59 protein-coding genes, 1 tRNA gene and 1 other RNA gene (1 of these 61 cut by a window edge) are annotated in these 56083 nt (G+C 51.3%); 43 read left to right on the top strand and 18 right to left on the bottom strand.

The window, feature by feature from the left end; all coding sequences use genetic code 11:
• The 21 genes from purQ to cysE form a co-directional block, all read left to right on the top strand.
• A protein-coding gene (gene purQ, locus G9C99_RS05010; RefSeq protein WP_166416371.1) for a phosphoribosylformylglycinamidine synthase subunit PurQ crosses the window boundary here: on the top strand, positions 1-229 show its end. The gene continues 440 nt to the left of window position 1, outside the view; only the last 229 of its 669 coding nucleotides appear in the window; the start codon falls outside the window, past its left edge; it ends in the stop codon at positions 227-229.
• A 44-nt stretch (positions 230-273) separates the two neighbouring features.
• The gene (locus G9C99_RS05005) at positions 274-2034 is read left to right on the top strand and encodes a sensor histidine kinase (RefSeq protein WP_166416370.1); all 1761 of its coding nucleotides are present in this window, start codon (positions 274-276) and stop codon (positions 2032-2034) included.
• Between the two features lie 7 nt (positions 2035-2041).
• Positions 2042-3376 carry a sigma-54-dependent transcriptional regulator gene (locus G9C99_RS05000; protein WP_166416369.1) on the top strand — a complete coding sequence of 445 codons (1335 nt, stop codon included), beginning with the start codon at positions 2042-2044 and terminating at the stop codon, positions 3374-3376.
• 201 nt (positions 3377-3577) lie between these two features.
• Positions 3578-3919, top strand: a complete 342-nt coding sequence (locus G9C99_RS04995; protein WP_166416368.1) for a hypothetical protein — start codon at positions 3578-3580, stop codon at positions 3917-3919.
• Positions 3855-5198, top strand: coding sequence for a DNA-packaging protein (locus G9C99_RS04990; protein WP_166416367.1), 1344 nt, complete (start codon positions 3855-3857; stop codon positions 5196-5198). Before G9C99_RS04995 ends, G9C99_RS04990 begins: the two co-directional genes overlap by 65 nt.
• Positions 5199-5292: 94 nt before the next feature.
• Positions 5293-6468 carry a phage portal protein gene (locus G9C99_RS04985; protein WP_166416366.1) on the top strand — a complete coding sequence of 392 codons (1176 nt, stop codon included), beginning with the start codon at positions 5293-5295 and terminating at the stop codon, positions 6466-6468.
• Complete coding sequence (locus tag G9C99_RS04980) at positions 6465-6713, top strand: GTA head formation protein, RCAP_rcc01685 family (RefSeq protein WP_166416365.1); 249 nt, start codon at positions 6465-6467, stop codon at positions 6711-6713. The genes G9C99_RS04985 and G9C99_RS04980 overlap by 4 nt, the downstream gene beginning before the upstream one ends.
• A 9-nt stretch (positions 6714-6722) precedes the next feature.
• Positions 6723-7301, top strand: coding sequence for an HK97 family phage prohead protease (locus G9C99_RS04975; protein WP_166416364.1), 579 nt, complete (start codon positions 6723-6725; stop codon positions 7299-7301).
• Between the two features lie 24 nt (positions 7302-7325).
• Positions 7326-8525, top strand: a complete 1200-nt coding sequence (locus tag G9C99_RS04970) for a phage major capsid protein (RefSeq protein WP_166416363.1) — start codon at positions 7326-7328, stop codon at positions 8523-8525.
• A 168-nt stretch (positions 8526-8693) separates the two neighbouring features.
• Complete coding sequence (locus G9C99_RS04965) at positions 8694-9293, top strand: head-tail connector protein (protein WP_166416362.1); 600 nt, start codon at positions 8694-8696, stop codon at positions 9291-9293.
• Positions 9290-9628 carry a head-tail adaptor protein gene (locus tag G9C99_RS04960; protein ID WP_166416361.1) on the top strand — a complete coding sequence of 113 codons (339 nt, stop codon included), beginning with the start codon at positions 9290-9292 and terminating at the stop codon, positions 9626-9628. Before G9C99_RS04965 ends, G9C99_RS04960 begins: the two co-directional genes overlap by 4 nt.
• Complete coding sequence (locus G9C99_RS04955) at positions 9625-10035, top strand: DUF3168 domain-containing protein (RefSeq protein WP_166416360.1); 411 nt, start codon at positions 9625-9627, stop codon at positions 10033-10035. The genes G9C99_RS04960 and G9C99_RS04955 overlap by 4 nt, the downstream gene beginning before the upstream one ends.
• Before the next feature lie 20 nt (positions 10036-10055).
• On the top strand, positions 10056-10469 hold the full coding sequence (locus G9C99_RS04950) for a phage major tail protein, TP901-1 family (protein ID WP_166416359.1): 414 nt from the start codon (positions 10056-10058) through the stop codon (positions 10467-10469).
• Entirely contained in the window at positions 10469-10795 is a 327-nt protein-coding gene (locus G9C99_RS04945) for a gene transfer agent family protein (RefSeq protein ID WP_166416358.1), read from the top strand. The genes G9C99_RS04950 and G9C99_RS04945 overlap by 1 nt, the downstream gene beginning before the upstream one ends.
• Positions 10792-11001: a rcc01693 family protein gene (locus tag G9C99_RS04940; protein ID WP_166416357.1), complete on the top strand. Its 210-nt coding sequence runs from the start codon at positions 10792-10794 to the stop codon at positions 10999-11001. Before G9C99_RS04945 ends, G9C99_RS04940 begins: the two co-directional genes overlap by 4 nt.
• Complete coding sequence (locus G9C99_RS04935) at positions 10988-11650, top strand: phage tail tape measure protein (protein WP_166416356.1); 663 nt, start codon at positions 10988-10990, stop codon at positions 11648-11650. The genes G9C99_RS04940 and G9C99_RS04935 overlap by 14 nt, the downstream gene beginning before the upstream one ends.
• 47 nt (positions 11651-11697) lie before the next feature.
• Positions 11698-12330, top strand: coding sequence for a DUF2460 domain-containing protein (locus tag G9C99_RS04930; protein ID WP_166416355.1), 633 nt, complete (start codon positions 11698-11700; stop codon positions 12328-12330).
• Positions 12330-13232, top strand: coding sequence for a DUF2163 domain-containing protein (locus tag G9C99_RS04925; RefSeq protein WP_166416354.1), 903 nt, complete (start codon positions 12330-12332; stop codon positions 13230-13232). The genes G9C99_RS04930 and G9C99_RS04925 overlap by 1 nt, the downstream gene beginning before the upstream one ends.
• A gap of 2 nt (positions 13233-13234) precedes the next feature.
• A complete protein-coding gene (locus G9C99_RS04920) occupies positions 13235-13684 on the top strand; it encodes an NlpC/P60 family protein (protein ID WP_166416353.1) in 450 nt (149 codons plus the stop codon).
• Entirely contained in the window at positions 13684-17613 is a 3930-nt protein-coding gene (locus G9C99_RS04915) for a baseplate multidomain protein megatron (protein ID WP_166416352.1), read from the top strand. Before G9C99_RS04920 ends, G9C99_RS04915 begins: the two co-directional genes overlap by 1 nt.
• Before the next feature lie 113 nt (positions 17614-17726).
• Complete coding sequence (gene cysE, locus G9C99_RS04910) at positions 17727-18539, top strand: serine O-acetyltransferase (RefSeq protein ID WP_166416351.1); 813 nt, start codon at positions 17727-17729, stop codon at positions 18537-18539.
• Between the two features lie 72 nt (positions 18540-18611).
• On the opposite strand, the gene G9C99_RS04905 is transcribed toward cysE, so the two are convergent.
• From G9C99_RS04905 to G9C99_RS04880, 6 genes are all read right to left on the bottom strand, one after another.
• Complete coding sequence (locus G9C99_RS04905; protein WP_166416350.1) at positions 18612-19904, bottom strand: pyruvate dehydrogenase complex dihydrolipoamide acetyltransferase; 1293 nt, start codon at positions 19902-19904, stop codon at positions 18612-18614.
• 12 nt (positions 19905-19916) lie between these two features.
• Positions 19917-21278 (bottom strand): pyruvate dehydrogenase complex E1 component subunit beta, encoded by a 1362-nt coding sequence (locus G9C99_RS04900; protein ID WP_166416349.1) that lies wholly within the window; start codon positions 21276-21278, stop codon positions 19917-19919.
• Between the two features lie 20 nt (positions 21279-21298).
• Entirely contained in the window at positions 21299-22294 is a 996-nt protein-coding gene (pdhA, locus tag G9C99_RS04895; RefSeq protein WP_166416348.1) for a pyruvate dehydrogenase (acetyl-transferring) E1 component subunit alpha, read from the bottom strand.
• 133 nt (positions 22295-22427) lie between these two features.
• Positions 22428-22730, bottom strand: coding sequence for an FtsB family cell division protein (locus G9C99_RS04890; protein WP_166416347.1), 303 nt, complete (start codon positions 22728-22730; stop codon positions 22428-22430).
• Between the two features lie 149 nt (positions 22731-22879).
• Positions 22880-23773, bottom strand: a complete 894-nt coding sequence (locus tag G9C99_RS04885; RefSeq protein WP_166416346.1) for a fructose bisphosphate aldolase — start codon at positions 23771-23773, stop codon at positions 22880-22882.
• A 105-nt stretch (positions 23774-23878) separates the two neighbouring features.
• Positions 23879-25057: a phosphoglycerate kinase gene (locus G9C99_RS04880; RefSeq protein WP_166416345.1), complete on the bottom strand. Its 1179-nt coding sequence runs from the start codon at positions 25055-25057 to the stop codon at positions 23879-23881.
• A 131-nt stretch (positions 25058-25188) separates the two neighbouring features.
• Between G9C99_RS04880 and G9C99_RS04875 the strand changes: the two genes are divergently transcribed.
• The 4 genes from G9C99_RS04875 to G9C99_RS04860 all read left to right on the top strand — a co-directional run bounded on the left by G9C99_RS04875 (position 25189) and on the right by G9C99_RS04860 (position 28303).
• A complete protein-coding gene (locus G9C99_RS04875; protein WP_166416344.1) occupies positions 25189-25695 on the top strand; it encodes a peptidylprolyl isomerase in 507 nt (168 codons plus the stop codon).
• Positions 25688-26326, top strand: a complete 639-nt coding sequence (locus G9C99_RS04870; RefSeq protein ID WP_166416343.1) for a peptidylprolyl isomerase — start codon at positions 25688-25690, stop codon at positions 26324-26326. Before G9C99_RS04875 ends, G9C99_RS04870 begins: the two co-directional genes overlap by 8 nt.
• An 87-nt stretch (positions 26327-26413) precedes the next feature.
• Positions 26414-27382 (top strand): DUF3179 domain-containing protein, encoded by a 969-nt coding sequence (locus G9C99_RS04865; RefSeq protein WP_166416342.1) that lies wholly within the window; start codon positions 26414-26416, stop codon positions 27380-27382.
• 432 nt (positions 27383-27814) lie between these two features.
• Positions 27815-28303 (top strand): hypothetical protein, encoded by a 489-nt coding sequence (locus G9C99_RS04860; RefSeq protein WP_231703987.1) that lies wholly within the window; start codon positions 27815-27817, stop codon positions 28301-28303.
• A 52-nt stretch (positions 28304-28355) separates the two neighbouring features.
• Here G9C99_RS04860 and tyrS read toward each other — a convergent pair whose 3' ends face one another.
• Positions 28356-29606 carry a tyrosine--tRNA ligase gene (tyrS, locus tag G9C99_RS04855; protein ID WP_166416341.1) on the bottom strand — a complete coding sequence of 417 codons (1251 nt, stop codon included), beginning with the start codon at positions 29604-29606 and terminating at the stop codon, positions 28356-28358.
• A 68-nt stretch (positions 29607-29674) separates the two neighbouring features.
• Between tyrS and G9C99_RS04850 the strand changes: the two genes are divergently transcribed.
• Together G9C99_RS04850 and G9C99_RS04845 are read left to right on the top strand one after the other, a co-directional pair.
• A complete protein-coding gene (locus tag G9C99_RS04850; protein WP_166416340.1) occupies positions 29675-30793 on the top strand; it encodes an anhydro-N-acetylmuramic acid kinase in 1119 nt (372 codons plus the stop codon).
• 434 nt (positions 30794-31227) lie between these two features.
• A complete protein-coding gene (locus tag G9C99_RS04845) occupies positions 31228-34098 on the top strand; it encodes an Rne/Rng family ribonuclease (RefSeq protein WP_166416339.1) in 2871 nt (956 codons plus the stop codon).
• Between the two features lie 71 nt (positions 34099-34169).
• On the opposite strand, the gene G9C99_RS04840 is transcribed toward G9C99_RS04845, so the two are convergent.
• Complete coding sequence (locus G9C99_RS04840; RefSeq protein WP_166416338.1) at positions 34170-34400, bottom strand: sulfurtransferase TusA family protein; 231 nt, start codon at positions 34398-34400, stop codon at positions 34170-34172.
• A 121-nt stretch (positions 34401-34521) separates the two neighbouring features.
• Between G9C99_RS04840 and G9C99_RS04835 the strand changes: the two genes are divergently transcribed.
• The 3 genes from G9C99_RS04835 (at position 34522) to G9C99_RS04825 (ending at position 37922) form a co-directional block, all read left to right on the top strand.
• Entirely contained in the window at positions 34522-35292 is a 771-nt protein-coding gene (locus G9C99_RS04835) for a cytochrome c biogenesis CcdA family protein (protein WP_166416337.1), read from the top strand.
• Positions 35293-35355: 63 nt separating this feature from the next.
• The gene (locus tag G9C99_RS04830; protein WP_166416336.1) at positions 35356-36564 is read left to right on the top strand and encodes a hypothetical protein; all 1209 of its coding nucleotides are present in this window, start codon (positions 35356-35358) and stop codon (positions 36562-36564) included.
• Positions 36561-37922, top strand: a complete 1362-nt coding sequence (locus tag G9C99_RS04825) for a cytochrome P450 (protein ID WP_166416335.1) — start codon at positions 36561-36563, stop codon at positions 37920-37922. The genes G9C99_RS04830 and G9C99_RS04825 overlap by 4 nt, the downstream gene beginning before the upstream one ends.
• Here the strand turns inward: G9C99_RS04825 and G9C99_RS04820 are convergent.
• The 6 genes from G9C99_RS04820 to ssrA form a co-directional block, all read right to left on the bottom strand.
• Positions 37909-38163, bottom strand: a complete 255-nt coding sequence (locus tag G9C99_RS04820; RefSeq protein WP_231703986.1) for a ribbon-helix-helix domain-containing protein — start codon at positions 38161-38163, stop codon at positions 37909-37911. The two genes, G9C99_RS04825 and G9C99_RS04820, sit on opposite strands and share 14 nt — an antisense overlap.
• A gap of 9 nt (positions 38164-38172) precedes the next feature.
• Positions 38173-38367, bottom strand: coding sequence for a DUF4169 family protein (locus G9C99_RS04815; RefSeq protein WP_166416334.1), 195 nt, complete (start codon positions 38365-38367; stop codon positions 38173-38175).
• Complete coding sequence (gene fumC, locus G9C99_RS04810; RefSeq protein WP_166416333.1) at positions 38367-39761, bottom strand: class II fumarate hydratase; 1395 nt, start codon at positions 39759-39761, stop codon at positions 38367-38369. Before fumC ends, G9C99_RS04815 begins: the two co-directional genes overlap by 1 nt.
• Positions 39762-39855: 94 nt before the next feature.
• Positions 39856-40698 carry a hypothetical protein gene (locus G9C99_RS04805; RefSeq protein WP_166416332.1) on the bottom strand — a complete coding sequence of 281 codons (843 nt, stop codon included), beginning with the start codon at positions 40696-40698 and terminating at the stop codon, positions 39856-39858.
• A 116-nt stretch (positions 40699-40814) separates the two neighbouring features.
• Positions 40815-41291: an SspB family protein gene (locus G9C99_RS04800; protein WP_166416331.1), complete on the bottom strand. Its 477-nt coding sequence runs from the start codon at positions 41289-41291 to the stop codon at positions 40815-40817.
• Between the two features lie 244 nt (positions 41292-41535).
• Positions 41536-41889, bottom strand: a transfer-messenger RNA (tmRNA) gene (ssrA, locus tag G9C99_RS04795).
• Positions 41890-41988: 99 nt separating this feature from the next.
• On the opposite strand from ssrA, the gene G9C99_RS04790 reads away from it, so the two are divergent.
• Positions 41989-42645 (top strand): LCCL domain-containing protein, encoded by a 657-nt coding sequence (locus G9C99_RS04790; protein ID WP_166416330.1) that lies wholly within the window; start codon positions 41989-41991, stop codon positions 42643-42645.
• 2 nt (positions 42646-42647) lie between these two features.
• Here the strand turns inward: G9C99_RS04790 and G9C99_RS04785 are convergent, their stop codons facing one another.
• On the bottom strand, positions 42648-43391 hold the full coding sequence (locus G9C99_RS04785) for a FadR/GntR family transcriptional regulator (RefSeq protein ID WP_407926002.1): 744 nt from the start codon (positions 43389-43391) through the stop codon (positions 42648-42650).
• A gap of 83 nt (positions 43392-43474) precedes the next feature.
• On the opposite strand from G9C99_RS04785, the gene G9C99_RS04780 reads away from it, so the two are divergent.
• The 12 genes from G9C99_RS04780 (at position 43475) to G9C99_RS04725 (ending at position 54640) form a co-directional block, all read left to right on the top strand.
• Positions 43475-44236, top strand: a complete 762-nt coding sequence (locus G9C99_RS04780; protein WP_166416329.1) for a DUF2182 domain-containing protein — start codon at positions 43475-43477, stop codon at positions 44234-44236.
• A 13-nt stretch (positions 44237-44249) separates the two neighbouring features.
• Positions 44250-44873, top strand: a complete 624-nt coding sequence (locus G9C99_RS04775) for a DUF1326 domain-containing protein (RefSeq protein ID WP_166416328.1) — start codon at positions 44250-44252, stop codon at positions 44871-44873.
• Between the two features lie 24 nt (positions 44874-44897).
• Positions 44898-45995, top strand: a complete 1098-nt coding sequence (locus G9C99_RS04770) for a dimethylsulfoniopropionate demethylase (RefSeq protein WP_166416327.1) — start codon at positions 44898-44900, stop codon at positions 45993-45995.
• Between the two features lie 10 nt (positions 45996-46005).
• On the top strand, positions 46006-46998 hold the full coding sequence (acuI, locus tag G9C99_RS04765; RefSeq protein WP_166416326.1) for an acryloyl-CoA reductase: 993 nt from the start codon (positions 46006-46008) through the stop codon (positions 46996-46998).
• A gap of 88 nt (positions 46999-47086) precedes the next feature.
• Complete coding sequence (locus tag G9C99_RS04760; protein ID WP_166416325.1) at positions 47087-48313, top strand: aminotransferase class V-fold PLP-dependent enzyme; 1227 nt, start codon at positions 47087-47089, stop codon at positions 48311-48313.
• A gap of 17 nt (positions 48314-48330) precedes the next feature.
• The gene (locus tag G9C99_RS04755) at positions 48331-48771 is read left to right on the top strand and encodes a TrgA family protein (protein ID WP_166416324.1); all 441 of its coding nucleotides are present in this window, start codon (positions 48331-48333) and stop codon (positions 48769-48771) included.
• A 4-nt stretch (positions 48772-48775) separates the two neighbouring features.
• Positions 48776-49894 carry an NUDIX domain-containing protein gene (locus tag G9C99_RS04750; RefSeq protein WP_166416323.1) on the top strand — a complete coding sequence of 373 codons (1119 nt, stop codon included), beginning with the start codon at positions 48776-48778 and terminating at the stop codon, positions 49892-49894.
• A 53-nt stretch (positions 49895-49947) separates the two neighbouring features.
• A complete protein-coding gene (locus G9C99_RS04745; RefSeq protein WP_166416322.1) occupies positions 49948-50985 on the top strand; it encodes a cysteine synthase A in 1038 nt (345 codons plus the stop codon).
• The gene (locus G9C99_RS04740; protein ID WP_166416321.1) at positions 50985-53405 is read left to right on the top strand and encodes a DUF3772 domain-containing protein; all 2421 of its coding nucleotides are present in this window, start codon (positions 50985-50987) and stop codon (positions 53403-53405) included. The genes G9C99_RS04745 and G9C99_RS04740 overlap by 1 nt, the downstream gene beginning before the upstream one ends.
• Complete coding sequence (locus G9C99_RS04735; RefSeq protein ID WP_166416320.1) at positions 53402-54121, top strand: alanyl-tRNA editing protein; 720 nt, start codon at positions 53402-53404, stop codon at positions 54119-54121. Before G9C99_RS04740 ends, G9C99_RS04735 begins: the two co-directional genes overlap by 4 nt.
• Positions 54122-54124: 3 nt before the next feature.
• The gene (locus G9C99_RS04730; protein ID WP_166416319.1) at positions 54125-54493 is read left to right on the top strand and encodes a hypothetical protein; all 369 of its coding nucleotides are present in this window, start codon (positions 54125-54127) and stop codon (positions 54491-54493) included.
• A gap of 57 nt (positions 54494-54550) precedes the next feature.
• Positions 54551-54640: transfer RNA gene (locus G9C99_RS04725), tRNA-Ser, on the top strand.
• A gap of 216 nt (positions 54641-54856) precedes the next feature.
• Here the strand turns inward: G9C99_RS04725 and G9C99_RS04720 are convergent.
• From G9C99_RS04720 to G9C99_RS04710, 3 genes are all read right to left on the bottom strand, one after another.
• Positions 54857-55108 (bottom strand): hypothetical protein, encoded by a 252-nt coding sequence (locus tag G9C99_RS04720; RefSeq protein WP_166416318.1) that lies wholly within the window; start codon positions 55106-55108, stop codon positions 54857-54859.
• 213 nt (positions 55109-55321) lie between these two features.
• On the bottom strand, positions 55322-55546 hold the full coding sequence (locus tag G9C99_RS04715) for a transglutaminase-like cysteine peptidase (protein ID WP_166416317.1): 225 nt from the start codon (positions 55544-55546) through the stop codon (positions 55322-55324).
• Between the two features lie 8 nt (positions 55547-55554).
• The coding region (locus tag G9C99_RS04710; protein WP_407926001.1) for a hypothetical protein at positions 55555-56083 on the bottom strand (529 nt) is incomplete at its 5' end.

Genomic DNA, 56083 nt, shown 5'->3' with positions numbered 1-56083 from the left:
TAACGCTGATGCAGACACGGTTGCACGCCTTCAGGGCGAAGATCGCGTGGCCTTTACTTATGGTGATAACCCGAATGGTTCCGTTGCGGACATCGCGGGGATCCTCAGCGAAAACCGTCGTGTTCTAGGTATGATGCCGCACCCTGAGCGTGCAGCTGACGAAAACCACGGTGGCACCGACGGAACGGCGCTTTTCCGCGCGCTGGTTGATACAGTTGTATCTGCGTAATCAATACGCTTGAGCGTCAGAGGCAGGCAGCCTAAAATCGGCTTATGTCTGTCTCTGACCCTTTTAACCCAACAACCCCTTCTACGCCTCGGTTATCGTGGCGATTGCGCGCTGTTGTTGGTGTTTTGATTCTGGCCGCTATCACGGTGGTCTGGTTCACGAATTTGCTTTTGACCGAGCGTTTTACCGAAACCACCCGGAATCGGGCAGAGCTGCGGCTTGCGCTATATTCTGGTAACCTGATGAGCGAGTTGCGCCGCAGTGCGATTGTGCCGCAATTACTGGCCCGCGATCCCGCACTGATTGGTGCGCTGAATTCAGGTGATTATTCACAAACAACGCAGCGGTTGATTTCTTTTATCGAAGAAATCGATGCGGCTTCTCTTATGCTCTTGGATGAAGGGGGGCGGGTGGTTGCCGCAACGGATCGCAATGTTATCGGCGCAAACATGCGTAACGAACATTCTTTCATCGAGGCTATTCGGTCAAACGACACAGTTTTCACCACAGGGCAAAATGACGCCGGCGGCAACGTTTTTAATTATTCACGCAAATTAGAAGGCAATGGTCGCGGTATTGGTGTGATCGTTGTCGGTGTGGATTTACGCAAGTTCGAACAATCATGGTCTGGTATTGCGGATGCTGTTTTGGTGACCAGCAGTGAAGGACAGATCATATTAGCCACCGAACCAAGTTGGGTCGGGCTGATGGAAGAGCAAGCGCTTGAGGAAACGTCGCCTCCGTCTGCAATTGGGCGCGCCTTTCAGGCCACCGCTGATTGGACTGTTTTGCCGCCTGACGCATATTTCCAAGGCGAGGCCGTGATGCGGTTGGAAACGCGTATCCCGTTTCAGGGGTGGCGAATGACGTCTTTCACGACTTTTGCATCGGTACGCGAACGTGTGAACGGTGTGCTTGCGCTTGAAATTATGGGGTTTGCCATGCTCTTGGCGCTGACCTTTTATCTTTTGTCGCGGCGGGTTTTACTGAGATCTTTGATTTTTCAGCGAGAGTCTGCCGATCTGCGCGCCTTGAATGCGCGATTGCAGCGGGAAATTGCCGAACGTGAAAAGGTGGAAAAGAACCTCGAAGTTGCCGAACAAACCCTTGCGCAAAGCTCGAAATTAGCCGCCTTGGGGGAGATGTCCGCAGCGGTCAGTCATGAGCTTAATCAACCGCTTGCTGCGATGAAAACCTACCTCGCTGGGGCAAAGTTATTATTGCAACGCAAACGACCAGAGGAGGCCATGGCGTCCTTCCATCGGATCGATGATTTGCTGGGGCGTATGGGGGCCATTACCAAGCAGTTGAAAAGCTATGCACGCAAAGGCGGAGATGCGTTTGAGCCCATAGACGCAAGGCTTGCGGTTAATTCTTCGATTGCAATGATGGAACCCCAGCTTAAGCAGCGACAGGTGTCAGTCGTGACGACATTGCCCCGTGAACCGGTGATTGTGATGGCGGATCGGTTGCGGTTTGAACAGGTGATTATCAACCTGTTTCGCAATGCTTTGGACGCAACCAAAACTGTGGCAGAGCCTGAGATCGAAATTCTACTGTCAGCGGGTGAAACGGCCACATTGATGGTGCGTGACAACGGTAGTGGGATCGAAGACCTCGATAATCTGTTTGAGCCCTTTTATACGACAAAATTGCCCGGTGATGGGGTTGGGCTAGGGCTTGCTATTTCTTCGGGGATCGTGAACGACCTAGGGGGGCGACTGACCGCAAGGAACGCCGCGCAGGGGGCTGTATTTGAAGTTCAGCTTCCCATATTGAATGATGAGACCGAAGCAGCCGAGTGAGGCCCAAATGGCTAAGGCCATGAAAATAGCGATTGTAGACGATGAGCAAGATATGCGCCAATCCATTAGTCAATGGTTGGCCCTGTCTGGATTTGACACTGAAACCTTTGCCAGCGCCGAAGACGCGCTGAAAGGCATTGGCCCGGATTACCCCGGCATTGTGGTATCTGATATTCGGATGCCCGGTATGGATGGTATGCAGTTTTTGAAAAAGCTGATGGGGACCGATAGCACTTTGCCGGTGATTATGATCACGGGGCACGGGGATGTTCCTATGGCTGTTGAGGCCATGCGGGTTGGTGCGTTTGATTTTTTGGAAAAACCATTCAATCCAGACCGTATGACTGAGCTTGCAAAAAAAGCCACGCAATCGCGTCGATTGATGCTGGATGCCCGTGCTTTGCGCAAGGATTTGGGCGGTGGCTCTACGATCATGAAAAAACTGATCGGAACATCCCCAGTGATGGAACGGCTGCGCGAAGATATTTTGGATCTGGGGCAAGCCGATGGTCACGTGTTGATCGAAGGTGAAACTGGAACCGGTAAATCGCTAGCCGCACATGCGTTGCATGCGGTTGGGCCTCGCGCCGGAAAACGCTTTTGTTTGCTGTCCTGTGTTGCCTATGAGGAAGAAACGCTGTTGCGCCGTTTGTTCGGGCCTTCGGATGACGGAAATGAATTACCGTTGGTGGAAGAGGCCCGCGGCGGGACTTTGGTTCTGGAAGATGTTGAAACGTTAAGTGCGACAGCACAGGCGCGAATTCTAAGCTTTATCAATGATCAGGGAAGCCCTGCTGAAACGCGGATCATTGCGATTTCGAATTTGCAAGAGCAGGGCAAAACACTTGAGGATGTGTTGCGGCCAGATTTGTATTACCGATTGGCGGCGATGCGCATTACGCTGCCACCTTTGCGTCAGCGCGGCGAAGATGTGTTGATGTTGTTCAACCGTCTTAGTGATGAATTTGCGGATGAATACGGCTGTGCTGCGCCAGAGGTGAGCGCGCAAGAAGCGGCGCAGCTGTTGCAGGCGCCATGGCCGGGTAACATTCGTCAGCTGATCAATGTCGCGGAACGCGCCGTTTTGCAAAGCCGTCGTGGTACAGGCACTATTGCCAGTTTGTTGATGTCAGAAAATGATCAGGTGCAACCTGTGATGACGACAGAAGGCAAACCGTTGAAGGAATACGTCGAAGCGTTTGAGCGGATGTTGATTGATAACACTATGCGTCGGCACAAAGGGTCCATCGTTAATGTGATGGACGAGTTATGCCTGCCACGTCGGACCTTAAATGAAAAGATGGCCAAATACGGTTTGCAACGCGCAGATTACTTGCATTGAGGACCAAATTGTTAACAGTATCTTACCCCATCGTTTCGGTAAGCTACTGTTAACAAACAGAAAGTGCTTGACGAACCGCACGGTCTGATGTACAACTTGTGTCAAGCTAGAAGAAGTGGGTAAGCGGCCTCGGGATAATCCCGGTGGTCGTTTTTCTGTTTCTGCTCGTGCGGATAGCATGAGAGGCAGGTTGAAAACCAAATGACATTGATCAAGCCCAGTGGGGACTATGAACCGGCGATCGACATGATCTCGGTGACCGCAGAGTTGTACGAATTTTATGTCAACGAATTGCGGGACCTGATCGCCAGATTAAATGCCGGGGAATTTGAGGCCCTAGCAGAGACCAAAAAAATCGAAGTGCAATTGCGGGCAGCGATGAATTCCGCAGTTGCAGAAAGGAAGCGGCTCGATGAAGAAGCGAGAAAAACTGCAGGAGTCGTTCACGACTATGCCATCGACTTCGGCAGTGCCCGAGATGAAATCGGGCGCCGCTTGGCTAAGCTTAGAGCCGCTAGAGGTGCAAACCCAATTTCTGGATGATCTAACTGAGGGAGCGCTACTTGCGCTCCCTTATTTGTTTGAGTTCTGGGCGCATGATCACCAACTGCCACCCGAGGGGGAGTGGCGGACTTGGGTGATTATGGGCGGCCGTGGGGCCGGGAAAACCCGTGCCGGGGCAGAATGGGTGCGCAGCGAAGTGGAAGGTGATTTGCCGCTTGATGCGGGGCGTTCGGCCCGGGTGGCGCTGGTTGGGGAAACCATTGATCAAGTGCGGGACGTGATGATCTTTGGCGACAGCGGGATTTTAGCCTGTTCGCCGCCAGATCGAAAACCAAAATGGGAAGCGACCAAGCGTCGCCTGATTTGGCCAAACGGGGCAATTGCGCAAGTATTTTCGGCCCATGAGCCAGAGAGTTTACGCGGGCCGCAGTTTGATGCGGCTTGGGTTGATGAGCTTGCGAAATGGAAAAAGGGGCAGGATGCCTGGGATATGCTGCAGTTTGGTCTGCGTTTGGGGGATTGCCCACGGCAATGTGTGACCACAACACCAAAGAATGTTCCTGTTTTAAAACAGATATTGGACAATCCATCGACGGTTGTAACCCGTGCACCGACGGAGGCAAATCGCGCGAACCTTGCGCCGTCGTTCTTGGAGGAGGTTCGAAACCGATATGCGGGAACGCGGCTCGGGCGGCAGGAGCTGGATGGCGATTTACTAGAAGACGCCGAAGGTGCGCTGTGGTCGCTTGCGATGCTAGAGCAATGCCGCGTTGAGACCGTGCCTGAATTGGACCGTGTTATCGTAGCTGTAGATCCACCGGTGACGGGGCATGTTGGATCAGACGCCTGTGGTATCATTGTTGCAGGGGTTGTCATGCAGGGTGCGCCCCAAAATTGGACGGCTTATGTTTTACATGACGGAACCGTTTCTGCCGTGTCGCCCACGGAATGGGCAAAACGAGCGCTGGATTTATCAAAGCAACATAATGCGGATAAATTGGTAGCAGAGGTCAATCAAGGTGGGGATCTGGTTGAGACAGTGTTGCGTCAGATTGATCCGCTTGTGCCTTATAAATCTGTGCGGGCGTCGCGTGGTAAGATCGCTAGGGCGGAACCGATTGCAGCGTTGTACGAACAGGGCAGAGTGAAACATGCACGTGGTCTTGGTTCGCTCGAAGATCAAATGGGACAGATCACTTTGCAGGGGTTTACAGGCCAAGGCAGCCCGGACCGCGTTGACGCATTGGTGTGGGCTTTGCATGAGCTGATGGTCGATCCTGCCCAGCATTATCAGCGCCCTCGGATGCGCGAATTGTAATCCAAGTTTGAAATTTTGGCTCGGAGCCTGAGCGGATCGCCTGAGGGGGATGCGCCCATCGGCCCGCCTGTCTGAAACATAAGGAGCGACCTTTATGGTATTTGATTTCTTAAGAAAAAACACCCCAGCCGCACCTGAGCAAAAAGCGTCGGCAGCCGGGCCAGTCATTGCCTATCAGGGGGCGGGACGTGTGGCGTGGAGCCCACGTGATACGGCGTCATTGACCCGTACGGGGTTTTCAGGAAATCCGGTCGGATTTCGCTGCGTCAAACTGATTGCTGAGGCTGCTGCGGCATTGCCTTTGGTCTTGCAGGATCATGAACGTCGATATGATGTGCATCCATTATTGCAACTGGTGCGACGCCCAAACCAAGCGCAGGGGCGTGCTGAGCTGTTCGAAGCGCTGTTTGGGCAGCTGCTGTTGTCTGGGAATGGGTATCTCGAGGCTGTTGCTAATGAGGCAGGCGAAGCGATTGAGTTACATGTTTTAAGATCAGATCGCATGAGTTTGGTTCCGGGAAGTGATGGCTGGCCCGTTGCGTATGATTATACGGTGGCTGGGCGTAAACATCGTTTTGATATGACCGGTGAGTTGCATCCGATTTGCCATATCAAAAGCTTCCACCCACAAGATGACCATTATGGGTTATCGCCAATTCAAGCCGCGGCCAGCGCCATTGATGTTCACAATGCGGCATCACGCTGGTCGAAATCTTTGCTCGATAATGCGGCACGCCCATCTGGTGCGATTGTTTACAAAGGGGCGGATGGTCAGGCGAGCTTAACAGCGGATCAATATGACCGTTTGCAAAACGAAATGGCAAGTCATCACCAAGGTGCTGCAAATGCGGGTCGCCCCATGTTATTGGAGGGCGGATTAGACTGGAAACCCATGGGGTTCTCGCCGTCGGACATGGAATTCCAGAAGACCAAAGAGGCCGCGGCACGCGAAATCGCTGTGGCCTTTGGGGTGCCTCCGATGTTGTTGGGCATTCCGGGTGACGGAACCTACTCCAATTACCAAGAGGCCAATAGGGCTTTTTATCGTTTGACTGTGGTGCCTTTGGTGACGCGTGTGGCGGCAGCGGTTTCTGATTGGTTGTCTCATTATCAAGGCGAGCTATTGGAGTTGAAACCCGATTTGGATCAGGTTCCCGCATTATCAGCGGAGCGTGACAATCAATGGCGCCGGGTGAGCGAAGCAAGCTTTTTAACGGAGTCTGAAAAGCGCGCCATTCTAGGGCTTCCTAAGCTTTCGGAGGACGAATGAGCAGCGCTAAATCTGAGCGCGATGGATCGCGGTTTTTATACGACAGTTTCGATGCAGCACAGGCGCGTATCGAAGCGAATGAAAGGGTGGCAAAGCTTCAGTTTGAGGCATTGGATCATCGTTTAGGGCGCATCGAAAGTATGATTGAGAGATTGGAAAAACGGCTTTGGCTGATGGTTTACGGCGTGGTCGCTGTGATCCTTGTTCAAGGTATTCAATCGCTGCTTGAGATGGGGCCAAGATAGGACATTAACATGAATTTACATCAAGGTATGACCGGGCTTGAAACCAAGTTTTGCCGGCTGGGCGAGGCTGTTCAAGTTACGGATGGCACCGTGATTGAAGGCTATGGATCCCTGTTTGGAAAATGCGATCAGGGGGGCGATATTGTTGCGCCGGGTGCTTATGCCACATCGCTAAAAACCCTTATGAACAAAGGCCACGCCGTAAAAATGCTGTGGCAGCACGATCCAACCCAACCTATCGGGGTTTGGGATGAAGTCCGCGAAGACGATAAAGGCCTATATGTCAAAGGGCGTTTATTGACGGATGTGGTGAAGGGGCGAGAAGCCGCCGCATTGATTGAAGCGGGTGCAATCGATGGTCTGTCGATCGGCTATCGCACAAAAAAAGCCCAAAAGAATGCAAAGGGCCAACGGCTCTTGACGGAATTGGAGCTTTGGGAGGTGTCATTGGTGACGTTCCCGATGCTTCCGGACGCGCGTGTCGATGCCAAAGGGGACACCCATGAGGTCGATGCACTGCGCGAGTTGGCTGATGTGATTAACGATGCACGTCTGTCTCTGGCCCGTGATTCACGTGCGCCTTTTTAACTTCTCTCATTTCAGGAGTTTTTAATGAAACAGTCCAAGGCACATGCCCAGATTGAGATTAAATCGGAGGGAGAACATGCTGTTTCTGCCTCTCATGCCGGGATTGCGGAAGTTAAATCCGCGCTCGCCGGTTTCATGACTGAGATTAACGCAAAGCTTCAAAAACAGGATGGCAAGCTTACTATGTTTGAACGTAAAACAGTATCTAACGGACGCCCGGCGCTTTCAACTGCTGCCGAAATTGAAGTGCCGCACCAGAAGGCTTTTGGATCCTATCTACGCTGTGGCGATGATGATGCGCTTCGTGGTTTGGAATTGGAAGGCAAAGCGATGTCTTCTGCAGTTTCAGCGGACGGTGGATACTTGGTCGATCCACAAACCGCAAACACTGTGAAAAGTGTTTTGAATTCAACCGCGTCTTTGCGTTCAATTGCATCAGTGGTGAATGTTGAGGCCACGTCTTATGATGTGTTGATTGACCGTACTGATGTTGGCGCAGGGTGGGCAAACGAAACGGCGGCATCCGCTGAAACGGATACGCCACAGATTGATCGTATCACCATTCCATTGAATGAACTTTCGGCACTTCCAAAGGCGTCGCAGCGTTTGCTTGATGACGCTGCTTTTGACATTGAAGGCTGGCTCGCGGGTCGTATTGCTGACAAGTTTTCCCGCGCTGAGGCCGCTGCCTTTGTGAATGGGGATGGTATTGATAAGCCGACCGGTTTTCTAACACATACATCTGTTGCTGAAGCCAGCTGGAGCTGGGGTAACCTTGGTTATATTGCGACGGGTGTTGACGGTGATTTTGACGGTGCAAGCCCTGCTGATGCGATTGTTGATCTGGTTTACGCATTGGGTGCGCAATACCGGGCAAATGCAAGCTTTGTGATGAATTCTAAAACCGCCGGCGCCGTGCGTAAAATGAAAGACGCTGATGGTCGTTTTCTATGGTCAGATGGTCTGGCTGCAGGTGAACCTGCACGCCTTATGGGCTACCCGGTTCTTATTGCTGAAGACATGCCTGATATTGCGTCGGATGCGAATGCGGTTGCCTTTGGTGATTTTAACGCAGGCTACACCATTGCCGAGCGCCCTGATTTGCGCGTGCTGCGTGATCCATTCTCAGCGAAACCGCATGTTTTGTTCTATGCGACCAAACGCGTTGGCGGTGATGTCAGTGATTTTGCGGCCATTAAGGTTCTTAAGTTTGCAGTGAGCTAAGGCTCTTTGCAGAGCGGTCGCCAAGATTTGGTGGCCGATTGGACGCGCACAGTTATCCCTGTTGTCTAGCTGCTCCCCCTCCGCCCGAGCGATGGGGTTGTGCGCGTCCTGTTCATGGGCTTGTGGAAAGCCCTACGGGCGGAGACCCGGAGTTTTCGGAGATATACCATGATGTTAATCGAGCAAGCTACAGTGCCCAGCGTGGCGCTTCCTATTGCTGTGTTCAAAGATCATTTACGCCTGTCGCATGGATTTGCGGATGATGGGTTTCAAGACGCATTGCTGGAACAAGTGTTGCGCGCTGCAATGGCGGCGGTTGAAGCCCGTACAGGTAAAGTTTTGATCCAGCGCGGTTTCACGTGGTCTCTTACCGGATGGCGAACATCTGGAGTACAGGCGCTGCCGGTTGCACCTGTTCAGTCTATTACGGCGATGCGCCTGTTCGATCGAATGGATGCTGAAACGATCGTTGATGACGGAACCTATTCTTTGGAAAAGGACAATCAACGACCCAAGGTCAGAGCAACGGGGACAATGTTGCCACGCATCCCTGTGGGCGGCCAGGCCGAGGTCGAGTTCGAAGCTGGATTTGGTCCAAATTGGACAGATGTGCCCGCAGATTTAGGCATGGCCGTTCTATTGCTTGCCACACATTATTATGAAAATCGATCTGCGACCTCGGACACCGATAATGCAATGCCATTTGGAGTGACAGAGTTGATTGCGCGGTATCGTACGGTTCGAATTTTGGGGGGCAGTGCGCTGTGACATCCTTGAAATTAAGCCGAAAACTGGCATTGGAGGAGGCGATCTATACGCCTGACGGTGCCGGAGGATTTAGTGAAAGTTGGTCCGAGTTGGGCGTGCTTTGGGCGGATGTTCGTGCTGGAACCGGGCGTGAGAAGGCAGGTGCAAATCTGACACTTGCGACTGTTCCTTACCGGATCACGGTACGCGGTGCTCCAGAAGGGGCGCCATCACGCCCCAAGCCTGATCAGCGGTTTCGAGAGGGCGACAGGATCTATCGCATTATTGCGGTATCTGATCGCTATCCTGACCAACGCTATTTGATTTGTTTCGCAAAAGAAGAGGTAGCGGCATGAGTTACGGAGTCGGAGCATCGCTCCAGACAGCTATTTACACACATTTGGTTGCGGATACAGCGCTTAGCGCGCTGGTTGGTTCCGCAATCTACGAAACGGTTCCGCCGGGCACGTTGCCCAGCCTTTATGTCAGTTTGGGCGCCGAAGATGTTCGGGACCGTTCTGATGTGACGGCGTCAGGGGCGTTACACAGCATCGTTGTTTCCGTCGTTGCGGAAACCGCAAGTTTTCAAGCCGCAAAAACCGCCGCCGCCGCCGTGAGCGATGCGTTGGTGGATGCGGACCTGAGTTTGGCGCGTGGGCAGCTGGTTTACAGCCGGTTTTATAAGGCGCGCGCGCGCCGCATCGATCCAGGCGATTCACGTCGGATCGATTTGATATTCCACATGCGTGTGGATGACGTTTAACTTAAGCAGGAGTGCAAACCATGGCAGCACAAAATGGCAAAGACTTATTGATCAAAGTGGACCAAACAGGGGATGGTTCATTTCAAACCATCGCAGGTCTACGTGCAACGCGTATCAGCTTTAACGCTGAATCTGTTGACGTCACATCACTTGAGAGCGCAGGCGGTTGGCGCGAACTCTTGGCTGGTGCAGGTGTAAAAACTGCATCTGTTTCTGGTTCAGGCGTTTTCCGTGACGAAGGCACGGACGAACGTGCGCGTCAGGTCTTTTTTGACGGTGAAACCCCAGATTTCCAAATTGTCGTTCCTGACTTTGGCGTGATCGAAGGTCCGTTTCAGATCACCGCAATCGAATACTCCGGTAGCCATAACGGCGAAGCAACCTATGAGTTGTCGTTGGCATCTGCGGGTATTTTGACCTTTACGGCGCTGTAATGACCAACCCTTGGAGGGGCGAGGTGGCCCTGACACTTGATGGGGTGAAGCATGATTGCCGCCTGACATTGGGTGCATTGGCTGAGCTTGAGGCGTCCCTAAAAACGGGGACGCTGATTGAGTTGGTTGAACGCTTTGAAGGGCAGCAGTTCAGCACACGTGATGTTTTAGCGGTTATCGTTGCGGGTTTGCGTGGCGGTGGTTGGTCTGGCGGAGGGCAAGATTTGCTTAGTGCTGAGATCAACGGTGGTCCGCTTGAAGCAGCGCGTGTTGCAGCAGAGCTACTGGTGCGCGCCTTTGCCTTACCAGAAGAGGCGCAAACGTGACCCAGTTTAACTGGTCAGCATTGATGAAAGCAGGGATGCGAGGGGCGGGGTTAAAGCCGGATGAGTTTTGGCAACTGACCCCCGCAGAACTGATGATCATCTTGGGGCAGGACAAAGGTTCTGCCCCCTTAAGTCGCGCGCGGTTGGAAGAGCTTGCGCGCGCTTTCCCTGATAGTACGGAGGAGCCAGAGCATGGCGGACTTTGAAGATATTACCGGTTTGGATACAAGTGTGGATGCGCTTGAAACGTCGATGGGCGCGGCGTCTTCCATGACGGTTGCTTTTGAACATGAGCTGAGCCGCATGTCCGAAACAATGGGACGTACAGGGCGCGAGGTAGGTCAACTGTCCAACGGTGTAAGCCGTGGTTTGAAGCGCGCAATTGATGGATTGGTGTTTGATGGCGGAACGCTGTCGGATGCTTTGGAAACCGTTGCCAAATCGATGGTAAACACAGCCTATTCAATCGCAACGCGCCCTGTGACACAAAATGTTGGTGGCATGATTGCACAAGGGGCCAACAGCTTGCTTGGTGGTTTGTTTCAATTTGAAAACGGCGCGAGCTTTGCCCAAGGGCGTGTGACGCCTTTTGCCAGTGGCGGCGTTGTTGGTTCGCCAACATATTTTCCTATGCGCGGTGGTACAGGATTGATGGGTGAAGCCGGCCCTGAGGCGATTATGCCATTATCACGTGGGCCCGATGGACGTTTGGGCGTTCAATCGCAAGGCGGTGGTCGCCCTGTAAATGTGGTTATGAATATCACCGCCCCAGATGCACAGAGCTTTCAGCGTTCTCAAAGCCAAATCGCCGCCCAGATGGGGCGCGCACTTGGCCGTGGTCAGCGTAACCGCTGATCGCATCAATTTTTCGACAATTAGACGGGCTTTTAGGAGGGAAAACAATGGGTTTTCACGAAGTGAGATTTCCTGCGTCATTGAGTTTTGGGTCTATTGGTGGCCCTGAGCGCCGGACAGATGTGGTGACGTTGGCAAATGGATTTGAGGAGCGCAACACGCCCTGGGCGCATTCGATGCGGCGTTATGATGCCGGATTGGGAATGCGTTCGCTTGATGATGTGGAATTGCTAATTTCCTTCTTTGAAGCCCGTCGCGGTCAATTGTATGGTTTTCGTTGGAAAGATTGGTCTGATTATAAATCGAGTAAAGCTTCTGCGGATGTTCTGTATGATGATCAAATCATTGCTGTTGGTGATGGGGTTACGTCAAATTTCCAAATTGTGAAAACTTATTCACCCACCGAAAACGCATATACGCGTCCAATTACGAAGCCGGTATCAGGAACTGTCGTGGTTGGCGTGTCCGGGGATCAACTTCAGGAAACGCTTGACTACACCATTGATTTTGCGACCGGGCAAATTCAGTTCAATCACCCGCCTGACGAGAACGCCGAAATTACTGCGGGTTTTGAATTTGATGTACCCGTGCGTTTTGATGCGGACCGTATTCATACATCCGTTGCCAGTTTCCAAGCCGGTGATGTGCCAAATGTACCAGTTGTGGAGGTGCGTGTGTAATGGCTCTTTCTCCTGAATTCGAAGAACATCTGTTATCGGGGATCACAACCACATGTCTTTGCTGGGCGCTGGAACGTACCGATGGGATACTGTTGGGGTTTACCGATCATGACGTTGATCTCGCATTTGACGATGTTGTCTTTAAAGCTAATACGGGACTGACGGCCAAGGCGCTTGAGCAAATGTCGGGCCTCGCCGTTGACAACACAGAGGCTGTGGGTGGATTAAGCAGTGCTGCGGTGAGCGAAGCAGATATCCAAGCTGGTCGATATGACAATGCGGCCGTGCGGGCGTGGATTGTGAACTGGGCTGATACGTCTCAACGTCAATTGCAATTTAACGGGACATTAGGCGAGGTCCGTCGTGGTGGCGGTGCGTTTACTGCTGAACTCAGAGGATTGAGTGAAGCCCTAAACCACGCACAAGGCTTTGTATATCAAGCCCCGTGTTCCGCTGTGTTGGGGGATGGTCGGTGTAAATTTGCGTTTGATGTGCCGGGATATGCTGCGGATCTGGATGTTGAAACTGTCGAAAACGCTCGTATTTTTCGATTTGAAAACCTAGCCGGGTTTGACGAACGCTGGTTCGAAGGTGGCAAGTTTATTGTGAAGTCCGGCGAAGCCAATGGGCTGGTTGGATTGATCAAAAATGATCGCACGGTCGATGGCACACGCGTGATTGAGCTTTGGCAGTCAATCGCGGCACCTATTGCGTCTGGCGATCAAATTCGAATGGAAGCGGGGTGCGATAAGTCCGTGACCACCTGTCGCTTGAAATTCAATAACTTTCTGAATTTCAGAGGGTTTCCGCATATTCCAGGTGAAGATTGGTTGATGAGCTACCCTTCAAGGGCAGGAAACTCCAGTAACTCCAGTAACTCAAGTTCGGGGGCGGAGGGGTAATAATGGCTGAATTTATTGGTCAACGCGTAGTCAAAGAGGCACGTGATTGGATCGGGACGCCTTATTTGCATCAAGCTTCGCGTAAACAGGCTGGGACAGATTGTCTTGGGTTGATCCGTGGGATTTGGCGGGCTCTCTACCAATCAGAACCAGAGGTGGTCCCGGCCTATACACCGGATTGGTCTGAAGCCTTTGGTGAAGAAGAATTGTGGCGCGGTGCGCGTCGTCATTTGGTCGAAAAACCAAAGAACGATGCTGCTATCGGTGATGTTCTTTTGTTTCGCATGAGCAATGGAGCGGTGGCAAAACATTTGGGCATTCGCAGTGAACTTGGCTCTGCGCCAAGTTTTATCCACGCTTATTCGAACCATCATGTCGTTGAAAGTCCGCTTTCGAAGCCTTGGGCACGGCGCATTGTGGCGTGCTTTCAATTTCCTGAGGAGATTAAATAATGGCTACTATTTTATTAGGCGCTGTGGGTGCCTCTGTTGGTGGTGCGTTTGGGGGAACTGCCCTTGGGCTGTCCAGTGTTGTTGTTGGCCGTGCAATTGGTGCCACTGTTGGCCGCGCTTTGGACGCGCAAATTATGGGTTCAGGATCTAGCACTGTAGAGGCGGGGCAGGTTGATCGTTTTCGCCTGACAGGCGCGAGCGAAGGGTCTCCTATATCTAATCACTTCGGTCGTATGCGTGTTTCGGGGCAGGTTGTCTGGGCATCAGAATTTGTGGAGACCTCCGAAACATCTGAAACTTCAGGTGGAGGTAAGGGGAGTGGCCCTTCGTCCAAAACGACTGAATATTCATATACGGTAAGTCTCGCCATTGCGCTGTGTGATGGCCCCATTACAAGAGTTGGCCGCATATGGGCGGATGGCGTTGAAATTTCGCGCGATATGTTAAACATGCGGGTCTATTCTGGTGATGAAGAGCAGTTGCCAGATGCAAAAATAGAGGCCGTTCTAGGTGTTGGTGCTGCCCCGGCGTACCGAGGGATTGCATATGTGGTTCTCGAAGATCTTGACCTTGGATTGTTTGGAAACCGCGTTCCACAGTTGAGTTTCGAAATTTTGAAACCCGTTTCTTCCGAGGTGGATGGGTACGAACACCAAATGCCCAACAATGTGCATGGTGTTGCGCTTATTCCGGGTACCGGTGAATACTCATTGGCTACTACCGCGGTGAATTATTCGTCAGGGTTTGGTGTGTCACGTACCGCAAACGTAAATTCACCTTCTGGCAAGACAGATTTTGTTACCGCAACCGAAGCTTTGGACGAGGAACTGCATAACTGTGATGCTGCGTCGCTAGTGGTTTCCTGGTTTGGTGATGATCTGAGATGTGGTGAATGTAACCTTAAGCCGAAGGTGGAACAGGCGGGCGAAGACGGGGAGCAAATGCCGTGGACTGTAACAGGTTTAACACGTGCAACAGCCGATGTTTTGCCGGTGTTGGATAACCGTACTGTGTATGGCGGGACACCCACAGATCAATCTGTAGTGGAAGGTATCGAGCATCTTAATGCGCTGGGTAAACAAGTCATGTTTTACCCGTTCATCTTGATGGAGCAAATTGCTGGTAACGCGCGGCCTAACCCTTGGGCTCCAGATCAGGAGCAGCCACAGCTTCCGTGGAGGGGGCGTATAACCACGTCTTTGGCGCCAGGTGTTGACGGTAGCATTGATGGAACTGCAGCAGCACAAGGTGAAGTCGATGTGTTCTTTGGAGCTGCTTCAGTAAGTGATTTTACTGTGGTTGGAAAAACGGTTTTGTACTCAGGGCCGAATGAATGGTCGTTCCGCCGGTTTATTCTGCACTATGCGTATCTGTGTGTTGCAGCCGGGGGCGTGGATTCATTCTGCATCGGGTCTGAGTTGCGTAGCTTGACGCAAATCCGGGCAGCGGGGAATACCTTTCCAACCGTTGTTGCGCTTAAACAGTTGGCAACTGATGTTCGTACCATTCTGGGAACGAAAACAAAGATCAGCTATGCCTCTGACTGGACCGAGTATTTTGGTTACCATCCCCAGGATGGATCAGGCGATGTATTCTTTCATCTCGATCCATTGTGGTCCGACGACAATATCGACTTTATCGGCATCGATAACTATATGCCGATGTCCGATTGGCGTGATAACTCAGGGCATCTTGATGCAGAGTGGGGTGATATCCACAATTTGGACTATCTCACGTCAAACATTGAGGGTGGTGAAGGCTATGATTGGTATTATCACTCACCCGAGGCAAGAGAAGCGCAAATCCGAACAGACATTAGTGATGGCGCTCACAATGAACCATGGGTGTTTCGGTATAAAGATATCCGAAACTGGTGGGAAAATGCGCACCACAATCGCGTTTCTGGTGTACGTGAAACGGCAAGTACCGATTGGATACCAGGAACGAAACCTATTTGGTTTACTGAAATCGGTTGTGCGGCCATTGATAAAGCGACAAACCAGCCCAATAAGTTCTTGGATAAGAAATCTGTTGAATCCAGTCTGCCACGTTATTCAGATGGGCGACGTGATGAATTGATTCAGCTGCAGTATTTAACTGCACTTTCGACTTATTGGTCCGATCCTGAGAACAACCCAACTTCGGAAGAATTTGGCGTACAGATGATCGACATGAAAAAAGCCCATGTTTGGGCGTGGGATTGTCGACCATATCCGTTCTATCCAAATAATACGGAACTTTGGAGTGATGGCGTCAACTATGCACGGGGACATTGGATTAGCGGTCGTACCTCCGGGCGTACGTTGGCGTCCGTTGTTGCTGAAATCTGCATCGCGGCTGGAGTGACTGATTATGATGTGTCTGAGTTGTTTGGGTACGTGCGTGGCTATTCTGTCGGGTCAGAGCAAACCGCGCGCTCAGCGTTACAACCTCTGATGCTTGCGTTTGGGTTTGATGCATTGGAACGAGACGGCGTTCTCATCTTCAAAAATAGAGACGGGGTAACAGATACATCTGTTGAGCTAGATCACCTTGTTGTCGCGAAAAATGGTGAATCTCTGTTGGAAGCCGAGCGCACACCTGAAGCGGAAGTAGTGGGCCGTTTACGGCTTAATTTCATTGAGGCAGATGGCGATTATCAGACACGTAGCGCAGAAGCTATTTTCCCAGATGAAGAAAGCCGTAGTGTCGCTCAGAGTGAAATTTCTCTCGCAATGACGAATGCAGAGGGGACAGCCACAGTTGAACGCTGGTTGTCAGAAGCCAGGGTTGCTCGAGACAGTGTACGTTTATCGTTACCACCATCTTCTTTGGCATATGGTGTCGGTGACGTTATTTCCATTCCGGAAAATGGTGAGCAAACAACGTTTCGAATTGATCGCGTCGAAAGTGGAGAATATCGAACCCTAGATGCTACTCGGGTTGAAACGGGCGTGTACGAGGCACGTGACATTCTGGACTCGACACCAAACATCCGTGCGTTCGTACCCGCAACGCCGCCATTTCCAGTGTTCTTGGACATTCCGCTTGCGAGCGAAACTGAAAACCCGCATGCACCGTATCTGGCTGTTACGGCTGACCCGTGGCCTGGTTCGGTTGCTGTGTTTAGTTCGCCTACAACAAACGGGTATGGCCTTAACTTGATTGTGCCGAGAGCCAATGCGTTAGGACAAACGTTGTCACCCATGTTTGCAGCGCCAAGTGGGCGTCGTGACAATGGTGCGGCGCTGAGAGTGAAGTTGACAAGTGGATCCATGGTGTCAGCTAATTGGTTTGATGTGTTGAACGGCGCGAACTTTGCCGCGATTGGTGATGGTTCATCGGATAATTGGGAAATCTTTCAGTTCCAGCATGCAACGTTGGTCTCCGAAGATACCTACGATTTGACGGTCCGTCTTCGTGGCCAACTGGGTACTGATGCAATTATGCCTGACACTTGGCCGCCCGGATCTACTATCGTACTGCTTGATGCGTCGCTTCAGCAAATTTCACTGCAACAGAATGCACGTGATTTGGTGCGCCATTATAAGGTTGGTCCAGCGAGTAGAAGCCTTGACGACCCTTCATATGTTTCGAAATCGGAAGCGTTTAAAGGCATTGGGCTGCGGCCATATAGTCCTGTTCACTTGGTCGGAGATATTAATCCTTCCGGCGACAGTGACTTTTCATGGGTTAGGCGTACACGTATTGACGGCGATAGTTGGTCTTCGTTCGAAGTTCCGTTGGGGGAAAGCAATGAAGCATACCTGTTACGCGTGATTGCAGATGGTCAAATAAAACGAGAAGTTATCGTCAATCAGCCTAATTGGGCTTATACCCAAGCCGAGAAAGGTGCTGACGGCGTGACAGGAGGCTATGAGCTGCAAGTTGCTCAGCTTTCGGACCGATTTGGGCCTGGGCCAGCTGCCACACTTGCATTGCAGACGTAACTAATTTCGCGCGCGCTTGGTGGTGCGCGCGATTTTTCCATACTTCTTACTCTTGGCATTTGTCTTTCTCCCGCCTATTTATTGACTAACGGCATGGACGCGGGAGAAAGCACATGGCTGAGGTCAAAGAAAAGATTGTATCAGTTGATCCTGTGTGGGAGCGCATTCGCAATGAAGCAGGCGCAATGATCGCGGAAGAGCCTCTTCTAGGTGGCTTGGTTCATTCTAGCATTCTTCATCATCGTGATATTGAGCATGCGCTTGCTTATCGCGTTTCTTTGAAACTTGCTTCAGGCGAGATGTCTGAACAGATTTTGCGGGAAATCGCGGATGATGCCTATGGGGCAGAGCCTGATTTAGCTCATTCTGCACGTGCGGATTTGGTTGCTGTTCTTGATCGCGATCCCGCGTGCCACCGTCTTATTCAACCTTTGTTATTTTTCAAAGGATACCAAGCCGTTCAAGCCTACCGGATAGGAAATTGGCTATGGAAAACAAATCGCAGAGATTTGGCTTACTTCATTCAGATGCGCGTTTCCGAAGAGTTTGGCATTGATATTCATCCCGGCGCGACGATTGGGAAAGGGATCATGATTGATCACGCTCATTCTATTGTGATTGGGGAAACCGCAATTGTTGGTGACAATGTGTCGATGCTTCATTCTGTTACTTTGGGTGGCACTGGGAAAGAAGACGAAGATCGTCACCCTAAGATTGATGACGGCGTTCTCATCGGCGCGGGCGCTAAAGTGCTTGGAAATATTCGCGTTGGGCATTGTAGCCGGATCGCGGCCGGCTCTGTCGTTTTACAAGAAGTTCCGCCGTGCAAAACAGTCGCGGGTGTACCGGCGAAGATTGTTGGCGAAGCTGGATGTGACCAGCCTGCGCTTACGATGGATCAATTGATCAACAGTACTGGCGGATAAATTTCTCAAATTAAAAAAAAAGGGACCGTGAGTTATCTCACGGTCCCTTTTTTTTTGTGAAAAATTTGAATATCAAGCGAGCATCAACATCGGGTTTTCTAGATTACTTACAATTTCATTGAGAAGTTCTGCGGCCAATGCACCGTCAATCACACGGTGATCGACTGACAGCGTTACAGACATTACCGTTGCAACACTTAAATCCCCATCTGAATTCACGACTGGCTTCTTTTTGCCCGCACCCACCGCTAAGATCGCACCATGTGGAGGATTGATTACCGCGTCGAAATTATCAATTCCAAACATACCTAGATTTGAAATCGCAAAACTGCCGCCCAGATATTCATGAGGCGCAAGCTTGCGGTCGCGGGCGCGAGTGGCCAAATCTTTCATTTCTGCAGAGAGAGCGGAAAGGGATTTCGTATCGGAGTCGCGTAAGACTGGGGTAAATAGCCCGCCTTCGATTGCCACAGCGACTGCAACATCCGAGGCTTCCATCTGCAATACCCGATCTCCAGCCCAAACAGCGTTGGCCGCGGGTACAGATTGTAACGCAAGGGCGCAAGCTTTGATGATGAAATCATTCACGGACAATTTGATTTCACGCGCGGCAAGCTGTTTGTTCAGCTGACTACGGAATGACATTAGATCATCCAAGTGAATATCGCGACGCAGGTAGAAATGCGGCACAGTTTGCTTGGCTTCGGTTAGGCGCGCTGCAATGGTTTTACGCATGCCATCGAGTTGAATTTCTTCGTATTTTCGATCCGCATAAATTTTTGCGATTGCGTCAGAAGAAGGCGTCGCAGTCGGGGTAGGTGCGGTAGAGGTAATTGCACTTTGTTGCACCGCTGCCTCAGCTTTAGGTACAGCAGTCGCGGATTCTACATCGGCTTTGACAATGCGCCCTTTGGGACCTGAACCTGAAATCTGCGTGAGATCCAGACCTTTATCTGCAGCGATACGGCGGGCCAAAGGTGTGGCAAATACCCGTGTGCCGGTTACTGCTGATGGCGCGGGGGTGGTGCCGACCATTGGCGCTGGGGCTGGGGCTTCAGCGGGGAGTTCTGATGCAGTCGGTGTTGGAGCTGCTGTCGAAAGTTTTATATTCGCAGCACTTTCACCATCGTCGAGTAAAACGGCGATCACAGAGTTAACAGCAACATTTGCACTGCCTTCCGCGATCAGAATTTTACCGATGACACCTTCGTCTACCGCTTCGAATTCCATTGTCGCTTTGTCAGTTTCGATTTCTGCAAGTAGATCACCGGCCGAGACTGTGTCGCCTTCATTGACGAGCCACTTTGCAAGTGTGCCCTCCTCCATCGTGGGGGAGAGCGCGGGCATCAGGATTTCTGTTGGCATTGCTATTCCCCTTTAACGGTAAGTGACTTGTTTAACTGCGGCGATCACTTCGTCAGTTGTGATCAACGCGAGTTTTTCCAAATTCGCAGCGTACGGCATGGGTACATCTTTTCCGGTGCAGTTGATGACTGGGGCATCCAGATAATCAAATGCGCGTTCCATGATCGTAGCTGACAAATGATTGCCGATTGAGGCGACTGGGAAGCCTTCCTCGATCGTGACACAGCGATTGGTCTTCATAACTGAATTTAGCACGGTGTCGTAGTCAATTGGACGCAGAGTCCTTAGATCAATTACCTCGGCGCCAATGCCCTCTTCAGCGAGTTTGTCGGCCGCTTCTAGTGCGTATTGCATCCCAATTCCAAAGGAAACCAGAGTTACATCACTGCCTTCGCGCCAGATCTTTGCTTTGCCAAATGGAACGGTGAAATCATCCATCACAGGCACTTCAAACGTGCGACCATACAGGATTTCATTTTCCAAAAAGATAACCGGATTTGGATCGCGGATTGCAGATTTCAGCAGGCCTTTTGCATCAGCTGCTGAATAGGGCATTGCAACCTTCAGCCCGGGAACCTGTGCATACCACGCAGCATAGTCGTGAGAGTGCTGCGCACCAACACGCGCGGCCGCCCCATTGGCGCCGCGGAACACCATCGGTGCCCCCATTTGGCCACCAGACATATATAGTGTTTTCGCAGCCGAATTGATAATATGGTCAATGGCTTGCATGGCAAAGTTAAATGTCATGAATTCGACGATTGGGCGCAAACCACCGAAGGCCGCACCTGTCGCGATACCCGCAAAACCATGTTCGGTGATTGGGGTGTCGATAACACGACGTGATCCAAATTCATCGAGCATACCCTGGGACACTTTGTAAGCGCCCTGATATTCTGCGACTTCTTCCCCCATTAAAAAGACGGTGTCATCTGCCCGCATTTCTTCGGCCATCGCGTCGCGCAATGCTTCGCGGACGGTTTGGGTTTTCATTTCAGTGCCTGCAGGAATTTCCGTTTCAGACGGAACAACCGGTGTGATCGGCGCGGCAGGAACAGCCGCCGCAACCAGAGTTGGTTCTGTTGGCACTGGGGCCGCTTCGCTGACGGAACTTACCGCGCTGGCGTCTTCGCCTTCTTCGAGCAGCACAGCGATAGCTGTATTAACAGCAACATTTTCGGTGCCCTCTGCGACAAGGATTTTTCCGATAACACCGTCATCGACGGCCTCGAATTCCATTGTTGCTTTGTCTGTTTCGATTTCGGCCAGAATGTCGCCGGATGAAACTGTATCACCCTCGTTGACCAACCATTTGGCGAGCGTGCCTTCTTCCATCGTTGGCGAAAGAGCGGGCATTAAGATTTCAATTGCCATTGTTATAATGTCCTCTCAGATCACGACTGTGCGTAAATATCGGTGTATAGCTCTTCGAGAGCGGGTTCCGGGCTTGTTTTCGCAAACTCAGCGGATTCATTCACGATGGCTTTGATTTCTTTATCAATGGCCTTCAAGTCGTCTTCAGATGCGTGTTTGCCTGAAAGCAAAAGCTCGCGAACGTGTTCGATGGCGTCACGTTCTTCGCGTACTTTCTGGACCTCGTCGCGGGTACGATATTTCGCGGGATCGGACATTGAGTGACCACGATAGCGATAGGTCTTCATTTCCAGAATGTAGGGGCCTTTCCCAGCGCGGCAGTGCGCAATCGCTTTTTCGCCAGCCTCTTTCACGGCCAAGACATCCATGCCGTCAACGGCTTCGCCTTTTATTCCGAAGGCCGCGCCGCGCGTGTATAGTTCAGGTGAAGAGGACGCACGCTGTAGGGATGTGCCCATGGCATACTGATTGTTTTCAATAACGAAAACGACAGGCAGGTCCCAAAGCGAAGCCATATTAAAAGTTTCGTAGATCTGGCCTTGGTTTGCAGCGCCATCACCAAAATAGGCAAAACTCACGCGGTCATTGCCGAGGTATTTATCTGCGAAAGCCAAACCGGCACCAAGCGGAACTTGCGCTCCAACGATCCCATGGCCGCCATAGAAATGTTTCTCTTTCGAGAACATATGCATGGAGCCGCCTTTGCCTTTGGAGTAACCGCCTTCGCGTCCGGTCAACTCAGCCATCACGCCTTTGGGGTCCATGCCACAGGCCAACATATGGCCGTGATCGCGGTATGAGGTAATGCGTTTGTCGCCTTCTTCAGCGGCGGCCTCTAGGCCAACAACAACGGCTTCTTGCCCGATATAGAGGTGACAAAACCCACCAATCAAACCCATTCCATACAATTGACCTGCCTTTTCTTCGAATCGGCGTATCAGTAGCATTTCACGATAATGAGAGAGCAATTCTTCCTTCGAAACATTTGGTTTCGTTGAAGATTTTTTCGTAGCCATTCGCGAACCTCCCGGCGGTAACATAAGTAGTTTAGCGTTAAACTATCATCTGTTTACCATATGGGTAGCGCGCTGGGGAGCGTTAAAAACAACAAGATTTAGGAAAGATGGTAAAGGTAACGAAACGATTGGATTAGCGTACGACAACTTCATCTGTGCGCAGCATACCCAAAACGCTGCGTGCCTGTTCGTCCAACAAATCCAGATCAAGGTAGGTATCCGACAGGCGGCGGGTCTTATTTTCTAATTCCGCCACCTGTCGTTGGTAGTCCGCCAGCTCTTGCCTAAGCTGTACGGTCTCTGCGTTGATACGCACCCGTTGAAATAACCCATAATCCCCCTGCATCGCTGCAAAAGTGAAGTATATACCGAGTGAAAAACACACGGCAAAATAGGCTATTGCGCCTATAGTAGGTTTGGTTCTGGGTGCGCTCATGCTCTGCCTCAAACGCCTCTTATCGGGCGATGAAATGACAATGCCACAGGTGATTCGGTTTGTGAATCCCTTTTCTGCAAAGAATTGAAAAAAATAAAAAAAAGGAGGGCAAAAGCCCTCCAATTCATTTTTGTTAGTAAAGTCTTTACTTATCCGGCGACGGAAGCTGCATAGATGCCGTCAACAGTTTTTGCCAATTCGCTATCAAAATCTGCGTCGCTTTGCTGTGCCGATAGACCTTCGGTCAGTGCGCGAGAGAAGCTGGCAATGATGCCGCTGTTTTGGCTAAGTTTGCCGTTTGCTTCGTCGCGAGAATATCCACCAGACAATGCAACAACACGCATGACGCGGTCATGATCCACCAACGCCTTGTACTGGTTTGCCTGTGCTGGCAGGGTCAGTTTCAGCATTACCTGTTGGCCCTCAGGCAGGTCATTCAGGTGTTTGGCGATTTCATCGCGCAGAATGTCTTCGGATTCGGCTTTATCAGCAATTGAAATTGTGACTTCTGGCTCGATGATTGGAACCAGACCATGCGCGAGGATTGCTTTTGCAACGTCGAACTGCTGCGCGACGATTGCTGCAATGCCGTCGGTGTTCGCTGCATCAATAACTGAGCGCATTTTTGTTCCGAAAACACCGGCTTCGTTTGCGCGAGACAACAACGCGTCTAGGCCATCAATTGGCTTCATCAGGCGTACGCCGTTTGCCTCGGCCTCTAGGCCTTTGTCCACTTTCAAAAATGGAACAACATTACGCTTTTCCCAAAGGTAAGTTGCAGACGGGATGCCGTCGATTTCGCGATCCATGGTCATTTCAAATAGGATTGCGCCAACAATACGGTCCCCAGTGAAAGATGGGGATTTCACGATGCGTGCGCGCATGTCGTGGATCAGGCCAAACATTTCGTCGTCATTGCTATAAGCTGTTTCTTCAACACCATATAGGCCGAGCGCCTTTGGGGTTGAGCCACCGCTTTGGTCAAGGGCTGCAATAAACCCGTCTCCGGAGCGTACTTGTTCAGTTTGGCTTTGCTTTGACATCTTTGATCTCGCTTAAAATAATACAGTGCGCAGGCAACCCGCTTTGCGCCGCTTCTAGAGGAAGGGCGCAAAGGTTTCAATTATGGTGGCGCTAACAAGGCTTGATTAACCTTCGAGCGCAGCAACACCCGGCAAAGTTTTGCCTTCCATCCATTCCAAAAACGCACCGCCCGCGCTGGAAATATAGGTGAATTGCTCGGCGACGCCGGCTTTGTTCAATGCAGCAACAGTATCCCCGCCGCCCGCAACTGAAATCAATGTGCCATCGTTGGTGCAGCGCGCTGCGGCTTTTGCAGCGGCATTCGTTGCCGCATCAAATGGATTGATCTCGAATGCGCCCATAGGTCCGTTCCAGACCAGTGTTTTGGCATTGCTAAGGGCAGCTTCGACCAAGGCCACAGTTTTGGGTCCTGCATCCAAAATCATCGCATCTGCGGGGCAGGCGTCTGCAGCAACGGTTTGATTATCGGCACCCGCTTTGAATTCACGTGCGACAACCACATCAACGGGTAGGATAATATCGCATCCGGTTGTTTTTGCCTTTGCCATAATTTCAACCGCCGTATCGGTCATGTCATGTTCCGCAAGCGATTTGCCAACATCAATGCCTTGGGCCGCGAGGAAGGTGTTTGCCATGCCGCCGCCGATGACCAATGTGTCAACTTTACCAACGAGATTACCCAAAAGCTCCAGCTTGGTAGAAACTTTCGCGCCACCAACAACCGCAACAACCGGGCGTTTCGGGGTGCCAAGCGCAGCTTCCAAGGCTTCGAGTTCGGCCTGCATGAGACGCCCAGCACAATTTGGCAACAACCGTGCAACGCCTTCGGTGGACGCGTGCGCGCGGTGCGCGGCGCTGAACGCATCGTTGCAGTAGACATCACCCAAGGTCGCCAGAAACGCCGCCATTTGTGGATCGTTCTTTTCTTCCATCGCGGAAAAGCGGGTGTTTTCCACCAAAACCACGGCATTTGCCGGAAGCGCATCGATCGCGTCGCGGCTGGGGCGTTCAATAAACGTGACCTCAGAGCCGAATGCGTCAGTCAAAGCGGGGACGAGCGGAGCCAAGGACATCTCTGGCACAACTTGACCTTTGGGGCGACCGAAATGCGCCAAAAGAATAGGGCTGCCGCCATTGGCCAAAATGTCTTTGATGGTTGGCACAATACGTTCAATGCGTGTGGCGTCAGTAATTACGCCATCTTTCATCGGGACGTTGATATCAACGCGGGTCAACACACGTTTGCCGTTGAGATCCATGTCGTCGAGGGTTTTCCAGGTCATAATAAATTCCTTTGGCAGTTTGGCTGTGTCTTGGCCTGAAGTTGCGCTTTGGTCAATGGTTGCGGTTTCTTCTTTTCCTTCTGTTGCGGAAAGATTAGGGTCGCGCCGATTTGTTATGAAAGGAACGCCTGATGGCTGAGATCAAAGATCCTGAAAATACCATCCTGTTGGAACTCAAGGGTGGTACTGTCACCATCGAACTCTTGCACGAAGTTGCACCGTTGCATTGCGCACGCATGAAGGAATTGGCGCGCGCTGGTTCTTATGACAATGTTGCGTTTCACCGTGTGATTGACGGCTTTATGGCGCAAACTGGTGATGTCGAAAACGGCAACATGGAAAACAACTTCAACCTGCGTCGTGCGGGTACAGGTGGATCAGATAAGCCTGATCTTCCGGCTGAGTTTTCAAAACTGCCACATGACCGCGGTACAATTGGTGCTGCACGTTCGCAAAACCCGAACTCTGCCAACAGCCAATTCTTCATCAACTTTGGCGACAATAACTTCCTGAACGGTCAATACACTGTTTATGGCCGTGTCATCGAAGGTATGGATCATGTTGACGCAATCGTACGTGGCGAGCCACCTGCGGAGCCTGATCGCATGATTTCTGTGAAAGTTGCTGCAGATGCGTAAGGAATTCCTTTTCGCGGGCCTCGGCATGGTGCTTGGGGCAGGCGTATTGGGTCTGATTGCTGTAAATGAATCACAAGCTGAGGAAACAGTGGTGTTTGAAGACACCCCGGGTCCGAATCTTGTGATTGATGTTGCGGGCGCTGCAACGGGGCAGGTCGTTATTGACCTGCTGCCAAATGTTGCGCCACAGCATGTTGAACGCATGGCCACTTTGGCCGAAGAGGGCGCTTATGATGGTGTTGTCTTTCATCGGGTGATTGATGGTTTCATGGCGCAGACCGGCGATGTTGAATTTGGCCAAGCCGAAGGAAACACACGTCGTGCGGGCACTGGTGGATCATCTTATGCGGATCTTCCGGCTGAGTTTTCAAATGTTCCGTTTCAACGGGGTGTCGTTGGGATGGCGCGGTCGCAAAATCCGAACTCTGCCAACAGCCAGTTTTTCATTATGTTTGACGCTGCCCCTCATTTGAACGGCCAATACACAGTTGTTGGTCGCGTGATTGAGGGCATGGATGTGGTCGATTCTATTCAAAAGGGTGGCGGGGCCAATGGCGCAGTGTCTAACCCTGATGTGATGGCCACGGTCACAGTTCTCGAAGATGACGTTGAAAACGCGGCCACTGAATAACTCAATTCTATTCACGCTTGCGTGATTGTATCTATCTTGCGGGGCCTTTCTTTGTCACTTTCGAGTGGAGCAAAGAAAGGCCCCGCAATGCGTTTGACCGTTTTGATCACTGCTTTCGTCGCTGCTTTTGCGTCTGCAGCTTATGCCAATCCCGACTTTTGGCGCCATGAGTGGCCACAGACTGACTTTACCCAAACAACGATTGAAAATTGGTCCGAGGTCATGTCGGGCGGGCCACCCAAAGATGGGATTCCTGCGGTTTTTGATCCTCAGTTTATCCCTGCGGGTGATGAACAGAACATTGGTCTGCGCGAACCTGTTATGACCTTGGAAATTGAGGGGCAGACGCCGCGGGCTTATCCCATTCGGTATTTGACGTGGCATGAAATCGTGAATGACGTGATCGGGGATTTGCCCGTAGTTGTTACATTCTGCCCACTTTGCAATTCAGGCGTCGTATTTGATCGTCGATACGATGGGCGCACTTTGTCGTTTGGGGTGTCAGGTAAGCTGCGGGATTCCAACATGATCATGTATGACCGCGAAACCGAAAGCTGGTGGCAGCAGGCACTGGGCATTGGGATCGTTGGGGAATACGCTTCAGAACAATTGACCCAAATACCAGCTTGGATGGAAAGCTGGGAAGAATTCACAGAGAGAAATCCCGATGGGTTGGTGATGGCGCAACCTGAGTATCGCCGGCCGTATGGTCAAAACCCTTATGTAAGCTATGACAGTTCCCACCGGCCATTTCTATATTCCGGCGAAGAACCACCCCATGGCATAGCGGCGCTGGCGCGGGTCGTACGTGTGGGGGATCGTGCCTGGCCGGTTGAACGGATTAGAGATGTAAACGAAATCACCGAAGCAGGTATTCGCATTTCATGGGCGGCAGGGCAGGCGTCGGCATTAGATACGCGTTCTATTGCTGAAGGTCGCGATGTCGGCACCATTCGTGTGCGCGATCAGGCAGGTAATGACCTTCCGCATGACATAATGTTTGCCTTTTCCTTTCATTCATTTTTCCCTAATGGAGATTGGATGCTTGGGCAGTAGTATTCATCTTTAGGTTGCTATAATTGGCCCATTTTGGTTCTATTTCCGAAAAGGTAGGGAATACATGACCCATTGGGCCCTGTTTTATAACGAAAATATTTGACCCTATAACCGTTATAGGTTTAGCATCCATGTGAAAGCACATTTGTTTTTTGAGTGGCATGCTTTTAGCCACGTTTTGAATTGTATTTGACCTAGAGGTCCTGACGTTGCACCAGGATGCGGGTTGGTAAAGTGCTTTTGGTGTGACTGAGAACGGCAAAATGTCGGAATTTACATCGTCGTGTGTTCACTTTGGGCACCATCAATAGATTGATTAAAGAGCGTTAAGGCTGCCATCATAGGGATGTGGGGACATAGGGCACACCTTTTGACCATAGGCAATAACACCGCCGCTCAGTGTTGATTGATCGAAACTATGAGGGAATTAATATGAGAGCTAAAATTTTAGCGCCGATCATCGGGCTGTTTATGGCCTTAGCATCACCAGCCGTCGCGTGCCCCGATTATACACTCTGGGGACAGCAGCAATATACGTATACAGGTAATGATCTGTGGACACCTCGCCCTATGAATGTTGTCGCAGGGGGCAACAACAATATGACCGCCCACTGCCGCCATATTCGTGCGCGCAACTGGAATGGCCCTATGCCGGGCTTTATGATTACGCCACCAGACTTTTCTGTCACGGTACGCGGCATTCGTGGTTACCAATTGGAATTTCGCGTCGTGAGCGATTGTGATGCAACATTGTTGATCAACACAGCCGGTGTGAACTGGTATTTTGATGACGATGACAATGGCAACCTAGATCCAAAAATCCGTCTTACACGCCCAGCTGGTGATGGGATTTATGATGTTTGGGTTGGCTCCTACGATGGCAGCGCTTGTAACGCGCAGCTGATCATGGAAACTTTCTAATTATCCCATAACATTTGTGAGAAGGCCCGGTTCATTGACCGGGCCTTTTTTGTTAGGATAGCTTTACCAATGCATGGCGCTTTTTACCGGCGGAAAGCTTTATCGGCTCCGCCAGATCTTCAGCCTTTAGGAACAGGCCGCCATCTGTCAGCGGTGTATCATTCAGCTTCGCGCCATTCTCGGCAATCAGTCGTTTTGCGTCTTTGCCAGATTTGGCTAGGCCGGATTTAACGATCAATTGTACGATCGAAATGCCATCCCCCAAATCATCTGCGGATAGCTCTAGGGTTGGTAAATCATCCCCAACGCCACCTTTCTCAAACACTTCGCGTGCGGTGGCTTCGGCAGCAGCAGCGGCCTCGGCCCCATGGGCAAGCGTTGTGACCTCATTCGCGAGGCGGATTTTTGCGTCGTTGATGGCGGAGCCTTCAAGCGCACTGAGGCGTTCGCATTCATCCAGCGGCAGTTCTGTATATAGCTTCAGGAATCGTCCAACATCGGCATCCGTCGTGTTGCGCCAGAATTGCCAGAATGTGTAAGAGCTGCACATATCTGCATTCAGCCAAACCGCACCGTCTTGTGATTTTCCCATCTTCTTACCGTCGGATGTAGTGAGAAGCGGCGATGTAAGACCAAAAATCTGATTGTCCAGAACGCGCCGGGTGAGGTCGATACCATTGACGATATTGCCCCATTGGTCGGACCCGCCCATTTGCAACAGGCAGCCATAGCGACGGTTGAGTTCTAGGAAATCGTAAGCCTGAAGAATCATATAATTGAATTCAAGGAAGCTCAGGCTTTGTTCACGATCCAGACGTGACTTTACGCTTTCGAAGGCCAACATACGGTTTACGGAAAAGTGACGTCCGATATCACGCAAGAACTCTAGGTAGTTCAGATCATCCAGCCATTCCGCGTTATTGACCATCTCAGCGCCAGTATCGCTCTCATCAAAAGTCACATAGCTGGTGAATACTTTTTTGATGCCAGAGATATTATCATCGATCTGATCAGGGGTCAGAAGGGGGCGTTCATCAGCGCGAAAACTCGGATCACCCACCTTTGTGGTACCGCCACCCATTAGGACAATCGGCTTGTGGCCGGTTTTTTGCAGCCAGCGCAACATCATAATTTGTATGAGCGATCCCACATGCAGGGACTTGGCAGTGGCGTCAAAGCCGATATAAGCCGGAAGCACACCCTTGATCAAAGCTTCGTCGAGCGCTTGATAGTCCGTGCAGTCGGCCAAAAAGCCGCGCTCGATCATCACACGCATGAAGTCGGATTTGGGGTGGTAAGTCATAGCTCATTTATCCATGGTTTGCATTACGTCTCCGGGGTATATCGGTGTCGGGTTAAAAGGGAAAGTCCATGTTGAAGGCAGATGCAATTTGGGCCGTTGGGGCCATGTCGGGTACATCCTTAGACGGGGTCGATGCGGCAATGGTGAAAACCGATGGAATCGACATCATCGAATTTGGTCAAAGCGACTACCGCGCCTATAGCCCGGAAGAACGCGCAGAGATCGGGTCGGCTTTTGGCATGTGGCCCGGTGATCACGGAGTCGAAGATGCCGCTGAAGTCATCGAAACCGTTCATGCAACGATACTATCCCAGTTTGGCGATGCTGAATTGATCGGCTTTCACGGGCAGACTTTGGCGCATGATCCACACGGAATGGGAACGCATCAGGCTGGCGACGGTCGGGTGTTGGCCGAGGTTCTGCAATGTCCTGTGGTTTGGGATTTTCGCAGCTCAGATGTTGAAATGGGCGGGGAGGGCGCGCCGCTTGCGCCATTTTTCCATTTTGCCTGTGCTAAATTTATGCAGGCCGAAGAGCCCATCGTGTTTCTTAACCTCGGTGGCGTCGGTAATATGACTTGGGTTGATCCAAGTGCTGAGCGCCCAGAAGATGATGGCGCGTTGCTGGCGTTTGATACTGGGCCAGCCAATGGACCGATCAATGATCTGATGATGCAACGCTTTGGTGTGCCTTATGATAAGAACGGTGAATTGGCGGCTGAAGGCGAAGTTGATGAATACATGGTCGAAGATTTCCTTCAGCACCATTATTTCTTTCGTATGCCGCCAAAATCGCTGGATCGGCATGATTTCCCAGACCTGTTAGAACAAGTTGCCGTTTTGGAAAATGCAGACGCTTGCGCAACATTGACGGCAATGTCAGCGGCATCGGCCGCCAAAGCGCTTGAGCATTGCCCGCGCAAACCGCAGGGGGTTTTGGTGACAGGCGGAGGGCGTAAAAATACGACCCTTATGACGATGCTGTCAATTTTGATGGATTGTCCGGTCGCCCCGGTTGAGGACGCGGGCTTTGACGGGGATATGCTGGAGGCGCAAGCCTTTGCCTATCTTGCTGTACGCGTTGCCAAAGGTATGGCCACATCTTGTCCGTCAACCACAGGTGTGCGTGCGGCTGTTGGGGGAGGGCGTTTAAATAAACCGCGTCCCCAAAAGCAAGCAAAGCCTTAAATTAAGTGCCGCAGCGACCTTCAATTCATGTTTTATCCATATGAATTGAAGGCATTGCAATTTTCCCCATTGTCTTTTTGCGCTGAGCGCCTTTATTGTGACCATACGATGGCCCGCATTTAGATGAGGCCCGTTGATTGAGTTTCGCTGTTCTTGAGGCGACGCAGGGCAGTCCTGCACATCAGAACAGACCGATTGGGTCGAAAGACCGGGAATATGCCTGAGACGATAAACCGTCCAGGCGTCATAATGGATGTCTTTGGCATTCGGAGAAGTAACGCGATGCGACGCGATAAAAGTCAGGAACAAAGCATGGGGGCCTCTTGCGCCGACCCACAGCTGTTCCCCGCGTCCAGATTCGCCAGAACAAGTCACCCTAATTTGTCGTCCGACCCTCCTGGGATAAGGCGCATATTGGCGTGCAAAGAGTTAACATGGCTAAGAAAATGCTTATCGACGCCACCCACGCGGAAGAAACCCGCGTTGTTGTGGTTGATGGAAACAAAGTTGAAGAGTTTGACTTTGAATCCGAAAACAGACGTCAGCTTGCTGGCAATATCTATCTAGCAAAAGTTACACGGGTTGAACCGTCCTTACAGGCGGCTTTTGTGGATTATGGTGGAAACCGTCATGGGTTTCTGGCGTTTTCAGAGATACACCCTGATTACTATCAAATCCCGGTTGCTGACCGCGAAGCGCTTATGGAAGAAGAGCGCGCATATGCGGAGTCTCTGAAAGAAGAAGACGAAAAGCCGGCGCCAAAACGCCGCCGCACACGTCGTTCAAAACCCAAAGCTGCCGAAGTGAAATCCGACGACGCCGTGGAAACACGCGAAATCGCGGGTATGGACGTTGTTGAATTGGACAGCGACGATGTCGAGGGCAGCTCTCCCATGGAGCTGGTCACAGAAACGCCTGTGGAAACACCCGAAGCGTCAGAAACACCTGAGGTAGAAGAGCCGACAAATGAACCTGTCGAAGCAAGCTCTGATGATGTGGCTAAAGACACTGCAGAAGAAAAACCAGCACCTGCTGCTGAAGCCGCTGCAGAAGAACCCACAGTAAAAGAGGATGCATCTGAAGGCGACGACAGCGATGATGATGAGGATGAAAAGCCTCTGGAAGCAACAGAAAAAGATGACGATATCGAATCTGTTGCTGAAGAAGACGTAACAGAAGAGATTCGTCGTCCGCGTAAGCCACGTCCAAAACGCTATAAAATCCAAGAAGTTATCAAAGTACGCCAAATCCTCTTGGTTCAAGTTGTGAAAGAAGAGCGCGGCAACAAAGGCGCAGCCCTGACAACATACCTGTCTTTGGCGGGTCGTTACTGCGTTCTGATGCCAAACACAGCGCGTGGTGGTGGTATTTCGCGCAAAATCACCAATGCCGACGACCGCAAAAAACTAAAAGACATCGCAACAGAAATTGACGTGCCTCAAGGTGCGGGTTTGATCATTCGGACCGCTGGGGCAAAACGCACCCGCGCTGAAATCAAACGCGACTATGAATATCTGCAGCGCCTGTGGGAGCAAATCCGCGCGCTGACATTGAAAAGCGTTGCACCCGCGAAAATCTATGAAGAAGGCGATCTGATCAAACGGTCAATCCGCGATCTTTATAACCGCGAGATCGACGAAGTGGTTGTTGAGGGCGAACGCGGCTACCGCATCGCCAAAGACTTCATGAAGATGATCATGCCCTCACACGCTAAGAACGTGAAACGCTATGGTGATCCATTGCCGTTGTTTGCGCGCTATCAGGTCGAAAGCTACTTGGCGGGCATGTTCAATCCGACGGTTCAGTTGAAATCTGGCGGCTACATTGTAATTGGCGTGACGGAAGCGTTGGTTGCAATCGATGTCAACTCTGGTCGTGCGACCAAACAGGGTTCAATCGAAGAAACCGCGCTGAACACGAACCTCGAAGCGGCCGAAGAAGTTGCGCGCCAATTGCGTCTGCGTGACCTTGCCGGTTTGATCGTGATCGATTTCATCGACATGGAAGAGCGTAAGAACAACTCGGCCGTTGAAAAGCGTATCAAAGATAAACTGAAAACGGATCGCGCGCGCATTCAGATCGGACGCATTTCTGGCTTTGGCTTGATGGAAATGTCGCGCCAGCGCTTGCGTCCTGGTATGATTGAGGCAACAACGCAGCCTTGTTCAGCATGTCACGGTACAGGCTTGATCCGTTCTGATGACAACCTCGCATTGACGATCTTGCGTCAGTTGGAAGAAGAAGGCGTGCGCCGTCGGTCACGTGAAGTTCTGTTAAAAGCACCGATTGGCATCATCAACTTTTTGATGAATGACAAACGTGAACACATCGCGAGCATCGAAAGCCGTTATGGCCTTTCTATTCGGATTGAGGCTGATCCATTTATGATCAGCCCTGATTTCTCAGTTGAGCGGTTTAAGACTGCAACGCGCCGAGTGCCTGAGGCAACGACCGCTGTTGTGTCTGTTGATACGTCTTTGATGGACGATATCGACGAGGCGGAAGAGGCCGAAGAAAAGACCAATGAAGCCGTCGATAATGTTGAGGCACAAGACCACGAAGGGCAGCCAAAGAAACGTCGCCGTCGTCGTCGCCGTCGTCGCGGTGGAAAATCCGAGGGTGAAGAGGGCAACCAAGACGCTTCTGATGCGGCGACTTCCTCGGACGAGGAAAATCCGCAATCTGAAGAGGCACCTGTCGAAGGTGAGGCTGCAGAACAAACCGAAGATAAGCCAAAGCGCCGCCGTCGTCGTCGCTCTAAGTCCTCGGACGTAGATTCTGCAGAGACTGCAGATGCCGATGCAAAACCTGAGGCTGATGAAAACGCAGCTGAAGCTGAAGCTCAGCCAGCGGCCGAAGCGCAAGAAGAGGAAAAGCCGAAGAAGCGTCGTCGTCGCAGCAAAAAGAAAATCGCTGAAGACGAAGCTGCAGAGCTTGCAGCCGCGAATGCTGCGTCTGAGGCTGGTGAGCCATCGGTTGAAACTGCCGCCACCGACACACCCGCAGAGCCGGTTGTGCAGGAGGCTGCACCTGTTGCAGCTGAACCTGAGGTGGCACCGGTTGCTGAAGTCGTTCAAGAGGCAGAACCAGCGCGGGCAGAACCAACTCCTGAAATGGAGGTTGTCGCAGCTGTTGCTGAGGCTGCACCAGAAGTTGCGGCTGAACCAAGCGTTGAGACTGTTCCTGATGAACCTGCGGTCGTTGCAGAGGCACCTGAGGTGGCCGTCGCTGAGGAAGTCGCAGTGGTCGAAGAGCCATCCCCACCCAAACCCAAACGCCGGGGATGGTGGTCAATCGGTCGCTAAAAATAAAAAAGCGCTGGGAATTTCCCGGCGCTTTTTATTTGTAAGTCAAAGACTTGTATTTCTAAGTTGATCTAGCTGCCTTTGCGGATCAGATACTCCATATAGGCGCCTTCAGGAATGGATGCCTCTAAGGTGTGTCCGGCTTCGTTACAGAAATGTGGAATATCAATAACTGCGGCGGGATCGTCCGCCTTGATGCAGAGAACCTGCCCGGCAGACATTGATTTTAAGCGCTTGCGGGCTTTGAGGACAGGCAAGGGGCACAAAAGCCCAAGTGCGTCGAGAGTATCATCATAGGTCATAAAACGCATGTATAGGGGGGATATGATCTGCGCAAGAGGGACCCCACTTACGCAAATGTGACATTATCGCTCGTGACCTTTTGTTTAGGATCGCCTAAGGGGAAGGAGAGAGGAAATTATAATGACCATTGCCGCCCTTTTGGATGTTACCCCGATCTTTGATGCGTCTTTCTTGCCTGCGATGCTGGTGGCGTTGCTGGGTGGTTTAATTTCGTTCCTCAGTCCCTGCGTCTTGCCGGTTGTTCCGCCTTATCTGGCCTATATGAGCGGCGTATCCATGGACGACATGAGCGACGAAAAGGCGTCTCGCCGTCGTATTATGATAACGGCGCTGTTCTTTGTTATGGGATTGTCGGTTGTCTTTTTGCTGATTGGCGCAGCGGCATCGGTGTTTGGGCGATTTTTAATCGTGAACCAGGGCTATTTTGTCATTGGTGCTGGGTTGGTCATTATGATTTTGGGCGCGCATTTTGTCGGCGTGTATCGATTGCGGTTTCTGGATCGTGAATACCGTATGGATGCCGGGGATCAGGGCGGATCTGCCTTTGGTGCGTTTGTGCTTGGGTTGGCTTTTGCCTTTGGCTGGTCCCCATGTCTAGGGCCCGTGTTGGGCGCGATTAGTTCGCTCGCCATGGTGGAGCATTCCGTCGGGCGTGGTATGGCGCTGTTGGGTGTTTATGCCTTTGGTTTGGGTATCCCATTTTTGCTGGTCGCCGCATTCTTTCCGCGCCTAAAGGGACCGCTCAATTGGATGAAGCGCAATATGGAACGTATTGAACGCACAATGGGGCTTTTGCTTTGGACGGTTGGTCTGATGATGGCGACCGGAAAATTTACCGATTTTGCACTTTGGTTGAACGAAGCCTTCCCCGCATTGCAAACTTTTGGCTGATAGGGCTTAAAATCGCCGCGATCCTCTATTAGGCTGTAAAAAACAGCGTAATATTCGGTAGATATGACACAGCAGTCACAAACACAGGTCAAGAAACGGCATGTTCTTTATGTGCCGGGGTATGATCCGTTTTTGCCGCGCCGATACCGCGAATTGTACCGTAGCGAAAGCACTGAACAGGCCCGCATCAGTGGCTATGATATTTCTCAATCTGCCGGCCCAACAGGGGAAAACTACAGTTGGAACGTCGAAGCGGTAATCGAAGATCAACCGGTGTCCGCGACGGTTGAGGTGTTTTTCTGGTCCGACCTCGTTCAAGATTCAATGAAACATAACATATTCAGCACCTATCTGGTGTTGCTGCGCACGGCGTGGGTGTATTTCGGGTCAGGGGTGATTTCGCGGTTGTTTAAGATGCGCAAAGGGCCCGTTATCGCGGCGCTTTATCCGGCGGTGGCCCTGATCTTACAGCTGTGTGTTGCGCTTGGCGGGGCTTGGTTCATCGGTTGGTTGGGCAGCTTTGCGCATGCACTTTTGTTCTGGCTGATGTTCTTTGTCAGCGTCATTCTGATTTTACGGTGGTTTCGGTCCATAGATAATAAGATCTACGTTTATTATTTGATGCATGATTACGCCTACACTGCCAAAAGCAAAGGGGCCTATAGCCCGCGTATGCGTGACAGGATCGCCCAGTTTTCCGGGCGGCTGACGGACATCATGCAAAGCGACGTAGATGAGGTATTGCTTGTTGGGCATTCCTCAGGTGTTCATATCGGAACCTCTGTACTGGCATCCTATTTGCGGGAACATGGTCATACTGACGGGCCTGAACTATCGTTTTTGTCCCTTGGTCATGCTGTTCCAATGGCGTCGTTTTTACCGGACGCTTGGGAAATTCGCCGTGACCTGAGCGAAGTTTCCAAAAGCGAAGCAATATTTTGGGCTGATGTGAGCGCGCCGGGGGATGGATGCACCTTTGCGCTTTGTGATCCGGTGGCGGTTTCTGGTGCAGGATCACCTGAGCAGCGTTGGCCTTTGGTCTTTTCCGCTGCGTTTACCCAAAGCCTAAGCCCAGAACGTTGGAAACAACTAAGATGGCGTTTTTTCAGGCTGCATTTCCAATACCTGTGTGCTTTTGATCGGCCCAAAGATTATGATTATTTTCAAATCACGGCAGGGCCAAAAACACTTGCGCAACGGTATGGTGAGAGATCGCCGTCAAAATCGCGCATTGACGTTTGCCTGTCACCCTTTACCAATCAGAAACCATGATATCACCCAAACCCAAATCACGTTCTGGCCGGGTATCGTTGTTTCGGTACCTCAAATTGTTTCGGCAGGACATTCTGTCGGCGCAACCTGAAAAACTGTACCGTGCGTGGATGGCCGAATTTCGGACACCATTTTTTCGATCTTATTTGGTCAATCAACCCGATCTGGTGGATGAAGTTCTTAAGGCGCGACCCGATGAATTTCCGAAATCAGAGCGTGTGACCGAAGGGTTACGCCCGTTGCTGGGGGATTCTGTTTTTGTGACCAATGGCGAACAGTGGAAACGTCAGCGCCGTATCATTGACCCTGCATTCGAAGGGGGGCGGTTACGCGATACGTTTCCTGCGATGTGGGACGCCGCTGTTTCCTGTGTCGAGCGCCTAGATGCAAGGGCCGGGGATGCACCGATTGAGGTCGAGAGTGAAACCAGCCACGCTGCTGCCGATGTCATTTTCCGCACTTTGTTTTCAATCCCGATCACCCATAGCGTGGCAGGCGCGGTGTTTGATGAATTTCGGGAATACCAGCGCAGTCAGCCGATTGTGAATTTGGCGGCCTTTGTGCCGTTGCCGCGTTGGATGCCACGGTTTTTTGGTCGGAAAACAAAACGCTCCGCCCGTATTATTCGGGATTTGATTGCCCAATTGACCTCAACCAGAATGGCGGAAATCAAAGAGGGCAACGCCCCTGACGACCTCGCGACAAAAATCATGACCTTTCCTGACCCACAAACAGGTGAGTGTTTTGACACTGAAGAAATGATTGACCAGGTCGCGATATTTTTTCTCGCGGGGCACGAAACCAGCGCGTCAGCCTTAGCATGGGCGCTGTATCTCATGGCGCTCTATCCTGAGTGGCAAGAGAAAATCTCAGACGAGGCCCAACGCGAAATTGACCCTGAAACGATCTATTTTTCGGTGATGTCAAAACTGCGCGTCTCGCGTGATGTGTTTCGTGAAACGCTGCGCCTGTATCCACCTGTTCCGATGATGGTGCGCGAAGCGGCCTGTCCGCAGAATTTTCGCAATCGTGAGGTTAAAGCTGGATCGCAAGTGGTTTTATCCCCTTGGCATTTGCACCGTCATGAACGGCTATGGGACAATCCAGATGGGTTTGACCCAACGCGTTTTGGCACAGAGAACGGCAAAACCTGCATGAGAGAGGCTTATATGCCTTTTTCCACCGGCGCGCGCGTCTGTCCCGGTGCGGGGTTTGCGATGGTTGAGGGGCCGCTGATCCTGTCTATGATCTTGCGGTCATTTAAGGTTGAAGTTGTCGCTGAAAAGCCTGCCGTTCCTGTTGCGCATTTAACCGTACGGTCCAAAGACGGCATTTGGCTCAAATTTACGCGTCGCTAAGTCTGCGTTGTAAATCTGCCAAAACGTATAATCGTATCGCTGAAGCGAGCCCAGTTTCCAAATCGCGCATGGCGTCAATCTCTGCGGCAAGCACATTTATCGCCTTTTCATCACGCGCGGCAATATCGCGAAACGCCCGCCAAAATGCATCTTCAAGCGTGACGCTTGTCCGGTGTCCCTTAAGCGTAAGGGATCGTTTTTTAGGGTAATCATTAATCATGGCTGAGTTAAACACGCGCATGGATTTTGATCAATCAAGGTCGGAATTGTCTTTGTCCAGCTTGTGTTGATCTAGGTGCGATTTCAGCGTTTCCAAATCGCGCAGAACATCTGCGCTTTCGGTGCGGGTTTGCCCAAATTTGGCAGCGTTTTGCGCAGCTGTCTTTCGCTTTGCGTCGCGCGCCCGTGATTTTCGGGCGCGCGTTAGATTTACGATCTTAGCCATCAGGCTTTGGGACCGATCATTTGTTCCGGGCGCACAACCCGTTCGAATGTTTCATCATCCACAAAGCCAAGTGCGATCGCTTCTTCCTTGAGGGTGGTGCCGTTTTTATGGGCAGTTTTGGCAACGGTGGTAGCATTGTCATAACCGATTGTTGGCGCCAAAGCTGTAACCAGCATCAATGACTCACGCATCAGTTTTTCAATGCGATCGCGGTTTGCCTGAATGCCCACAACGCAATTGTCGGTAAAGGCAGATGACGCATCGCCCAGCAATTGCATAGATTGAAGAACGTTATAGGCCATCATGGGTTTATAAACGTTCAGTTCAAAATGACCTTGGGAGCCCGCAAATCCAACAGCGGCGTCATTGCCAAAGACATGGGCGCAAACCTGTGTCAGTGCCTCACATTGGGTGGGGTTCACTTTGCCTGGCATGATAGAGGAGCCAGGTTCATTTTCCGGCAGCATCAATTCACCTAGGCCACAACGCGGACCTGACCCCAGCATCCGAATGTCGCTTGCGATTTTATAAAGGGACACAGCAACAGTCTTAAGCGCGCCAGACATTTCAACCATGGCGTCATGTGCTGCCAAAGCTTCGAATTTGTTTGGGGCGGTGACGAAAGGCAAATCAGCGATACGCGCCATATTGGCCGCGACGGTTTCACCCCAGCCTTGTTGCGTGTTCAATCCGGTGCCAACAGCTGTGCCACCTTGGGCCAGTTCATAAATCCGGGGTAGGGCGGATTTCACACGTTCGGTGCCCATTGCAACCTGATGTTCGTAGCCAGAGAATTCCTGGGCAAGGGTCAATGGCGTTGCATCCATTGTGTGGGTGCGGCCGATTTTTATGATGCCATCAAATTCTTTGACCTTATCCGCCAAAGCAGCGCGTAGTTTTTCCAGACCCGGCAGCAAAACGTCACGCGCGGTCATCGCGGTTGCGATGTGCATCGCAGTTGGGAACGTATCGTTTGAAGATTGACCCATGTTGCAATGGTCATTCGGGTGAACCGGGTCTTTTGAGCCAATCACGCCGCCCAGAATTTCGATAGCTCGGTTTGCAATAACTTCGTTTGAGTTCATGTTGGATTGGGTGCCTGACCCAGTCTGCCACACGACCAGCGGGAAGTTATCGTCAAATTTACCAGCAACCACTTCGGATGCCGCCTGAACGATAGCTTTGCCAAGATCTGCGTCCAGTTTGCCAGAGGCCATGTTGGCTTCGGCGCAGGCTTGCTTGATCACACCCAAGGCGCGCACGATGGCGACAGGCTGCTTTTCCCAACCAATCGGGAAGTTCATAATGGATCGTTGGGTCTGCGCACCCCAGTATTTATCTGATGGAACTTCGAGTGGGCCGAAGCTGTCTGTTTCTGTGCGGGTGGTCGACATGGGAAACTCCTTACGATGTTAGGCTCTTTTTAGCCGGATCGAGGAGGAAATCAATACGATATACCATTGTATACCGCATTGATTGGCGGCAAATTCACGCAGTGAGGCGTTGCTCTTCTTCTTCGGTGTTCCAAACCATCGAAAGCAGGCCGGTAGACGGGCATTTGTTGAACTCAGCGCCCGGGAAGGTGTTCGATAGCAATCGGGTCAATGTGTCGGAGCTGTTTTCGACATCACCCTTGAATTTACTCTCTACGCTTGGGTTGAAAACAATAACAACCTTTTCCCGTGCAATACGTGACATTTCACCAATAAATTCAGCATATTGTGCCTCGTCACCATAGGCGTCAATTGCTTGGAAGCAGGTAACAATATCATAGCTATTGTCGTCGAATTGATACGGAGTTTGCGCCCCATTGAAATTGATCGGCTTTGCGTCAATCGCCTGATGAATCGGATCATAAACTGATCCGCGCCCTTCTAGAAACTCAGTTGGTTGAAGTGTGTTTCCGAAATGCCGTGCAACTTCGACTGAGGCGCAGCTGCCTGATGACAGCTCAAGAATTTCATAGGAACGGTCTGGATCAAGCGTTTCTGGGTAGAAATCGACGCAGCGTTGATATTCGCGCATCATATTGTAACCGCGAAGCTGGTATTTGATCTGCACCATGTTCAACAACATTGATCGCTTCTTAAGCAAACCTTTGCCCTGACCTTGGGGGAGGAACGCAGTTTTGTCGATTTGATAGGGTTGCAAAAACGTATCTGGGATGGCCACATCTCTATCCGAGAGTGTTCGCCATGCCTTGCGGGTACGTTTGAGCCAAAGTTCAATGCGCTCAACAAATTTGGCATATCTGGGATGCGTTTGTGAAAGTTGCTGATATAGCGCGCGCTCCTCATCGAGGTAAGCGCGCATGGCTCGCCTGTTATTCATGTCTGCTCCAATTATTTGTTTTTTTAATTAAATTTCAACAAAATGGAGCAGATTACGCAAGCAAAAACCTTGCGAGGATTTAATGTTTTGTTAATTGGTGTATCGGCGCAACGCGTTTATTTGCGGAAACTGTCAAGGCTTACGATTTCAGCTTCTTGTTGAGTTTCAACAGCTTCTACGTTTTCGCTGATAGGGGCTTCTTCAACGTCGTCATCACTGTCGAAGTCGTCGTCATCCTCGCTGTGGGTTTCAAACCGCAAACCAAATTCAACGGATGGGTCAACAAAGGTGACCAAAGACGCATAAGGGATATAGAGTGGTTCAGGCTGATCGCCAAAGTTCAACGTGATTGAAAAACCTTCATCAGTGACGTCTAGATTGTCAAACCAATGTTGCACAACAACAGTCATTTCATCGGGGTAGCGTTCCGCCAGCCAATCCGCAATTTGCACGTCAGGGTGCAAAGTGTCGAAGGTGATGAAAAAATGATGATCGCCGGGCAGCCCATCTTTCGCAATGCTGGACAATACGTCTTTGATTAAACCACGCATCGCGCGGTGCATCAGGTTGCCATAATCAATAGTATCAGACATGCGATCTCTCTGTTTGCGACTCTGTTGTTAGAATAGTGAATTCTATGATGAAGGAAAGAGTAGGTTACGGGAATTTTAATTTCTTAAACTGTTTTGGGAATTTGCTAAGGTAAAGTTAGGTGTTTGAAAAATAAGACAGCCTTTATGTGAAAATAACATGAGATGTATTATCACTTTCTAAAAACATAATGCCCTTTAGCTCAAAGTAAAGTGGTGAATAAGTGCTGCGTTAATTTGGGTGGGAAGTGCAGGTTTCTGTTGCCAGGTACCTGCGGACCCCGCCAATCGCTGCTAGGCGAAAGGACTTAAGGTTTCAATGTTTCGCACAGCTTACGCTGCGAGAGCCATTGGAGCTTTGTTGTCGTTTGCAACTAGCTTAAACGTACCGATAACGGTGGTAACTCACCGAAACAAAGCAAACCCCTTTAGACGTTCGTCGATCCTATTTCGACCCCATGACCCCAAACGATAGGGTGATTGGTGGAGTCGCCGGGTACCGCCCCCGGGTCCGATCCGCTTATTACGAGCGCGTTTATGTCCATAGTTGAGCAAGCCCAACGCCTTTGATCTATGTAAGTTCCACGGCGATTTCAACCCTTTGCAACCTAAAATACACCGTCGGATCGCAATACTTGACCGGTAACGGTGAAATTCAGACAATGAATTTGAAGCTACTAATATATAGGAGGATGCTTCGATGATTTTTAAAAAGACTATTCAGATCACAATTTTTACAGTTTTTGCCGCGCTTTTTTCTGGGCCAAGTGGTGTTTCAGCGCAAAAGGCGATTTCTGGCAGTGTTGCAGAATGTGCATCCGTGACAATCGGAACGTCGCAGTTTGAGTGCGAATGCCCAGCCAACGGCGCACGTCGTAGCGTGTGGGGTAGTGGACCTTATACAAGCGATAGTGATCTTTGCACTGCAGCGTTGCACGCTGGGGCGATTGGACTTGAGGGTGGGTTGATCACCGTAAGGCCCGAACCGGGGCAAAGCAGTTATCAATCGACGACGGCCTTTGGTGTAACAACCAGTAATTGGGCGTCTTATGGCAGCAGCTTTATGGTGTTGGTGTCTGCCGTTGAATGTGGTGTCATGCCCGGTGATCAAACATTGCATACATGTTCTTGCCCACAGACAGCGGCAGTGCGTAGCGTTTGGGGAAGCGGACCTTACACCAGCGACAGCGATATTTGCACAGCTGCGCGCCATGATGGAGCGATTGATCTAAATGGCGGGATTGTTCATGTGATGAAAATCGAAGGCCTGCAATCTTATAGCGCATCAACTGAAAATGGCGTCACGACATCTGGCTGGGCCAATTACGGATCGAGCATCATTTTCAATCAAAACTAAACTTAACTGGGCGCGCGGTTTTTACGTTGGGCAAGCGCCGTGCGCCCCAATTCTGAAGTGTAGATCGTAAGTTCGGATAGGGCTTGGTCCGCGGCTGCACCGTCGCCTTGTTCAATGGCGTCGGCAATACATGTGTGAAGCTCAACAATCCGTGCGCGATCTCTGGCACTGAAGGTGATCATGTTCATAAGGGGTTCAATCGCCTCAACCGCGCCGGCCAATTGATAGGATAAAATCGGATTATCGGCGCCATCGACAAGTGCGCGGTGAAACGCGACGTCGCTCGCGCAAAAGGCTTCGTCGGAAAGGCCTGGTTGCCCCTGACGGTGTATCTCTGCGCGCATTGTCGCCAGATGGTCGCCGTTGCGACGCGCAGCTGAGAGGGCGGCACAGGCGCGCTCCATCGCGAAACGTGCTTCGCAGGCGGTTTCAAAATCGACCTCATTCATGCTGATCAGCAGCGTTGAGGTGGTGATTTGTTGACCGTAGGCTTCTTCATAGCGCAGACGGTTGACGAAAGCGCCGCCAGTCGCCCCGCGTTGGGTGCGGATCAGGTTTTGCGCCGCGAGCCGTTTTAACGCTTCGCGCACCGTTGGGCGGGAAACGTCAAATTGTGTTGATAGCTCTGCCTCTGATGGCAGTCGTTCATCGACGATCAATTCCCCGGACACAATCGCATCGCGGATCGCTTGGGCTATCTGGGCGGACAGGTCGCGGGTTTCTTTTGGCATTTTACTCAATTTCATTTGTCAGACATTTAAATGTATGACATTTTGATTTCGACTCATTTAGGAAAGCATACATGCCATTCACTCAAAGGATAAGACGAATGTCAGGGGCGCATTGGCTCTGGGTGTTTGGCGGTATTCTTTTTGCTTGGTTGGCTCTCTTTGCGATGGCGATCCCGCAGGACATGTTGCAGGCTGGGAACGGGTTTGACGCGTCTTTTTGGGTAGAGCTGTGTTCTATAACCCCTGATGCCGCTGGGTTTATAAAACTCACTATTATGTGGGGGCTTATGTCGGGCGCGATGATGGCACCAACTTTTTTACCAGCGCTGACAACATACGAAGATCTACCCGTATCTACTCGGCAAGGGTTTTATGAGCTTCTGGCAGGGTATTTGATCGTTTGGCTGATGTTTTCGATCATTGCAGCCGCCGGACAGATGGGATTGTCATCTTGGGGGCTTTTGTCGCCGTTTGGGCAAAGCCTGTCGACGCCGCTTACCATTATTTTGCTTTTGATCGCAGGACTCTATCAGTTTTCGACGTTTAAAGATGCCTGTCTTTCTAAATGTCGAATGCCGCTTACGTATTTTATGGAACGTTGGAATACAGACCGCTGGAATGCGCTGTCGCTTGGTCTTGGGCTTGGTGTGGTGTGTTTGGGATGCTGCTGGGCCTTAATGCTGCTCGCGTTTGTTGGGGGCACAATGAATATCGCATGGATGGGCCTTGCGACTGTTTTCATGGTTTTTGAAAAACTGCCCGAAATCGGGCGCTGGATAACCCGACCGCTGGGCGTTGTTTTGGTGGGTTGGGCGATGTTTTTAATGGGGCAGGCCTTGGCCGCGCCTTTGGGATTATAATGGGAGAGATGAAATGTCCGAATTGACACCATGGACGATCAAAGGGGAACTGATCCTCAACTGCAATTGTACGGTTTTTTGCCCCTGTGTGGTGAGCCTTGGCGCGCATCCTCCCACAGAAGGTTACTGTCAGGCTTGGGCAGGGGTACGTATTGACGAAGGTAACTACGGCGATGAAGACCTGTCAGGTCTGAATATCGGGTTGGTTCTTGATATTCCGGGGCTCATGGGACGCGGCAATTGGAAGGCCGCCGCTTATATCGATGAACGTTCATCTGATGTGGCCTATGATGGGTTGGTGAAAATCTTTTCTGGTGCGGCAAAGGGCACAACAGGTCTGTTTTCTATGTTGGTGAGTGAATTTTTAGGGGCTGAACGCGCGCCTGTTGAATTCACCACCGAAGGTAATGCGCGCCGTTTGATGGTTGGCAAAATCATCCAAGGTGAAGTGGTTCCCGTGGCTGGCAATGATCCTGATCAGGATATCGTGGTTTCAAACACCGGCTACTGGATGGGCCCAGACATCACCATCGCAACGGCCAACAAGGGCAAAGTGCGCGCCCATGGCCGGGTGTGGGACTTTGCAGGTCGTTCCGCAGAAATCTGTCAGATCGACTGGAAAGGGCCGGGTCGCTAAGGCGGCTTGACACTGGGGGATAAAATGGCATTGATCTCACCCTCTCGACGTCTGCGCAGAACCCCGTTTTCAGACGGGGTCGAGCGCGCAGGCGTTAAGGCCTACACCGTTTACAATCGGATGTTATTGCCAACGATGTTTGACAGCATGGCGGCCGATTGTGCGCATCTCAAATCACATGTGCAGGTCTGGGATGTAGCCTGTGAACGCCAAATTTCCGTAAAGGGGCCAGATGCCAATAGGCTTATGGCGTTGTTGACGCCGCGGGATCTGTCAAAGATGGCGGATGATCAGTGTTATTACGTGCCTATGGTGGATCAATACGGCGGTATGCTAAATGATCCCGTTGCGGTGAAGCACAGCGACGATCATTACTGGATATCTATAGCTGACAGTGACTTACGCCTTTGGGTTAAAGGTGTGGTTGCAGGGTTTGGTTTGGATGTCGACGTGTCAGAGCCTGATGTTTCGCCTTTGGCGGTTCAGGGGCCAAAGGCGGATGATCTGATGGCGCGCGTGTTTGGCGAAGACGTTCGTTCAATCCGGTTTTTTCGCTATAAGCGGCTTTCCTTTCAGGGAAAAACCCTATTGGTTGCGCGGTCTGGGTTCTCAAAACAAGGCGGTTTTGAAATTTATGTGGATGGCGGCGAAATCGGTATGTCCTTGTGGGATGCATTGTTCGCGGCTGGCGCTGATTTGAATGTACGCGCAGGCGGGCCCAATTTGATCGAGCGCGTCGAAAGTGGGCTGCTGTCTTATGGCAACGATATGACCGATCAAAATACACCCTTTGACTGTGGTTTGGGGAAATTCGTGAGTTCAAACGCGGATTACATTGGTCGTAGCGCACTTGAACGTGTTGCAGAGCGCGGCGCTGAATTTGCTCTCTGCCCTATCGAAATCTTGGGGGAGCCAATTGGTGTCTGTGACCGAGCTTGGCCCATCATGGGCGGTTCCTCAAAAGTTGGGCAGGTGACTTCGGCTGTTTGGTCCCCTGACGCGAATTGCAATGTCGCGATTGGGATGGTGCGCACAGGGGATGCCGTTGCTAGCAGCAACATTGAAATAAACACACATCACGGGCCGCGAATTGGCCAGATACGTGATGCTTTTTGGAAATAGGGAGAAGACAATGTTTAACGCACTTGTCGTACGCAAAGACGAAGAAACAGGTAAAACCAGCGCGTCGGTTGAAACAATGACAGTCGATCAACTGCCCGTGGGAGAGGTCACCGTCGCGGTCGACTATTCAACGGTCAACTACAAAGACGGGCTGTGTATTGGCCCCGGTGGCGGTCTGGTGCGCAACTACCCGCATGTGCCGGGCATAGATTTTGCAGGCACTGTCGAGGCCTCAAACGATGCGCGTTATAGTGCGGGTGACAAAGTCGTTTTGACCGGATGGCGTGTGGGTGAGGCCCACTGGGGTGGGTATGCCCAAAAAGCACGGGTAAAGGCCGATTGGCTTGTTCCCTTACCGACGGGGATTGATACGCGTCAGGCAATGGCTGTCGGTACGGCTGGATTTACCGCAATGCTGGCGGTTATGGCACTTGAGGATCGCGGCTTAACCCCTTCTGATGGAATGGTTTTAGTAACAGGTGCCGCAGGTGGTGTCGGGTCAGTTGCGACAGCGATATTGGCCAATCGTGGATATAGTGTTGCAGGTGTGACAGGGCGCCCGGAAACGGCTGATTACCTGAAATCTTTGGGTGCATCTCAGATCATCGCACGCGAAGAGATCAATGAAACAGTTAAACGGCCGCTCGAAGCGGAAGCATGGGCGGGATGTGTCGATGCTGTTGGCGGTGCAATGCTCGCACGGGTGTTGGGTCAGATGAACTATGGCGCCTCTGTTGCGGCTGTCGGTTTGGCCGGTGGGGCAAGTTTGCCTGCGACGGTCATTCCATTTTTGCTGCGTGGTGTAAATTTGCTGGGCATTGATTCTGTGATGCAGCCTTATGAAAACCGTCTTCGGGCTTGGGAACGTATTGCAAAAGACCTGCCAATGGACCGTCTGGAGGCGATGATACAACCTGCAACATTGTCCGATTTACCAGCATTGGGTGGTGATATTTTGAAAGGTCAGGTCAAAGGTCGCGTTGTTGTAGACGTGAATGCCTAAACATTTCGGAACATAACTATGAAAAGCGGTGTCAATTTGGCACCGCTTTTGTCTTGCAGATGGGCGTAGAATAGGCGTTTATCGCAGTATGACACATTTAGATATTGATTTCGTCCGCCGTCAGTTTCCAGCGTTTCAAGAACAAAGCCTGCAAAATCAGGTATTCTTTGAAAATGCAGGGGGAAGCTATACTTGCCAACAGGTTATTGATCGTCTGTTTCGCTATTATCATCAGCGTAAGGTTCAGCCCTATGCGCCATATGATGCCTCTCGCCTAGCGGGGGAAGAAATGGACGAAGCCCGTAGTCGTCTGGCGCAAATGATGGGCGTTGAGACGGACGAGGTGAGCTTTGGACCGTCTACAACGCAAAACACCTATGTTTTGGCCCAAGCCTTTCGTAAGATGTTGCATCCGGGCGATGCAATTATTGTCACGAACCAAGATCACGAAGCCAATACCGGCGTTTGGCGTCGTTTATCTGATCATGGGATTGACGTGCGGGAATGGCAGATTGATCCCGAAACCGGTCATTTGTCGCTGGATGCGCTGGCAGCATTGTTGGACGGGAAAGTTAAGTTGATTTGCTTTCCGCATTGTTCAAATGTTGTGGGCGAAATCAATGATGTAAAGCGTATTGTTCAGATGGGCCATGATGTTGGGGCCTATGTCTGCGTTGATGGCGTCAGCTATGCGCCGCACGGCATACCGAATGTGCAAGACTTGGGCGCAGACGTTTATTTGTTCTCGGCCTACAAAACCTATGGTCCGCATCAGGGCATTATGGTGATCCGCAAAGGGCTTGGCTTCGAATTGCCAAATCAGGCGCATTATTTCAACGCTGACGTTCTATATAAACGTTTCACACCTGCTGGCCCGGATCATGCTCAGGTCGCGGCTTGTGCTGGGATGGCTGATTATGCGGATGCTGTGTATGCACATCATTTTTCAGCAGAGGCGGGGGTAACAAAGCGGGCAGAGGCCGTACATGATTTGATGCGTGCGCATGAGGTGGAGTTGCTTCAGCCTTTGTTGGATTATCTGTCTCAGAAGAATTCAGTGCGTTTATTGGGGCCTATAGAGGCTGACAATCGTGCGCCAACGGTTGCGGTTGAGCTGAACGGTTCTGCATTTGAAGCGGCTCAATCGCTTGCGCCTTTGGGTGTGATGGCAGGTGGCGGTGATTTTTATGCTGTTCGTGCGCTGCAGGCGATGGGTGTTGATCCACAAAAGGGCGTTTTACGTTTGAGCTTTGTGCATTATACTTCAACAGAAGAGATCAATACCGCAATCCGTGCGCTTGATCAGGTTTTATAAGGGATAGGAAAAGCACCATGCCCACCGCTGCCCGTCTGGTGTCTGCACTTTTGTTTATGGGGCTGGCTTATCTGGTGACAGATATGGTGCCAGCCCTGTTAGAGGATGGGCAGCCATACGGGTATCTTTACGAAATCACTGTGGCGCTTGGTGCCATATGCGGTTGGACAATTATGGGGCCGCGCGCCGAATATGGGGGGCGCGATGCGATCGGCGGTGGCGTCACGACGGGGGCCGCGCTTTTTATTACTGCGACTTTTGTGCAGGCCTTTATGCGCATGATTAAGCTTTCGATGCGGGGGCGTTACGATAATGCGCCCGAAGCGGTAGCTAAGGTTTTTGAAATATGGTTTGAGTTCGCGATGTTAATCGCAACGCCGAAACTGTTGATCACACTCGTTCTGGGATCTGTCATTGCGGGCAGCATCGCAGGCGGTGTCGGAAGAAGATGGTCTTAACTGAATGAAACGAATGTTTTACTATGGCACGTTGTGCTATTTGCCTTTGCTCGAGTTGGTCATAGGGCGCCCATTGCGTGCGCAAGATACGAAACCTGCAACCCTTTCAGGGTTTGAAGTGAGCTGGGCCAAGGATCAAATCTTTCCTTATATTGAGAAATCCGAGGGTTCATATGCCTCTGGCATTATCTTTGAAGGTAGCGAAGAGGATGTCGCGCGCCTTAACTTCTATGAAGGTGGGTTTCACTATGATCTACATGAGATTTGCCCAGAAGGCGAAAGCGAAACCGTAGATGTTTACATTCCTCAACCGGGCCATTGGTCCGCAGGTGCGCCGTGGGTGCTTGAGGATTTTGTGGCGGGTTATGGAGAGATTACCCTTAGTGCTGCAAGAGATGCGATGGCGTTGTTTGGAAAGGTTAGTGCGGAAGAAATGGCTAAACGCCTGCCGATGTTTCGCGCGCGTGCGGCAAAAATCCAAAGCCGATTTTATGAAACGCCAATCGATTTGCGCAGCGGTCTGAGTGAAGCCGACTTTGAGGTCATTGATCATCGTCGGCCTTATGATAACTTTTTTGCTTTTGATGAAATCAATCTACACCATAAGAAATTTAATGGTGACGTATCCCCTGAAATCGAACGGGGTGTTTTTATTTCGTCGGATGCCGTGATTGTCTTACCTTATGATGCGAACCGAGATCGGGTTTTGTTGTTAGAGCAATTCCGTCCGGGTCCAGTGATCCGCGGGGATCAGACCCCTTGGTTGCTTGAGGCGGTCGCGGGGCGCATTGATGCAGGGGAAACACCCGAAGAGGCGGCGCATCGCGAATTGAAAGAAGAAAGTGGAATTGCGGCAAACAGTCTCGAGTTGATTTCGCGCAGCTATCCAAGTCCCGGCGCCTCAACCGAGTTCTATCATCACTATCTCGCACTTTGTGATTTAACGAGCGCTGACGATATATATGCGGGGCTAGATAGCGAAGATGAAGACATCCGTGCGATCACTATTTCCTTTGATCAGCTTATGAATGCGATAAAAACGGGGGAGATTAACGTCGCTCCGTTGGTTTTAAGCGCTTTGTGGCTATCACAAAACAGGGAACGTTTGCGCAGTGAAGCTTGAGTTCACTCTGTTAGCGTTTTATGACTTGGCGAAACGAATATAAGGCGAACACTATGCGCATCTGTAATGACCTCGTGGATACCATCGGGAAAACCCCTCTGATTAAGCTGCAAAAAGCAAGCGAAGAGACCGGATGCGAAATTTTTGGTAAGGCTGAGTTTCTAAACCCCGGCCAATCCGTGAAAGACCGTGCTGCGCTGTTTATCATCAAAGATGCCATTGCGAGTGGTGCGCTAAAGCCGGGTGGTACAATCGTCGAGGGTACCGCAGGTAACACCGGTATCGGGCTTGCGCTTGTTGGATCATCGCTTGGGTTTAAGACCGTGATTGTTATCCCGGAAACTCAATCCGAGGAAAAAAAGGACATGCTGCGTCTGGCTGGTGCCGAATTGGTTCAGGTGCCCGCAGCACCTTACAAAAACCCCAATAACTATGTGCGCTATTCCGAACGGTTGGCCAAAAAGCTCGCGCAGACAGAACCTAACGGCGCGATCTGGGCGAACCAATTTGACAATGTCGCCAACCGTCAGGCGCATATCGAAACAACCGCGCCCGAAATCTGGGAACAGATGGATGGAAAAATTGACGGGTTTATCTGTGCTGTCGGGTCCGGGGGCACTTTGGCTGGTATGGCGACAGGGTTGCGTGAACGTGATCCATCCGTGAAAATTGGCTTGGCTGACCCCGAAGGTGCAGGTCTTTATAGCTATTATAAAACCGGTGAATTTGGTTCAGAAGGCAGCTCAATCACCGAAGGGATCGGGCAGGGGCGTATCACCGCCAATCTGGACGGGCTGACAGTTGACCACGCGTACCGTATTCCGGATGCTGAAGCTTTGCCCATCGTTTTTGATTTACTGCAAACCGAAGGTTTGTGTCTTGGTGGTTCTACCGGGATAAATATTGCCGGAGCCATGCGCATGGCGCGTGATATGGGGCCGGGCCATCGTATTGTAACTGTATTGTGTGATTACGGTAACCGTTATCAATCTAAATTATTCAACCCTGATTTCCTGAAAAGCAAAGGCCTGCCAGTGCCAAGTTGGCTAGACGCAGCGCCGCGTAGCATTCCAGGTGTTTTTGAGGACTAATGTCAAACATTCGCGTCATTGCCCTTTGCTTGTTCGCCGTATTCGCAACAGCATTTTCACCCTTTGTTGAACCTGCTGTTGCACAAGCCACGGCACCCGCGGTGGATTATACCGCATGGGAAAGCACGGCAACGCGTGCGCAAACTGCTATTGCAGCTGGGCGCGCATCTGACGCGGCATTGGAAGATTTACGCAAGCAACTTGCTGACTGGCGTGCACAATTTGCCGATGCGCAATCGTTGAATGCGGCTGAAATTACGTCACTGCAAAACCAAATTTCTGTCTTAGGTCCAGCGCCCGAAGATGGAAGCGAACCGGCCGAGATTGCGACCCAACGCCAGACATTGACAGATCAACTCGCCCAAGCACGGGCGCCGGGGCAGCGCGCAACTGTTGCCCATAGTCGCGCAAGTGGGTTGATCGCACAAATTGATACAATCATCCGGGAACGTCAGACAAATAAGCTTTTGTCGTTGGGGCCTTCACCTCTGAATCCAGTGCACTGGATTGGCGCTTTTGATGCTGGGGTTCAGTTTGTTACGGATATCAAATCCGAAATTTCCACAGCGTGGAACAGCCAAATCCAACGGACGGAGTTTACAAACAATCTACCTGCAACCGTCATTTTATTGGTTCTAGCGGCGGTCTTGTTGTTGCGAGGACGGCGGTGGGCTGAACGGCTTTCGATCTATTTGCAAAGCCAGAATAGTGTTGCATGGCGCTGGTTACTGGGATTTGTGGTTTCCTTTGCCCAAGTTGTTGTTCCAGTTGTGGGACTGGTCTTTTTGGTTGAGGCGTTCCATTCAACGGGTTTGATTGGCGTTCATGGCACAACAGTCATAGATGCGATCCCGGCGGCGGGTTTTATGTTTTTTGCGGCACGTTGGTTGGGGATACGGATGTTCTCGCGTCACGACGCAGTCAATGCGTACCTGCAGCTTTCGAATGAACAACGCAGTGAGGCCCGTTGGTATACTGGCGCTTTGGGACTGCTCGTTGGGTTTAATATTCTGATCCAAGTCGTTGTATCCGCTGAGAGAATAACAACAGAAAACGCTGTGGTTCTAGGGTTTCCAGTTTTAGTTTTGGTCGCGTTTATGACGATGCGCATTGGCCAGATGTTGATCAGCCATTATAATAACGCAACTGCAGAAAACACACCTCCGACCTACCGTTGTCAAGTTATTCGCATGATTGGTCGCGCTGTTGTCGCTGCGATGGGTGTTGGCGTGATTCTGGCCGCGATTGGATATCAGGCGGCTTCCGAAAAGCTTATTTTCCCAACGGTTTTGACGTTGGGCCTGTTTGCGCTGATCCTTATTCTGCAAAAGGTTGTTGCAGAGATTTACATCGTGATGACAGGCAATCGAGAAACGGGTCGCGAAGCGTTGCTTCCGGTTCTTATCGGTTTTGTTCTGATGTTGTTGGCTGTTCCAATGTTGGCCCTGATTTGGGGCGCACGCGTTGCGACACTGTCTGAACTTTGGACCAACTTTTTGGCCGGTGTGAGCGTCGGTGGGACGACTATTTCGCCAACGATCTTCCTAACATTCGCTGTGCTGTTTAGCATTGGCTATGTTTTGACGCGCCTTATTCAGGGGACATTGCGTAATTCGTTGCTCCCTAAGACGAAACTCGACACGGGCGGGAAAAACGCAATTGTATCGGGCACAGGATACATCGGGATTTTTCTTGCGGCTTTGATCGCTATCACTGGGGCAGGGATCAACCTCAGCTCATTGGCTATCGTTGCGGGAGCGCTGTCAGTCGGCATTGGTTTTGGCCTTCAAAACATCGTATCGAATTTCGTCTCCGGTATTATTTTGCTGATCGAGCGGCCCATTTCTGAGGGCGACTGGATTGAAGTATCGGGCAAGTCCGGCTACGTGCGCGATATTTCAGTACGCTCAACCCGGATTGAAACTTTTGACCGTGCCGATGTGATTGTGCCCAACGCCGATCTTATCTCTGGCGTTGTGATGAACATGACCAAAGGCAGCCTGACCGGGCGCGTTATTGTACCGATCGGGGTCGCTTACGGATCAGATAGCCGGCAAGTGGAGGCGATTTTGTTGGAGATCGCAAAGGCGCATCCGATGGTTGTTCTTAACCCTGGTCCGGGTGTGGTGTTTCAAGGGTTCGGTGCCGATAGCTTGAACTTTGAAATTCGTGCAATTTTGCGGGATGTGAATTGGATGCTCAGTGTGAAATCTGACATGAACCACGAAATTGCCCGCCGCTTTGCGGAAGAAGGGATCGAAATTCCATTCGCACAGCGTGATGTCACCATTAAGAACCTTGATGTCCTGGCCCCCAAGTTAGCAAAGGTGCCAGAGGCAAAGCCAATTGTCACACCAAAGGACGCAACTGAAGACGTCGACTTCGATGCATCAGCGTCACCAGAGGAAGATTCAATATGACCCAACTGTTGTTTCGTGACGACGCATATCTAAAGGATGCGCCGGGCGTTGTTCTGTCTATCACCCCGGAAGGGGGCGTTGTTTTAGACCAGACAATTTTCTACGCAGCAGGGGGCGGTCAACCCGGCGATAGCGGTGTGCTGCGCTGGAATGGACAAAGCTTAACCATTGCAACAGCGATCAAAAATGATGACGGCGATATCGTTTTAATTCCAGGCGAAGCGCAGGCATTGCCCGAGGCAGGTCAAACCCTAACACAGTCGTTGGATTGGGACCGTCGCCATCGCCACATGCGGGTGCATACGGCGCTGCATCTCTTGTCTGTTGTCGTACCGCTTCCGGTTTCAGGCGGCTCCATCGCTGCCGAAAAAGGGCGGCTTGATTTTGATATGCCCGAAGCACCAGAGGATAAAGCGGCGATCGAAGATGCGCTGAATGCGCTGATTGAGCGCGATCTCACGATCAGCGAAGATTGGATTACTGAGGCCGAGCTGGATGCGAACCCTGATCTGGTTAAGACTATGTCGGTGAAGCCACCACGCGGCGGCGGTAAAATACGCCTTGTCCGCATTGGCACTGAGGGCGAACAAATCGATCTCCAGCCTTGCGGCGGCACCCATGTTGCAACCACAGCTGAAATCGGGCGCGTTCGGATTGGCAAAATTGAAAAGAAGGGCAAACAAAACCGTAGGGTTTATGTTCATTTACTAGGGTAACACATGTCATTTTTACGAGTATCGCAGGCCACATCAGCGCTGTTTTTTTTCTTGTTTTTAGGGCTTTTCTTTGTGCCTAATTTGTTTCTCTGGTTTTTCCAGGTCGAAGGCGATGTCGGAGCCGAATTTTTCATTCAGCGCGCAGCATTTTTGTTTCTTGGCTTTGGCGTAATGTTGTTTTCGGCGCGATATGCATCCCCATCTAGCGCCCGCAGTGCCATTGCTAATGGAATAACAGTGTCGATGTTTGGGTTGGTGATTTACGGTGTTTTAAGCTGTTTAACTGGAACAGCAGGCGGCGGAACTCTGATCGCAGTTTTGGTTGAAGTGCTTGTTGCACTTGGGTTTATGTCGGTGCGGGATCGAGCATAAATTTACTGAATTTCCCTCTTGCAACTTCCCCCGTAACAAGGATAGAACCCGCCTCAAGGACAGGTGGCCGAGTGGTCGAAGGCGCACGCCTGGAAAGTGTGTAGGCGGGAGACCGTCTCCAGGGTTCGAATCCCTGTCTGTCCGCCATAGAAACTCCGTACAATATAAAAATCGTTCATTTACAGTGCTTTGGGTTGAGTTTGGATTTCTCGAAAAATCACGATGTATAGCAAAAAGTATAGCAAAACGTATAGCAAAATACGGACCGTTTTTGGTTGGCGCGAAGTTTCCCGTCGAGATTGAGATGCGCTAGGTCGTTTATCGAATCTCGAAGCGTGGTTTTTGCGATAGAATTAAAGCCCTTCAGAAAGAGCACTTCGGCGCGAGAACCTGCGCACGACCACTGCACAGAGCCAAGGTGATCTCGTAGGAGCCGTTGAGGTTCACCACGTCAACCGTCATGCCGCGCTGTTCAAGGCGCTCGACCATTTGATGGGCGGCGGCATCATATCCGCCATCTTCTTTGCCTGCGGCAATGGTGATGTCTTGGGCGCTAACAGCACAAGCCATAAGGCTAAGTGCAATCGAACCGGCGAGGACAATTGTTCGTTTCATTGGGTAACCTTTCAATAAGGGGAGGATTGCTTAGGCAAGTTTTGCTTGCACAGCGGATATGATCAGCTTCATCAACAGAAGTGGTGCAAGGTACGGGTAACGCCGCTTGTGCCGGGGCTTGGTTCGAAAATCAGGGTAGATATTGTCCACCCATTGCTCCCGCCATTTCAGCATGGCGTGACCTTCGCCGTTACTGGAAATGCAAAACCAGATTTAGGCGCGCAGGGTGAGGATGTACCACCAAAACTTGAAGCCTGATCGGTTGGATAAACGCCAGAGTAGGGCGAGGGCAAAATCTTCACAGTCGCCAACAATGGGCCCTGTTTCATGCCGGATGATTTTCCAGCGCTCTTTGATCCCGTACTGTGCCTGATCAGTTTTGTAGGTGAACCGCGCCTTTATGTCTTCCAGATGTTCAATCTCATTGGCGGGGATCATGGCGTTTCCTAATCTGGTAAAAGTCGGCCGATCTCATGCGCAACCCGTCTGGGCAGCATTTCGGCTACGGTTTCTTCAAAGACGTCTTTGGAGCGATCTTTGACCATTTCTGTTGGGACGGCTGGACCAGTCTGCAATTGGATGGGGAGGGGTTTTGTGGTGACGCGCTGAAAGACATGACCACCAGCTGCGAATTTACCGCTGCGGTAGTGACCTGCGTAGATGAACATGCCCTCAAGCCTGCGGGTTTCATTCCAGAGCTTAACCCGCACCCCCCATTTGAATTGCTTAGGGCGAAACAGCTTCAAGGGCAGGGGAATGCCACTGGCGTAAACCGCGCCCTCAAGTGAACCATTCCCGGTTGGGCGCACCTGCCGAGTTTTGATGTGTTGGCGGACGATAGATGGAAGATGGGATATAGCTAAAAGTTGGTGATGGCCCCTGAGGGGCGGCATATCATGGCGTTGTTCACGCGCCGCAATTCTCGAAGAGAAAAGGATATGCCACATGACGAAGAGTACCATCACGACGTTGCCC

The sequence above is a fragment of the Cochlodiniinecator piscidefendens genome (assembly GCF_011326755.1).
GTDB lineage: Bacteria > Pseudomonadota > Alphaproteobacteria > Rhodobacterales > Rhodobacteraceae > Cochlodiniinecator > Cochlodiniinecator piscidefendens.
Note: the sequence above shows the minus strand (reverse complement) of the source record. Positions and strands in the feature narration are given on the sequence as shown.

Excerpts from the sequence above, each read along its gene's own strand:
- G9C99_RS04900 (WP_166416349.1), bottom strand. The coding sequence starts at position 21,278 with ATGGCAATTGAAATCTTAATGCCCGCTCTTTCGCCAACGATGGAAGAA.
- G9C99_RS04760 (WP_166416325.1), top strand. The coding sequence starts at position 47,087 with ATGACACATTTAGATATTGATTTCGTCCGCCGTCAGTTTCCAGCGTTT.
- G9C99_RS04825 (WP_166416335.1), top strand. The coding sequence starts at position 36,561 with ATGATATCACCCAAACCCAAATCACGTTCTGGCCGGGTATCGTTGTTT.
- G9C99_RS04905 (WP_166416350.1), bottom strand. The coding sequence starts at position 19,904 with ATGCCAACAGAAATCCTGATGCCCGCGCTCTCCCCCACGATGGAGGAG.
- G9C99_RS04835 (WP_166416337.1), top strand. The coding sequence starts at position 34,522 with ATGACCATTGCCGCCCTTTTGGATGTTACCCCGATCTTTGATGCGTCT.
- G9C99_RS04830 (WP_166416336.1), top strand. The coding sequence starts at position 35,356 with ATGACACAGCAGTCACAAACACAGGTCAAGAAACGGCATGTTCTTTAT.
- G9C99_RS04715 (WP_166416317.1), bottom strand. The coding sequence starts at position 55,546 with ATGATCCCCGCCAATGAGATTGAACATCTGGAAGACATAAAGGCGCGG.
- G9C99_RS04890 (WP_166416347.1), bottom strand. The coding sequence starts at position 22,730 with ATGAGCGCACCCAGAACCAAACCTACTATAGGCGCAATAGCCTATTTT.
- G9C99_RS04870 (WP_166416343.1), top strand. The coding sequence starts at position 25,688 with ATGCGTAAGGAATTCCTTTTCGCGGGCCTCGGCATGGTGCTTGGGGCA.
- G9C99_RS04970 (WP_166416363.1), top strand. The coding sequence starts at position 7,326 with ATGAAACAGTCCAAGGCACATGCCCAGATTGAGATTAAATCGGAGGGA.
- acuI (WP_166416326.1), top strand. The coding sequence starts at position 46,006 with ATGTTTAACGCACTTGTCGTACGCAAAGACGAAGAAACAGGTAAAACC.
- G9C99_RS04865 (WP_166416342.1), top strand. The coding sequence starts at position 26,414 with ATGCGTTTGACCGTTTTGATCACTGCTTTCGTCGCTGCTTTTGCGTCT.
- G9C99_RS04915 (WP_166416352.1), top strand. The coding sequence starts at position 13,684 with ATGGCTACTATTTTATTAGGCGCTGTGGGTGCCTCTGTTGGTGGTGCG.
- G9C99_RS04955 (WP_166416360.1), top strand. The coding sequence starts at position 9,625 with ATGAGTTACGGAGTCGGAGCATCGCTCCAGACAGCTATTTACACACAT.
- G9C99_RS04925 (WP_166416354.1), top strand. The coding sequence starts at position 12,330 with ATGGCTCTTTCTCCTGAATTCGAAGAACATCTGTTATCGGGGATCACA.
- fumC (WP_166416333.1), bottom strand. The coding sequence starts at position 39,761 with ATGTCGACCACCCGCACAGAAACAGACAGCTTCGGCCCACTCGAAGTT.
- G9C99_RS04815 (WP_166416334.1), bottom strand. The coding sequence starts at position 38,367 with ATGGCTAAGATCGTAAATCTAACGCGCGCCCGAAAATCACGGGCGCGC.
- G9C99_RS04945 (WP_166416358.1), top strand. The coding sequence starts at position 10,469 with ATGACCAACCCTTGGAGGGGCGAGGTGGCCCTGACACTTGATGGGGTG.
- G9C99_RS04840 (WP_166416338.1), bottom strand. The coding sequence starts at position 34,400 with ATGACCTATGATGATACTCTCGACGCACTTGGGCTTTTGTGCCCCTTG.
- G9C99_RS04850 (WP_166416340.1), top strand. The coding sequence starts at position 29,675 with ATGTTGAAGGCAGATGCAATTTGGGCCGTTGGGGCCATGTCGGGTACA.
- G9C99_RS04805 (WP_166416332.1), bottom strand. The coding sequence starts at position 40,698 with ATGAATAACAGGCGAGCCATGCGCGCTTACCTCGATGAGGAGCGCGCG.
- G9C99_RS04775 (WP_166416328.1), top strand. The coding sequence starts at position 44,250 with ATGTCCGAATTGACACCATGGACGATCAAAGGGGAACTGATCCTCAAC.
- G9C99_RS04935 (WP_166416356.1), top strand. The coding sequence starts at position 10,988 with ATGGCGGACTTTGAAGATATTACCGGTTTGGATACAAGTGTGGATGCG.
- G9C99_RS04785 (WP_407926002.1), bottom strand. The coding sequence starts at position 43,391 with ATGAAATTGAGTAAAATGCCAAAAGAAACCCGCGACCTGTCCGCCCAG.
- G9C99_RS04755 (WP_166416324.1), top strand. The coding sequence starts at position 48,331 with ATGCCCACCGCTGCCCGTCTGGTGTCTGCACTTTTGTTTATGGGGCTG.
- G9C99_RS05005 (WP_166416370.1), top strand. The coding sequence starts at position 274 with ATGTCTGTCTCTGACCCTTTTAACCCAACAACCCCTTCTACGCCTCGG.
- cysE (WP_166416351.1), top strand. The coding sequence starts at position 17,727 with ATGGCTGAGGTCAAAGAAAAGATTGTATCAGTTGATCCTGTGTGGGAG.
- G9C99_RS04980 (WP_166416365.1), top strand. The coding sequence starts at position 6,465 with ATGAGCAGCGCTAAATCTGAGCGCGATGGATCGCGGTTTTTATACGAC.
- G9C99_RS04750 (WP_166416323.1), top strand. The coding sequence starts at position 48,776 with ATGAAACGAATGTTTTACTATGGCACGTTGTGCTATTTGCCTTTGCTC.
- G9C99_RS04745 (WP_166416322.1), top strand. The coding sequence starts at position 49,948 with ATGCGCATCTGTAATGACCTCGTGGATACCATCGGGAAAACCCCTCTG.
- G9C99_RS04730 (WP_166416319.1), top strand. The coding sequence starts at position 54,125 with ATGTCATTTTTACGAGTATCGCAGGCCACATCAGCGCTGTTTTTTTTC.
- G9C99_RS04920 (WP_166416353.1), top strand. The coding sequence starts at position 13,235 with ATGGCTGAATTTATTGGTCAACGCGTAGTCAAAGAGGCACGTGATTGG.
- G9C99_RS04880 (WP_166416345.1), bottom strand. The coding sequence starts at position 25,057 with ATGACCTGGAAAACCCTCGACGACATGGATCTCAACGGCAAACGTGTG.
- G9C99_RS04735 (WP_166416320.1), top strand. The coding sequence starts at position 53,402 with ATGACCCAACTGTTGTTTCGTGACGACGCATATCTAAAGGATGCGCCG.
- G9C99_RS04875 (WP_166416344.1), top strand. The coding sequence starts at position 25,189 with ATGGCTGAGATCAAAGATCCTGAAAATACCATCCTGTTGGAACTCAAG.
- G9C99_RS04740 (WP_166416321.1), top strand. The coding sequence starts at position 50,985 with ATGTCAAACATTCGCGTCATTGCCCTTTGCTTGTTCGCCGTATTCGCA.
- G9C99_RS04790 (WP_166416330.1), top strand. The coding sequence starts at position 41,989 with ATGATTTTTAAAAAGACTATTCAGATCACAATTTTTACAGTTTTTGCC.
- G9C99_RS04845 (WP_166416339.1), top strand. The coding sequence starts at position 31,228 with ATGGCTAAGAAAATGCTTATCGACGCCACCCACGCGGAAGAAACCCGC.
- G9C99_RS04995 (WP_166416368.1), top strand. The coding sequence starts at position 3,578 with ATGACATTGATCAAGCCCAGTGGGGACTATGAACCGGCGATCGACATG.
- G9C99_RS04985 (WP_166416366.1), top strand. The coding sequence starts at position 5,293 with ATGGTATTTGATTTCTTAAGAAAAAACACCCCAGCCGCACCTGAGCAA.
- G9C99_RS04800 (WP_166416331.1), bottom strand. The coding sequence starts at position 41,291 with ATGTCTGATACTATTGATTATGGCAACCTGATGCACCGCGCGATGCGT.
- G9C99_RS04860 (WP_231703987.1), top strand. The coding sequence starts at position 27,815 with ATGAGAGCTAAAATTTTAGCGCCGATCATCGGGCTGTTTATGGCCTTA.
- G9C99_RS04965 (WP_166416362.1), top strand. The coding sequence starts at position 8,694 with ATGATGTTAATCGAGCAAGCTACAGTGCCCAGCGTGGCGCTTCCTATT.
- G9C99_RS04990 (WP_166416367.1), top strand. The coding sequence starts at position 3,855 with ATGAAATCGGGCGCCGCTTGGCTAAGCTTAGAGCCGCTAGAGGTGCAA.
- tyrS (WP_166416341.1), bottom strand. The coding sequence starts at position 29,606 with ATGACTTACCACCCCAAATCCGACTTCATGCGTGTGATGATCGAGCGC.
- G9C99_RS05000 (WP_166416369.1), top strand. The coding sequence starts at position 2,042 with ATGGCTAAGGCCATGAAAATAGCGATTGTAGACGATGAGCAAGATATG.
- G9C99_RS04975 (WP_166416364.1), top strand. The coding sequence starts at position 6,723 with ATGAATTTACATCAAGGTATGACCGGGCTTGAAACCAAGTTTTGCCGG.
- G9C99_RS04950 (WP_166416359.1), top strand. The coding sequence starts at position 10,056 with ATGGCAGCACAAAATGGCAAAGACTTATTGATCAAAGTGGACCAAACA.
- G9C99_RS04930 (WP_166416355.1), top strand. The coding sequence starts at position 11,698 with ATGGGTTTTCACGAAGTGAGATTTCCTGCGTCATTGAGTTTTGGGTCT.
- G9C99_RS04780 (WP_166416329.1), top strand. The coding sequence starts at position 43,475 with ATGTCAGGGGCGCATTGGCTCTGGGTGTTTGGCGGTATTCTTTTTGCT.
- G9C99_RS04770 (WP_166416327.1), top strand. The coding sequence starts at position 44,898 with ATGGCATTGATCTCACCCTCTCGACGTCTGCGCAGAACCCCGTTTTCA.
- pdhA (WP_166416348.1), bottom strand. The coding sequence starts at position 22,294 with ATGGCTACGAAAAAATCTTCAACGAAACCAAATGTTTCGAAGGAAGAA.
- G9C99_RS04720 (WP_166416318.1), bottom strand. The coding sequence starts at position 55,108 with ATGAAACGAACAATTGTCCTCGCCGGTTCGATTGCACTTAGCCTTATG.
- G9C99_RS04820 (WP_231703986.1), bottom strand. The coding sequence starts at position 38,163 with ATGCGCGTGTTTAACTCAGCCATGATTAATGATTACCCTAAAAAACGA.
- G9C99_RS04885 (WP_166416346.1), bottom strand. The coding sequence starts at position 23,773 with ATGTCAAAGCAAAGCCAAACTGAACAAGTACGCTCCGGAGACGGGTTT.